This is a genomic window from Photobacterium satsumensis (assembly GCF_050336935.1).
Classification (GTDB): Bacteria; Pseudomonadota; Gammaproteobacteria; order Enterobacterales; family Vibrionaceae; genus Photobacterium; species Photobacterium satsumensis.
In genome coordinates this window covers 115343-156997 of the sequence record NZ_JAKJSK010000014.1, presented here as the reverse complement: position 1 = coordinate 156997, position 41655 = coordinate 115343, and the positions used below count along the sequence as shown (strand labels likewise).

Here is a 41655-nt window from a genome sequence, read left to right as displayed (position 1 = left end):
GACTTAGCTCAGTAGGTAGAGCAACTGACTTGTAATCAGTAGGTCACCAGTTCGACTCCGGTAGTCGGCACCATTTATTTTCTTGCTTAGCAAGAATGCAAAGTAGAGACTTAACCATCACTACTTTTGCCTCGATAGCTCAGTCGGTAGAGCAGAGGATTGAAAATCCTCGTGTCGGTGGTTCGATTCCGCCTCGAGGCACCATATTTAGTTGTGGTGCTAGAAATAGCAACATGATGTAAAAAGAGATAATTCCCCCTTAGTTCAGTTGGTAGAACGGCGGACTGTTAATCCGTATGTCGCAGGTTCGAGTCCCGCAGGGGGAGCCACTTTAGAGAAAGCCGTGTCATTTGACACGGCTTTTTTCTTATCTGAAGAAAGCCGTAACTAGGCGTCCCCGTCATTTCACGCGGCTTTTTCGTATCTGCAACTTCTCTCAGAACACTTCCAGCCAAAAGCAGCCAAGACTAGGCGTCCCCGACGAAAGACTTGGCTTTTTTTTATCTGAAAAAGCCGTAACTGGGCGTCCCCATCATTTCACGCGGTTTCTCGGGGCTTCTCCCCTCCCTTTTTTCTTCATACCCAAATTAATTCGGTGTGTTTTCGGGCTACCCCTCAACTTTTCGGTACCTGATACAGCCTCCAGTGACTTAAACTTTAAACTTCCCCAGCACTAGCATTTCTGATTTGTCACCTTTGCTTATCTAGGCCAAAAATATCTGGCTAAATGGTGGATAAAATCCCCCCCCCCTTACCGCCAGTGGGAGCTCTAGGCAACGTCTCTGAAGCAGAGTAAACCGCACGATACCTTCGTCACTTTGACGCCCGGCGCCTGCAGGCCGTCTTTTTTTTGCTAACTTTAATGACAACAAAAGAAAAAAACCAAGGAAGAAATGATGATCACCCTTTACGGCTATCCGCGTACCCGCTCACTCCGCGTCTCATGGTTGCTTGAAGAGCTCAGCCTTGACTGGCAGTACCGCTTGGTTAATTTTGCCAAGAATGATCATCGTTCTCCCCAGTTCCTCGCACTTAACCCCCAAGGAAAAGTCCCCTGCTTATGCGATGACGGCCTAACCATCTGTGAATCTTCGGCCATTTGCCTATACCTAGCAGAAAAATATGGTCACCACTGGCTGCCTGAGCCCGGAACGGCCGAATCAGCCAGCCATCATGAGTGGGTCAGCTATATCATCACTGAATTGGAGCAACCGCTCTGGAGCATGGGCAAGCACCGTTTCGCCCTCCCTGAATCAATCCGCCTGCCGGAAATGCTTGCTGTCGCTGCCTGGGAATTTAAGAAAGCACTCAAAGTAGCGGAATCCCGTATGCATGGTGATGAGTACCTACTGGGGCATTTCCCAACCGTTGCCGATATCTTACTGGCCCATACCCTCAACTGGGCAATAAAGTTTGATCAGAAACTCCCACTAAAACTTGAGAGATATAGGCAATTTGTTAGTCGCCGGCCGGCACTTTCACGCGCTCTTAACCGTGAAAACCGTACTCTTCTGGATAGCGAATAACAGTGCTATAAGCCGTTTTACGCCAACAACAAGTTCAAAAACCGAGCGATCAGAGCAAAAAAGGCAAAGTCAGCATATTTTTATCAAAAAACCATTGACGCAAAGGCCGAAAACCTTTTTAATGCGCCCCGTTGCCTCGATAGCTCAGTCGGTAGAGCAGAGGATTGAAAATCCTCGTGTCGGTGGTTCGATTCCGCCTCGAGGCACCATATTCATATTGTGGTGCTAGATAGCAACATGATTTAAAAGAGATAATTCCCCCTTAGTTCAGTTGGTAGAACGGCGGACTGTTAATCCGTATGTCGCAAGTTCAAGTCTTGCAGGGGGAGCCACTTTCTATTTCAAGCAATGCTTGAAGGAAGTAAAACACAGTGTGCCGACTTAGCTCAGTAGGTAGAGCAACTGACTTGTAATCAGTAGGTCACCAGTTCGACTCCGGTAGTCGGCACCATTTATTTTCTTGCTTAGCAAGAATGCAAAGTAGAGACTTAACCATCACTACTTTTGCCTCGATAGCTCAGTCGGTAGAGCAGAGGATTGAAAATCCTCGTGTCGGTGGTTCGATTCCGCCTCGAGGCACCATATTTAAAAGTATGATGCTTACAATTAGGTTCCAAAGGTTATCGCGTTGCGATAATGTGTCGGTCCCTAGCCGGGCGCGGTCGATTCCGTCCTCGAGGCACCATATTTAGTTATGGTGCTAGAAATAGCAACATGATGTAAAAGAGATAATTCCCCCTTAGTTCAGTTGGTAGAACGGCGGACTGTTAATCCGTATGTCGCAAGTTCAAGTCTTGCAGGGGGAGCCAAACAAAGTGTGCCGACTTAGCTCAGTAGGTAGAGCAACTGACTTGTAATCAGTAGGTCACCAGTTCGACTCCGGTAGTCGGCACCATTTATTTTCTTGCTTAGCAAGAATGCAAAGTAGAGACTTAACCATCACTACTTTTGCCTCGATAGCTCAGTCGGTAGAGCAGAGGATTGAAAATCCTCGTGTCGGTGGTTCGATTCCGCCTCGAGGCACCATATTTAGTTATGGTGCTAGAAATAGCAACATGATGTAAAAGAGATAATTCCCCCTTAGTTCAGTTGGTAGAACGGCGGACTGTTAATCCGTATGTCGCAGGTTCGAGTCCCGCAGGGGGAGCCAAATAATTCTTGAGCATATTTTGCTTAAGTTAATAAAAATAATTTGCCGACTTAGCTCAGTAGGTAGAGCAACTGACTTGTAATCAGTAGGTCACCAGTTCGACTCCGGTAGTCGGCACCATTTTTGAAACCTCATCTTTGATGAGGTTTTTTTTTGCCAAAAATCCCCCTTTCTCTTCTAATAATGACGCGTAATCGCAGCCTTCCCCCCAGCAATAAGCACTCTTGCGCATATTGGAGAAATTAACTCGGTTAGGTAGAATCGGACCTTAGTATCAATAGGTTGCGCCGGACACCATGGCCAGTATCAAGCTATCAGTAGAGCGCTTAACCGAAGGGCTGTATATCAAGCTGCCTTTGCAATGGACAGATCATCCGTTTCTACTGAACCACTTCAAAATCAAAGACAGCCAACAAATCCGGCTAATAAAAAATCTGGGGATAAAGCACGTCCTGCTGATCCCGGAGAAAAGTGACAGCCAACCACTCGATCCAGACAATACCTTAGAAGCCATCAGCGAGCACGAGAGCCGCTTTCTCGACCAACAAGCCGATAAGCTATGGAAAGAGAAACAAGGCCGTATAGAGAAGCTCAAGAACTACAAACGAAAGCTACAACGCTGCGAAAAGAACTTTTCCCGTTCGATGGCACAGTTGCGATCAATTGTCGGAAAAATTAAAAACCGCCCCATGACAGCCGTCAAAGAAGCCGAAATGCTGGTCGAGGAGATGGTCGATGCCCTGCTTGAGGCCGACAATGTCGCCCTTCATCTGATGAATGAGGGCAGCGACAATGAAGATATCTACAGCCACTCGCTGAACGTCGCCATCATGTCGATGATGCTGGCCCGCTCCACCGGTATGGAGGGACAGGATATCAAAACGATTGCCATCGGAGCACTGTTCCATGATATGGGCAAATTGAAGGTACCAACGGCTATTACCCGCAAGACGACACCGTTAACCGAACCGGAGGAGAACTACCTAAAACTCCACCCCAAATACAGTGTCGACTTGGCCAATCTCTCTGATAGCTTTCCACCGCAGGCCAAGCCCATTCTTACCCAGCACCACGAATTGCTTGATGGCAGCGGCTATCCCAAGCAGCTCACAGCAGAGCATATCGATACCAAAGCCCAGCTTGTTGCGGTGGTCAATGCCTATGACAACCTGTGCCACCCGCAGGACCCAGCCAAGGCAAAGATCCCCTACAGTGCCCTTTCCTACCTGTTCAAACATAGAAAAGAGCAGTACAACAACGACTACCTGGCCTTGCTGATCCGCCTGCTCGGGGTTTATCCACCAGGCAGTGTGGTCCAGTTGTCAAATCAGCAACTGGGCCTGGTTATCTCGGTCAATTCAGAGAGTCTGCTGACGCCTAATATCTTGCTCTATGATCCAACGGTCCCCTCCAACGAGGCCCCGATCATCGACTTAGAAGAGAGCCACCTGAGCATCGAGCAAGTTATCCATCCAAGCAAGCTGCCGGACAAGGTTCATAGTTACCTCAATCCCCGCAGCCGGATTTCCTTCTACTTTGATCCTGATGATTAGCCCTGATAGACACTTTATGGCCGGTACCCACAGATAAAAAAACGCCCCTTATGGGGCGTTTTTCGTTTAAAGGTAAAGTGTCACAGCATTACCAGCTGAACATCTCTTTGATCCAGCCCGCGGGCTTGTTACCGTCACAGTAACCTTTGACCGAACCGTCTGGATCCCACATCGGCAATGAATGCTGTCCGGCACAGTCTCTGACCAAGGTGCCGTTAGGCATCTGGCTGAACTTGGCAGTGGTCAGCTTCTTCGGCCAAGGCAGTGCCAAACGTTCGGGCTGACGGCGCTTGAGATAGTCACCATACAATCGCAGTGCACCGGCAGAGCCGGTCAAGTTAACCGGTTTGTTATCATCGCGGCCTACCCACACCGTCACGACTTCACGTCCATCGGCACCGACATACCAGCTATCGCGATTTTTATCCGTGGTACCTGTTTTTCCGGCCAAAGCTGCCCAACCAAACTGGGGCTGGAGAAAACGTGCCGTACCTTGCGAGACTACGTTTTTCATCCCGTAGGTGGTCAACCAAGCAGCCTGTTCAGGCACTGTCTGGTTTGCCCTTGGCATCCACTGGTAAAGCTGGTTACCCTGCTGGTCAACGACTGCCCGCAGAGCCGTGAGGTCGGCTTTTAGCCCACCGCTGGAAACCGACTGGTACATCTGGGTCACCTCAAACGGCGTCAGGGTGAAAGCCCCCAGCAGGATAGAGGGTAGTTTCGGCACCTCGCCACGATCAACGCCCAAGTCCACCATGGTATCAATCACATCATTCAACCCAACCTGCATACCAAGGTTAACCGTAGGGACGTTGAGCGATTTTGCCAGCGCGTAATAGAGCGGTACCTCACCGCGAAATTTGCGATCGTAGTTCCGTGGCTGCCAGTTTTTTCCTTTGCTGCCACTAAGCATAATCGGCTTGTCTTCAACCGTTGTGGCTAAGGTGAACTGCTCAGGATGGCGCAGTGCCGCAAGGTAGACCGCCGGCTTGACCAGCGAGCCGATTTGACGGCTGGCATCCAGTGCACGGTTAAAGCCAGCATAGCCCGGATTACTGCCGCCGATCATAGCCCGGATCTCGCCAGTGCGCCGGTCGGCGGCCACCAGTGCCGTTTCGAGCTCAACGCCCGCTTTCTGCTTAAGCTTGGGTACCATACTGACCACGGCATCCTCAGCCTCCTTTTGAGACAAAGGATCCAGGGTACTGAAGATCCGTAGGCCTACACCCGGGGTATAGTTATTGCCGACCCGCAACTTAAGCTCGCGCCGCAGCTGCTGGAAATAGGCAGGCTGGCGACGGGCGATCATCGGTCGAGATTGAACATCCAACGGCCTTGATGCCGCCAATTCATAGTCCGCGCCAGATAAAGTCCCGCTGTCCATCATCAACCTCAACACCAGGTCCCGGCGCTGCTTGGCGCGTTCGGGGTTACGCCATGGATTGTAGTAGGAAGGTCCTTTTGCCATTGCCACCAGCAGGGCCTGCTGATCGATCCTGAGCTCCTGTAGCGGACGTCCGAAATACAGCCTTGCCCCTAAGCCAAAGCCATGAACCTCCTTGCCACCATTTTGCCCCAAGTAAATCTCATTGAGGTAGGCTTCGAGGATCTGATCTTTGCTATAACGATAATCAAGAATAATGGCAATGTAGGCCTCCCGGATCTTGCGCCATAGCGAACGCTCACGGGACAGGAACATGTTCTTGGCAAGTTGCTGAGTCAGGGTGCTTCCCCCCTGCACTGTCCTTCCGGCCTTGAGGTTGACCACCATGGCTCGGGCGATGGCCAGAGGAGAAACCCCATCATGATGGTAGAAATCACGGTCTTCGGTCACCAGCAAGGCATCAACCAGTACTTCGGGGAACTGCTCACGCGGCAAAAACAGCCGCTGCTCACTTTCTCCGGTTTCCAGCATTCCCAGCATCTTGGGCTCAATCCGTACGTAACCAAGCTGACGCTTTGACCCCGCCTCCTGAATACTTTTCAGCTCGCTGCCATCAAAGGTCAGCATAATGTGCCGAGCCCCCTCAGGACCGTCGGAAAACTCAAACGGACGGCGGATCACTTCAATGCGAGTCGACGAAGACGAGTATTCCCCATTGCGCTGTGGGGTGCGCACCTTGTGATATTGCAGTATATCCAACTCGCGACGGACTTCATTAAGCGTAATGGCTTGCCCCGGCTGTAAATCCAGCACCCGGCCATAGACAACAGCAGGCAAGTTCCATAGCTGGCCATCAAAACGATCACGGACAATGTTGTCGAGGTAAATCCCAACGACCAGCAGCACCGCAAGTACGGCAATGGAGACCTTCAGGCCAAAGCCGGCCAGCCACTTAAACCAGCCCGGTAGCCCCTGACGTTTCCCCTTCGTACTCTTCTTGCGGCTGCGGGTTGACTTGGCCGGGCGCTTCTTAGCCGTTACCTTGCTTTGGCTCGCAGCCGCCGGCTTGCGCTTGCGCACCGGTTTCTTGGTACCATCCTTGCCCGCGGCGGGCTTTTTGGGTGCCACTTTTTTAGGTGTCAGCTGTTTAGCTGCAGGAGCCACCGAAAGCCTTGCTTGCTCTGTCATCATGATCTTCTTTTTTTACATGTATTTTTTTGTTTTTTTCGTCGGCTCGTGATTGGCAGGATCATCCGGCCAAGGGTGTTTAGGGTAACGCCCTTTCATCTCTTTTTGCACCTCGCGATAAGCCCCCTGCCAGAAAGCAGCCAAATCGCGGGTGATCTGCAATGGCCTCTGGGCCGGTGAAAGTAGCTCCAGCACCACGGCGACTTTACCGTTAGCAATCATTGGCGAGGCTTTCTCACCAAACATTTCCTGCAATTTGACTGCCAGAACCGGATGCTGCCCCTGCTGGTAGCGGATCGCGTAGCGAGACCCCGTCGGCACCGTATAATGGGTGGGAAGGGCATTATCAAGCGCTTGCTTCTTATCCCAGCCAAGTCGTGCTTCCAGTGCCGCCAGCAAATCAATCCGTTCAAGGGCCTTAAGGGTTCTCATCCCGTTCATATACGGCAACAGCCATTCTGAGGCTTCCGCCAACAGGGCGCCATCGTCCAGCGCCGGCAACGCCAGCTCTGGCAGCCACTCTGCGGCACAGCGAGCGCGAAGCAGCAACGCTTCCGATGTTTTGCTCCATGGCAAGATACCTAACCCCTTACGCATGATGGCATTGAGCAGCGCTTCACTGGCCTTAGCCGGATCTGGCTCGCCCATTGGCTGACGATCCAGCACCAACTTGCCACAACACAAATGCTTCTCGGCAGTCAGCCGGCCTTTCTTGTCATCCCAATCCAGCCACTCACGCCAGATAAACAAATGGGGCAAGGCCTGTTGTAGCTCCGACAACTGGGCCGGAACGGCAGAGAAAATCCGGCTGTCACCCTGCCGGGTCTTTATGATATCAGCAACCACCAGCAGCTCTTCGTCCGCCAGCGGCTCATCCGGCATCATCATTGCCCCTTGGCCGTTGGCCAACTGATAACGGCTGTTTTTGCCACGGGACAAGGCGATCCTGTCCGGGAAGCCTGCCGCCAACAAAGGCGCGATCCACTCGCTAGCAACCTTGAGCCTTGCGTGCTTGTCACCCAGCTTCGCTAAATGCTGGGAGGCCCGTTGTAAGTAGGCTTTACTGCGTGATTGCTTGCCGCTCTCGACCAGGTTGAGCTGGAAGTGCAAGTCCGGGTTGTTGTTGCCCCTAGGTGGCTCTTCTAGCAGGGCAACCATCATCGCTGCCGTTGCCATGGCCCGCTCGCCATTCTGCTTCGCCATCAGCAACATCGTCGCATGACGGGGATCAACACCCAGCGCTTGTATCGCCGTGCCCATCTCAGTCATTCGGCCAGCGTCATCCAGGGCCCCCAAGCCAACCAATAACGCATGGGCTTGTTTCAGCGCAGGCGCTGGCGGTAAATCCAACCAATGCAGGTCCGCAGCAGACTGGCAGCCCCATTGTGCCAGCTCCATCGCCAGCGAAGTGAGATCAGCCCGTAAGATCTCCGGTTGCGGGGTGGCAGGCTGACGCGCCAACATCTCCTCACTATATAGCCGTAAACAAATCCCCGGCTCCAAACGGCCTGCACGACCGGCCCGTTGCTCGGCAGAAGAGCGGGCAATACGCACCGATTCGAGCCGGCTGATCCCGGTTTTCGGATCCCACAGAGCGACACGTTCCAACCCGCAGTCCACCACCATCCGGATCCCTTCAATGGTCAAGCTGGTTTCGGCAATATTGGTAGCCAGCACCACCTTGCGCTTGCCTTTCGGGGCCGGGGTAATGGCTTGCTGCTGCTGGCTACCGGTCAGCTGGCCGTATAGCGGACACACCAGAACTTCTTGCCCCAGCAGGCCGTCCAGTTGCTCGGCCAAGCGGCGGATCTCCCCCGCCCCCGGTAAAAAGACCAGCATCGAGCCAGATTCGGCAGACAGTAGCGCTGAAATTTCACGGGCAGTAGCCTCTATGAGGTGGGTCTTTTCGGCCAGTGTCTTGTAGCGCATCTCGACCGGGTAACTGCGCCCTTCGGACTCGATATAACCCGCCTCTGGTAATAGACCGGTTAGAGCATCGGCATCCAGCGTGGCCGACATCACCAACAGCTTGAGATCGTCACGCAGCGCTTCTTGTACTTCCAGTGCCAGGGCCAGCGAGGTATCGGCATGGATGCTGCGCTCATGGAACTCATCAAAAATAAGCAGATCGATCCCCGTCAATTCTGGATCCTGCTGCAACATCCGGGTCATAACCCCTTCGGTCACAATCTCCAGCCGGGTCTTGCTACTAACCCGGGTTTCGCCCCTGACCCGCAGGCCGACCGTTTCTCCGACCTGCTCACCAAGCTGCGAAGCGAGATAACGGGCAATGTTCCTCGCGGCCAACCGGCGCGGCTCCAGCATCACAATCTTGCCAGCAACAGCCTCCTGCTGCAGGAGCACCAGAGGCAAGCGGGTCGACTTACCAGCACCGGGCGGGGCTTTGAGGATCAGTTGCGCGCAGGCATATAGTTGGGTCTGCAGTGCAGGAAGCACGTCATCAATAGGCAGTTGTGACAATGGGAACACCTTGTGTCATATTCAATTTAGGCTTGGCCATTGTACCTTAACCCCATGAAAGAGAAAAAACAGCGCCTTTTCTTTGCATTAGCTCCCGATCGCAACAGCGAGGCTTTCCACCGCCTAGCCCACCTGTCGGCGCAGTGTAGCCAGTTCGGTCGCCCGGTCTCCGAGGATAACCTCCATATCACCCTGGCTTTTCTCGGCATGGTAACAACCGAACAAGCTGATACGGTTGTAACCGCTACCGAGCAGCTTACGGCTCCTAAGCCTCCAGCGGCCTTTTCGTTGCAACTGAACACATTAGGGTATTGGAAGCGCAGCAAGGTCATCTGGGTGGCTCCTAAGCAGCCTCCTGCGGCGTTGCTGACGCTGGCACAGCAATTGAAAGCCCTGGCTCTAGATTGCGGCCTCGAACAGGAATCGCGCCCCTACAGCCCTCATGTCACCCTTGCCAAATCCGTCGCCCGGCGTCCAGAGCCACTGCCGGTATTCGACAAAATAGATTTTCACTTCAATCACTTTGGCCTGTATATTTCCAAACCAGTCAGCCATGACGGCCGCCAAGGCGTCCGGTACCATCAACTCGGACAATGGCCTCTCGGCAGCCGTTACCAAGAATAACCAAAGGACAAGGCATGAAGTTCACCCCGCCATTACAATCAGCGACCCTGATCAAGCGCTACAAGCGGTTTCTCGCCGATATCACCCTGCCTGACGGCTCTACGACTACCATCCACTGTGCCAATACCGGTGCCATGACCGGGTGTGCCGAGCCGGGCAACACCGTGTGGTATTCGACCTCCGATAACCCGAAGCGAAAATATCCGCATAGCTGGGAATTATCACAAACACCAGAAGGGCACAGTATCTGCGTCAACACCGCACAGGCCAACCGGTTGGTCGTAGAGGCGATTAACAAGAATGCCATCACAGAATTGGAAGGCTATGCATCACTCCGTACAGAAGTTAAGTATGGTAGTGAAAACAGCAGGATAGATGTTTTACTACAAGATGGGGAAAAGCCGGATTGCTACATCGAGGTAAAAAGTGTCACCCTGCTGGAACAAGGAACGGAAGGGCAAGGATATTTTCCGGATGCTGTCACCACCCGAGGACAAAAACACCTTAGGGAGCTAATTGAAGTGGCACAAAATGGTGAGCGTGCCATACTTTTTTTCGCAATTTTACATTCGGGGATTGAAAAAGTATCTGCGGCACACCATATAGACCCGGATTACTTTTCATTAATTCAGCAAGCAGAACGGGCTGGCGTAGAGATCCTGTGTTACAAGGCGGTATTGAATCCAACGGAACTCTACCTTGAACATCGCATAAAATTCGACCAGTAAGTACCTCAAAGTGATGCTTTCTTCACATTGGTATAAAATTGAATATATGCAGCAATTGCCACACTCTTCCCTTTCTGCTATAGATACCGCCCAAATTTAACCAGTGACGGTTATTAGGTATATTAGGAGATGCTATATGCCAGAGAGCAACGTTAAAAAATCGCTAGGCATCCTGGCTATTGCTGGGGTTGAACCTTACCAGGAAAAAGCTGGCGAAGAATACATGGGTGAAGCTCAGCTAGAGCACTTCCGTAAAATTCTTGATGCCTGGCGCAACCAGCTACGCGAAGAAGTTGATCGTACTGTAAACCACATGCAGGATGAAGCGGCCAACTTCCCAGATCCTGTTGACCGTGCTGCTCAGGAAGAAGAGTTCAGCCTGGAGTTACGCAACCGAGATCGCGAACGCAAGTTGATCAAGAAAATCGAAAAGACACTTCAGCGTATTGAAGATGATGATTTTGGTTTCTGTGAATCTTGCGGTATTGAAATTGGTATCCGCCGTCTGGAAGCCCGTCCAACCGCCGATCTATGCATCGACTGTAAGACGCTGGCTGAAATCAAAGAGAAGCAGATGGCCGGCTAGTACGCTACGTACAGCACCATGATAGTCAAGAGGGAGCGCCAAGCTCCCTTTTTCGTTTGATACCAAACTGAATAATATTCTGGCCTATCCGCGAGAATATTATTCAGTTTGGTATAGTGATTTTCTTATGAGTACAAACAAGCAATATATCGGCCGCTTCGCCCCCTCCCCATCAGGCCCGCTGCATTTCGGCTCACTGGTTGCCGCCCTTGGTAGTTACCTTCAAGCCAAAGCAAAACAAGGCGCCTGGTTGGTCAGGATGGAAGATCTGGATCCGCCACGGGAAATGCCCGGCGCTGCGGATGATATCCTACGCACCCTGGAAGCCTATGGCCTTGAGTGGGACGGCGGTATCATGTACCAAAGCCAGCGCCACGAAGCGTATCAAGCTCAGATAGCAAGCTGGCTTGACCACCAGCAGGCGTATTACTGCCAATGTACCCGTAAGCAAGTCAAACAAGCTGGGGGATTTTACCCGGGTAACTGCCGGGACAAACAGCTTGGTGCGGCTGGCAATGCTATCCGCCTCAAAGTTGACGCCCCCGTGCTGGCTTTCGACGACCTGCTGCATGGCCGTATCAGCATCCCAGCTCCGCTGGCTGAGGAAGATTTTATTATCCGTCGCCGCGATGGGCTATTCGCCTATAATCTGGCTGTAGTACTGGATGATATCGCGCAAGGGATCACTGAAGTGGTTCGGGGCGCCGATTTAATTGAACCAACCGGCCGCCAGATTGGGCTATATCGCCTACTCGGCCAACCGGAAGTAAATTATCTGCACTTGCCGCTGGCAGTGACAGAGAATGGCAACAAGCTATCAAAGCAGAACCATGCCCCGGCAATCGACAAGGCGGACCCAAGGCCTGCCCTTATCGAAGCAATACGGTTTTTGGGTATGCAGCCGCCGGTAGATCTGGCCTGCTCATCAACCAGCGATATCCTGCTTTGGGGCATTGCCCATTGGCAGCTGTCAAACCTGCCGCAAACAACGGCGATTACCCTGGCCCCGTCTCATCCTTCACACGGGTGAAACCAAGCGCCTGCAGTATTGTCGCCGAGCTAACAGTTAACCGCCTTGTTTGCCTCAAAGTGGCTGAAAATGGCCTTCATAATGCAAGGAAACAAGCGCTAGGATTCTAAAATGGGCTGCCGTGATATATGATATGCGGCTGTTTGTTGAATCCGAACCACATAAATGAGGTGTATTATCTTTAATCGAGTCGCCAGCTTTTGCCGTAAGGTACTGAATCGAGACGCAAGTGATCTCGACCATGAGGAACTCGCCTTGCAAGTTTATCAGCGCCAAGAGCACGGTATTTCACGTAAAGATATCAGCGAAAATGCGCTGAAGGTCCTTTACCGCCTAAATAAAGCCGGGTATGACGCCTATCTGGTAGGTGGTGGTGTTCGCGATATCCTGTTGGACAAACAACCTAAAGACTTCGACATAGCCACCAATGCTACGCCGGAAGAGATCAAGCAGCTATTCCGTAACTGCCGCCTAATTGGCCGCCGTTTCCGCTTGGCACATATCCTGTTTGGTCGTGATGTTATCGAGGTGGCAACCTTCCGTGGCCACCATGCAGATGCTCAGCCAAGCCTTAAAGACAAGAAGCAGGTCTCGGCCCAGAGCCAAGAAGGCATGTTGCTGCGTGACAATGTCTACGGCACCATCGAAGAAGATGCCGAACGCCGTGATTTCACGATCAACGCACTGTATTACAGCATCAAGGATTTTACCGTTGCCGATTATGTCAACGGAGTCGAAGATCTCGACAACCGCATTGTCCGCTTGATAGGTGATCCTGAAACTCGCTACCGGGAAGACCCGGTACGGATGCTTCGTGCGGTACGCTTTGCCGCCAAGCTAGATATGACCATTGAGCCAACTACCGCGGGTCCAATCAATCAGCTATCAAGCTTGCTGCAGGACATCCCAGCCGCCCGCTTGTTCGAGGAAAGCCTCAAGCTGCTTCAGTCCGGTGACGGCCTTGCGACCTACAAGCTGTTGCGCGAATATAACTTGTTCCAGCAACTGTTCCCGCTGCTTGGCGAGCACTTCACCGAAGATCACAGCAGCCAGACGGAACAGATGATCGAGCACATTCTGGCGGCGACCGACAAGCGCATCGCCGACGGAAAACGTGTTAACCCAGCCTTTATGTTCGCAGCCATGCTGTGGTATCCGCTGGTTACCCGTGCCGAAGAAGTCGCCTTTGCCAGCGGCCTGGCTTACTATGATGCATTCATGGTGGCGGCGAATGATATTCTCGATGAGCAGGTCAAGAGCATTGCTATCCCGCGCCGCTTTACGACCACGATCCGTGATATCTGGCAACAACAGACCCGCTTTAGTCGCCGCAACGGCAAGCGTGCCTTCAAGATGATGGAGCACCCGAAATTCCGTGCAGCCTTCGATTTCTTGGAAATGCGCGGTAACTTCGAAAACGAAGAGATTGCCGATCTCGCTCAGTGGTGGGATCAATTCCAGCACGGTGACCGCAATCTGCGACACAAGATGGTTCAAGAAATCAACGAGGGTGGCACTGGTGCACCGCGCCGCCGTCGCCGTCGTCCGCAGCGCCGCAAGAAGCCACAGGCAAAATCATCATGATCCTGGCCTACATCGCGATCGGCAGTAACCTGTCCGATCCTGTCGCCCAGGCAAACAGTGCGATCGAGGTGCTCAAGCAGCACCCCGATCTCAATGTGGTCGCCGTATCCTCGCTCTACAGCAGTACCCCGATGGGACCACAAGATCAGCCAGACTACGTCAATGCTGTCATCGCTGTCGAAACCGAACTCAGCCCGTTGGCCCTGCTCGACTGTACCCAGTCTATAGAGCAAGAACACGGCCGTACCCGCAAGGCTGAGCGCTGGGGGCCACGTACGCTGGATCTCGATATCGTTCTCTACGGCGACCTTGAGCATCACTGCGAACGCCTTACGGTGCCGCACTACGGAATGAAAGTCCGCGAGTTTGTATTATACCCACTCGCTGAAATTGCCCCTGAGTTGGTACTGCCGGATCACACTCCGCTAAAAACACTGCTGGAGCAGGTAGACCGTAACGGGCTGAGCATCTGGTCTCAGTAACCGTTTCTCAGGACCAAAGGGAGAACACATGAAAAAGATCACTATCAACGACCTGATGAAATGGAAGCAGGAAGGTCGTAAATTCGCCTCAGTCACCGCGTATGACGCCAGCTTTTCCCAGCTGTTCGAACAGCAAGGCGTCCCAGTTATGCTGGTCGGTGACTCCTTGGGTATGGTACTGCAAGGCAAGCCTGACACCTTGCCGGTAACGGTTGAAGATATCGCTTACCACACCCGTAGTGTCCGTGCCGGCAGTCCGAATTCGCTGCTGATGGCCGATATGCCGTTTATGAGCTACGCCACACCAGAGCAAGCCTGTGAAAATGCCGCCACTTTAATGCGTGCCGGCGCCAATATGGTCAAGCTGGAAGGCGGAGCCTGGCTCGCCGAAACCGTGACCAAATTGACCGAACGGGCCGTACCTGTCTGTGCGCATTTGGGGCTAACCCCTCAATCTGTCAACATTTTTGGCGGCTATAAAGTGCAAGGACGTGACTCCGACCACGCTGAGCAGATGGTAAAAGATGCTATTCTGCTGAAAAACGCGGGTGCACAGATCATCTTGCTCGAGTGCGTACCGGCCAGCTTGGCAGAGCGCATCACCAATGCCGTTGAAGTACCGGTTATTGGCATCGGTGCTGGCAATGTAACCGATGGCCAGATCCTGGTAATGCACGATATGTTCGGGATCTCGGCAAACTATATGCCCCGTTTCTCCAAAAATTATCTGGCAGAAACCGGCGAGATGCGCGCAGCCGTTACCAAATACCTAGAAGATGTCGAGGCCGGAACCTTCCCAGGCCCAGAACATACCTTTGAATAAGGAATAAAAATGCAAACATTCGCCGAGATTGCCCCGATCCGAGAGCAAGTCCGAAGCTGGCGCCGCGAAGGCCGCCGGATTGCTTTCGTGCCGACAATGGGAAACCTGCATGAAGGCCACCTGACGCTGGTCCGCAAGGCCCGTGAATTGGCAGATGTGGTCGTGGTTAGCATTTTTGTCAATCCGATGCAGTTCGACAAGGCTGACGATCTCGACAACTACCCGCGCACGCTGGAAGATGATCTTGCCAAGCTGAACAGCGAAGGGGTGGAGCTGGTCTTTACACCGACTCCCGACAACATGTACCCGGAAGGCCTGGATCGCCAAACTTTTGTTGAGGTACCAGGACTCTCCACCATGCTTGAAGGTGCGCTGCGCCCAAGTCATTTCCGTGGCGTCTCGACGATTGTAGCCAAGCTGTTCAACATTGTTCAGCCTGATATCGCCTGTTTTGGCGAGAAGGACTACCAGCAACTGGCCCTAATCCGCCAGATGGTGATCGACCTAGCAATGGACCTTGAAGTGGTTGGCGTAACGACCGTTCGTGAGATGGATGGCCTAGCCATGAGCTCACGCAACGGCTACCTGACCGTCGACGAGCGCCAGCGTGCACCGGTACTGGCCCGCACCATGCGCTGGATCAGTAGTCAAATGCGTGGTGGCCGCACCGATTACGCTGAAATCGTAGTGGATGCCAACGACCAGCTGCGCGCTGCAGGATTGCAACCGGATGAAGTCTATATCCGTGATGCGGTTAGCCTGCAGCCTGTGAGCGAAGAAACCCAACAAGCGGTGATCTTGATGTCAGCCTTCCTCGGCAAGGCACGCCTTATCGACAACCAAGTGGTTGAGCTAAATACGGCAACGGCAACAGCTGCGGAGGAATAACCTTCCTTTGCCATCACCATAAAAAATCCCGGCCAAGGCCGGGATTTTTGTTTCCTGCTTAATCGATTTTTTGCTCGTCAGTTACGAGCGCAGACCGATACCACGTGAGATCAAGTAGTAACACAGGCTATACAGAATAGCGGTGAAGGCCCCCAGTACCGCGAAAGATGTACCGATACCGACATCTGACACCCCGAGGAAGCCATAGCGGAAGGCATTAACCATATAAACAATCGGGTTCAGCTTGGAAACACTCTGCCAGAAGTCCGGCAGCAGGCTCAATGAATAGAACACGCCACCAAGATAGGTCAGTGGAGTCAGGACAAAGGTTGGAATAATACTGATGTCGTCAAAGGTCTTGGCGAAAATGGCATTGATCAGGCCACCGAGCGAGAACACCACCGAGGTCATCAGTACCGTTGCGACGACGACGCCAAAGTGGGCGATCTGCAGGTCAACAAACAGCAAAGAGACCACCGAGACAATCACGCCGACACCGAGGCCACGCAATACCCCACCACCGACAAAACCGGCAATAATGATGTAATTCGGCACCGGTGCCACCAGCAACTCTTCGATATTGTGCTGGAACTTAGCACTGAAGAAGGAAGATGCCACGTTAGAATAGGAGTTGGTGATCACCGACATCATGATCAGGCCAGGTACAATATACTCCATGTAGCTGAAGCCACCCATCTCCCCAATCCGGCTGCCGATCAGGTTCCCGAAAATAACAAAATACAAGGTCATGGTAATGGCCGGTGGCACCATGGTCTGAACCCAGATCCGGGCAAAGCGATTCACCTCTTTGGTGATCAGGCTTTTGAAGGCGATCCAATACTGGCGGTTCATGACTGGGCTCCTTGCTTGTTCTTGCTATTGCTCACCAGAGTCACGAACAACTCTTCAAGTCGGTTGGCCTTATTACGCATTGAGATAACATCAATTCCCTGCTCGGTCAGCTGGGTAAACACATGGTTGAGGCTATCCCCTTTTTTGATGTCGACTTCCAGGGTGTGGTTGTCAGGCAGCTTCCAGCCTATGCCGTCGAGCACTGGCTTGTTGCCGTTAAGCTTCACATCCAGAATGAAGGTTTCGACCTCCAGCTTACCCAGCAACGCTTTCATCGAGGTATTCTCAATCAGCTCGCCATGGTTGATGATGCCGATATTACGGCACAGCATTTCCGCTTCTTCAAGGTAGTGGGTGGTGAGGATAATCGTCACCCCTTCACGGTTGATTTCGCGCAGGAAATCCCACATCGAACGGCGTAACTCGATATCCACACCGGCGGTTGGCTCATCGAGGATCAGCAAGCGAGGCTCGTGCATCAGCGCTCGGGCTATCATCAGACGGCGTTTCATCCCGCCAGACAGATTACGGGCACGTTCTTTGCGTTTACCCCACAGATCCAGCTGGGAGAGGTACTTCTTCGCCCTCTCTTTTGCCAATTCCTTTTCCACGCCGTAGTAACCGGCTTGGTTAATCACGATCTGCTCAACCGTCTCAAACTGGTTGAAGTTGAATTCCTGCGGCACCAACCCCAATTGCTTCTTGGCCTCGACCAGCTGGGTATCCAGATCATAACCAAACACCTTCACTTCGCCCGAGGTCTTGTTAACTAATGAGCTGATCACGCCGATTGTGGTTGATTTACCAGCACCGTTTGGGCCTAACAGAGCAAAAAAGTCGCCTTCTTTAACACATAAGCTCATGTTTTTCAGTGCATTAACGCCACCTTTATAGGTTTTGTTTAAATTTTTTATTTCCAAAGCGTTCATAAAATGCGATCTTAATGTTAGAAACTTTCTTCGGACAACTACTCCGATTTGATATCCAGATAGCTTGTGTATAGTTAAATCCGGTTTAGATAGGTATCAGGACTCCTGCAGGACTGATACCTATATAAATTGTTTTTCCTCAGAACAAGGGAACCTCCCTCTTCTGTGGATATAAAATATCAGAGAAAGGCATCATCATGGCAGATATTAAACAGCTATTCGCAAATAATGTGGCTTGGTCAGAGAACATTAAGGAAGAAAAACCAGAGTTCTTCAGCCATCTTGCGGAAGCCCAGCATCCCGAGTACCTCTGGATCGGTTGCGCCGACAGCCGAGTTCCCGCCGAACGCCTAACTGGATTGGACTCCGGCGAGCTATTTGTTCACAGAAACGTTGCTAACCAAGTGATCCATACCGATCTCAACTGCCTATCTGTGGTTCAATACGCTGTAGATGTACTGAAAGTTCGTCACATCATTGTCTGCGGCCACTACGGCTGCGGCGGGGTTACCGCCGCTATCGAAAACCCCCAGCTTGGCCTGATTAACAACTGGCTACTGCATATTCGTGATCTTTACATGAAGCACCGTTCCGATTTGGGACAGCTGCCACGTGAAGAGTGGGACAATAAACTGTGCGAAATCAACGTTGCCAGTCAAGTCTACAACCTAGGTAATTCAACCATCATGCAGCAGGCGTGGGAACGCGGCCAGCAAATCAAAGTCCATGGCTGGATTTATGGTATCAACGATGGTGTCTTAAGTGATCTTGGCGTCACGGCAACCAGCCGCGAATCGCTGGAAGTCTCATACCAAGCAGCAATGGCAGAGCTTCTACCAAGCAAGGGCTAACGGCCTTGCTCACAAGAATAAAAAAGCGACTGCCTTGCAGTCGCTTTTTTAATACTCTTAAAAACCAAAAACTTAGTCTTCCAGAGGGATAACCTTTCCGATAAATGGCAAGTGGCGATATTTCTGTGCGTAGTCGATACCCACACCAACCACAAACTCGTCAGGGATTTCGAAACCAACCCATTTGACGTCAACGTGCACTTCACGGCGCTCCGGCTTATCCAGCAAGGTACAGATCTCAATCGAGTTTGGCTCACGCAGCGACAGGATCTCACGCACCTTGTTCAAGGTATTACCGGTATCGATAATATCTTCAACCAACAGTACGTCCTTGCCCTTGATGTCATCATCCAGATCTTTAAGGATACGGACATCACGGTTGCTTTCCATGGTATTGCCATAACTTGATGCAGTCATGAAGTCGACTTCATGTGGAAGTTCAATAGCACGAGCCAAATCTGCCATAAATACAAACGAGCCACGTAGCAGGCCCACCATCACAAGATCTTTAGAATCTTTATAATGTTCAGTAATTTGCTTTCCCAGCTCTAATACACGTGCCTGAACGTCCTGCTCAGAAATCATTACTTCAATGGTATGTTTCATCTTTATCTCCATCAGTACGGCTCAATCAGCCGCCTGTCGGCTTGCGGTAAAAACGGAGCCTTATTCTATCACCCCTAAAAAGTAATAGTTATTTTATCGTTCCTGTCAATTATATGATACAGAATGAATAAAACACGATTGAATATAGATGGTTGCTGCTGTAAAGTGACAGCGCGTATAAAACATAATCAAAATAATGACAATTGAGCTAGGAATCATCGACATGGATACGATCGCGAAAAAAACAAGGACTCGTCTATCCCCAGAAAAACGCAAAGAGCAGCTTCTCACCTTTGCCTTGGATGTCTTTGCAAGACGTGGCATCGGCCGTGCGGGGCACGCTGATATCGCCGATATGGCCAACGTTTCAGTTGCCACCGTTTTCAACTATTTCCCAACCCGTGAGGCCTTGGTCGAAGAAGTCTTGACCCAAGTCGAGCAGCGCTTCAAGGTGATGATGGGCGACGGCTTTGCTAGTGGGCAACCACTAGATAAGCAACTCACTGACGTTTGCTTCCACCTAATTGATGAGGTGATAGAGCAGCAAGACTGGATAAAAGTGTGGTTCGAGTGGAGCACTTCGGTCCGTGAGGAGATCTGGCCCCACTTTGTCAGCAGCAACAAGGACCATTTCACCAAAATTACCGAGCTGTTCGAACAAGCCAACCTCTCGGGTGATTTTTCTGCCTGCGATCGTGCATGGCAATTCCAGGGCCTATGCTATGTCCTCTACCTGCAAGCCAATATCAACCCTGAGCGGGAGGAGATGCAGGCTTTAGCGGCGAACCACATCAAAGCGCTACTCAAGAAGTAGGACACTGCTTTGGCACAAACGAAACAAACAAGGCCGGTCATAAGACCGGCCTTGTGCTTTGTACTACCAACGAGACTGGACAGGTTCGGCTAGCTTGCCGCCGCAAACACCACTGGCTCATGCGGCTCTAGGGTGACAGCAACTCTCTCGCCGATCTGCAAGATAAGGTGGGAATTGACAATCAGACTATGGCCTTGGAATTCCACCGTATAGCGACAGATATCGCCCATAAACAGTTGCTCGGAGATCACCCCTGCCCCATCTTCAGATGGCTGAACATTGAGGTTTTGTGGACGCAGCAGCCACTCCGCATCACCATTGCCTGCAGGGGCACGATTAACATTAATCGAGCCAAAAGGTGTCGATAAGGTTTTGTTACCAGCCAATGTCACCGGTAGGTAAGATCCGGTACCGAGGAACTCGGCAACAAAGCGGCTGCTTGGACGGTAGTAAAGCTCCGTTGCGCTACCAAACTGCTCAATCACCCCGTTATTCATTACCGCCATGCGGTCGGCAAAGGCGAACGCCTCTTCGCGGCTGTGAGTAACAAAAATCGCTGTGACTCCCTGTGCCTTGAAAATACGGCGGATCTCTTTGATCAGACCATGACGCACTTGGGTGTCGATATTAGAAAACGGTTCATCCAGCAAGATCAAATCCGGCTCGCAAGCCAATGCACGGGCAATGGCAACACGTTGCTGCTGACCACCGGACAACTGATGCGGATAACGATCATCAAGCCCAGTCAAACGAACGAGCTCCAACATTTGTTGGATCTTAGCCGTCACTTTTTCCTTACCCCAATCACGTAGGCCAAAGGCGATGTTTTCCGCTACCGTTAGGTGCGGGAACAACGCATAGTCCTGGAAAATCATACCGATATTTCGCTTCTCAGGCGGCAGCCAAGTCTTCTCATCAGCAATCGTGCGGCCATTGATGTGGATGACCCCACTCTCCAGCGGTAACAAGCCTGCAATGGCTTTGAGCAAGGTGGTTTTACCGCAACCACTGGCACCTAAAAGGCAGACAATCTCATTGTCTTTTACCGGCAAAGACAAATTTTCCAATACAGCCTGACCATTATATTTACAGGTCAGGTTATTTACAGATAATGCATAAGTCATCAGTGTTTCTGCTCCAAAGAACGGTTGACCATCACCAGTGGGATCAGACCAACAATGACCAATAGGATCGCCGGTAAGGCAGCCAGCTCAAGCTGCTCGTCAGAAGCGAAATTATAAACATAGGTTGCCAGTGTCTCGAAGTTGAACGGTCGCAGTAGCAACGCAGCATTGAGCTCTTTCATCGACTCAATGAACACCAGCAGGCCCGCAATCAGACAACCACGACGGATCAGCGGTAAATGGATCCGGCGCAGCATCGCCATAGAGGCATAGCCCATGGTCTTGGAAGCCATATCGAGCGAAGGCGGGATTTTGGCCAAACTACTTTCAATACTGCCCACGGCGACCGCCGCAAAGCGCACCACGAAGGCGAAGACAATAGCAAACATGGTACCGGAGAAAATCAACCCCGGCCGGCCCAAGCCGTTGGCAATAGTAAAATCATTGAGTAAATGATCAGCGCTGGTCAGTGGGATCATCACACCGATTGCCAGCACCGTCCCCGGTACCGCATAGCCCAAGGAAGAAATTCGTGTCGGTACAACAGTGATACTGCGACCATCCAGGCGGCGGTAAAAATTCACGATCAGCGCCAGGGCAACCGCCAGTACAGAAGCGATAAGCGACACTTTCAAACTATTGAAGCTGTACTGTTGGAATTGGCTGGTCCAGCTATCGCCAAAGTAATGCCAAGCATAATAAGCTAGCTGCATCAGCGGCATCAGGAAGGCAAAGCCAATCAAGCCCCAGCACCAGCTCAATGCAGCCCACTTTTTCCAGCCGGAAAGGGTATAGCGAATATCATCGCCATGCTCAAACTCCTGCTGGAACAGCTTCTGCTTACGGCGACTGAAACGCTCAGCACTGATCAGAACAAAGATCATCAGCAGCATGATAGCCGATATTTTTGCCGCGGCATTAAGGTTGGAATAGCCAAGCCAAGTATCGTAAACCGCCGTGGTAAGGGTATTGACCGCGAAATAGTTGACGGTACCAAAATCGCCCAGTGTTTCCATCGCCACCAGCGATAAACCCACTGCGATTGAAGGACGGGCCAGCGGCAGGGAAATACGACGGAAGCTGTCCCACGGGCTGCACTTGAGCAAGCGAGCCGACTGCAGCAAGCTGGTACTTTGTTCCATGAAGGCCGCGCGGGCCAACAAGTAAATATAAGGATAGAGCACCAACGCCAATACTAGACTAGCACCGCCAAGCGAGCGGATATTCGGGAACCAGTAATCATGGATGGTTTGCCAGCCAAAAATATCACGCAGTAGGATCTGGACGGGACCGGCATAATCAAACCAGTCGGTATAGATATAACCGATAATGTAGCCCGGCATAGCCAAGGGGAGCACTAGCGACCATTGCAGCACCCTTTCACCCGGGAGCCGACACATCGCCATGATCCAAGCTGACGGTAAACCGAAAAGCAGCGCTAATAGCATAGTACCGGCCACCAACCAAAAGGTATTGGAGGCATAGGTCGGCATCACGGTTCCCATCAAGTGGGAGAAGACGTCATCGGTCTCACCGAGGGCGGTGTAAAAAATGGCCAGAATAGGCAAAACCAGCAGCAGGGAAAAGCCCCAACCGCTGGTTCGCCAAAAGAGATATTTTTCTTTCATTGCTTACTACTTAGTACCTTTTGCAATCAAGATGTGGCACCGGAGTTCTCTACCTTCGGTTAGGCCTCCCGAGACAGGGAAATAACCTTGCTACAGGAGGGGAGAAACTACCACAACTTATTGGAAAAAGTACTTAGCCTTTAGCAATAAATGGGGCATGACGCCCCATTTTTTGTAACCAATTACAGATCAAACTTCACTTCATCAAGCAGTTTGATAGCTGTGCTGTGGTACTCGGCAACCTTATCCAGAGAAACATCATCCGCGTTGAAGTCACCCCAAGATGCCACTAGTTCAGAACGCTTAACGCCTTCTTTCACTGGGTATTCATAGTTTACTTCCGCGTACATCTGCTGCGCTTTGTCGCCAGTCAGGAATTCCATCAGTTTCTGAGCATTTTCTTGGTTCGGCGCGTATTTCGCCATTGCCATACCACTTACGTTAACGTGGGTGCCGTTGCTTTCCTGACCTGGGAAGTTAATGTATACCGCTTCAGCCCATGACTTCTGCTTCTCGTCACTGACCATCTTACCAAGGTAGTAGCTGTTACCGATGGCCAGATCACACAGACCTTCTTTCACTGCTTTAACCTGTGCACGGTCGTTACCCTGCGGCTTACGAGCTAGGTTTGCTTTGTAACCTTCTAGCCATTCTTTGGTTTCGGCTTCACCGTAGTGAGCAATCATCGAAGAGACTAGAGAAATGTTGTATGGGTGCTTACCAGAACGAGTACAGATTTTGCCTTTCCACTCAGGATTGGCAAGGTCAGTGTAATCAAAGTCCGCTGGTAGACGACCGACACGGTCACGCGATGAATACACGTTACGGGTACGTAGTGTCAGAGCAAACCATTCGTCTTCGTTATCACGGAACTGTGCTGGTACATTACCATCAATGACTTTGCTATCTACTGCCTGTACAAGCTCTTTATCAGAAAGCTCAACCAAACGGCTGATATCTGTGGTCAAAACCACATCAGCAGGGCTGTACTGGCCTTCTCGCTGCAGCATTTCAGCCAAACCTTCTTTAGCAAACTTCACGTTTACTTTAATACCCGTTTCAGCCGTAAATTCCTTGAACATAGGCTCAACCAAGAATGGCTGGCGGTATGAGTAAACATTCACTTCTTCAGCAGCGATAGCCGCTTGAGGAGCCGCCAAACCCACTAGAATTGCCGATGCCAACAGCTTTTTCATTTTTATCCTTCCCTTAAACGCAAAATGTAATGATAACGGTTATCAATATCGCTCAATTATACTGTAGCCGAAAAGCAAAACAATGCGTAAAAGCAAGAAAAAATAAAAAACGCTGCCAATTAGCAGCGTTTTTTTAAAGTTGTGAACTAAATATATGTTACTTATTTCACACTAACGAACTCTGGATAGGCATCGATACCACAGTCGTGAAGATCCATCCCCGCCAGCTCTTCTTCTTCGGTCACTCGGATACCGACGGTGTACTTCAACACAGCCCATACCGCCAAGCTAGCACCAAATACCCAGCCGAAGATAACCGCAGCACCAAGTAGCTGTGCGCCAAATGTCGCATCTGCATTGCTGAACGGTACAACCATCAGGCCAAGGAAACCACACACACCGTGCACCGAGATAGCACCGACAGGGTCATCGATCTTGACCTTATCCAAGCCGATGATGCTAAACACCACAAGTGCACCAGCAACCACACCGATGATGACTGAAGCCATAGGTGATGGAGATAGCGGATCAGCAGTAATCGCGACCAGACCAGCCAAGGCACCGTTGAGGATCATCGTCAGATCAGCCTTGCCCCATGTTGTCTTACACACAGCTAACGCGGCAATGGCACCTGCTGCAGCGGCAGCGTTGGTGTTCAAGAAGATCTGGCCGACAGCGGTAGCGTTATCAAAGTCAGACACCATCAGCTGTGAACCACCATTGAAGCCGAACCAGCCCAGCCAAAGGATGAAGGTACCCAATGTCGCCAGCGGCATGTTAGAACCCGGGATTGGGTGAATAGCGCCGTTCTTGCCATATTTTCCCTTACGGGCACCCAGTAGTATTACACCGGCCAAAGCAGCTGCTGCACCCGCCATGTGGACGATACCCGAGCCGGCAAAGTCGCTGAAGCCTGCTTCAGACAGGAAGCCGCCGCCCCACGTCCAGTAACCTTCTAGTGGGTAGATGAAGCCAGTCAAAATGACAGAGAAAATGAGAAACGACCACAGCTTCATACGTTCGGCAACCGCGCCAGAAACAACAGACATCGCCGTTGCCACAAACACCACCTGGAAGAAGAAGTCGGATTCCAGTGAGTGATCGGCCCCTTCAGCCTGGGTACCAATCAGGGCACCAATTGAAGGGATCCAGCCACCTTCGCCGTTATCAACATACATAATGTTGTAGCCGACAATCAGATACATGGTACAAGCGATGGCATACAAGCAGAAGTTTTTGGTCAGAATTTCAGTGGTGTTCTTAGAGCGCACCAAACCGGCTTCCAGCATGGCAAAGCCCGCAGCCATCCACATAACCAGTGCACCAGAAATCAAAAAGTAAAAAGTGTCGAGTGCGTAACGCAGCTCACTTACAGTTGTTGCTAGTTCCATAATCTTCGTCCCCTACGCTTAATTCTTATAAAGCTTCTAAATCCGTTTCACCGGTACGAATACGTACTGCATGGTCTAGGTCGTAAACAAAAATCTTGCCGTCACCAATCTTGCCGGTCTGTGCTGCCTTTGAAATGGCATCGATAATGGCCTCTAGGTTTTCTGCCTGAGTCGCAATTTCCAGCTTAACTTTCGGTAGGAAGTCCACTTGGTACTCTGCCCCGCGGTACAGTTCGGTGTGGCCTTTCTGGCGACCGAAACCCTTAACCTCTGAGACGGTCATTCCCTCGACACCAACATCTGCTAGCGCTTCACGTACATCGTCCAACTTGAATGGTTTGATTATTGCGTTGATCAATTTCATTGCCTGCTCCTCGAAAACGGAATTCCTTCTCAATCACAGTTCAATAACAAACAAGCAACGTGCCAACTTTTTTAACCCTTAATTTTCAACACCTTATTGAAAAGTGTGATTTGGATACAAAAAAGGCCGCACCTAAATAGTGCAGCCTTTTCACCGATATGAAGCAATTACCCCCTGTATAGGGCATGTTGGTTCAAAAGCGGGTAACGAACCCGCGCCACGCCGTCAAAACCTGTGCAAAGTCCTCGAACCCGCATACAGCCATAGCCTCTTCGTCATAGAAGTCCATGTTGTCTTCCAGCTCAGTATCATCTTCAGAAAACAAGTAGTTAGCTTGAATTATTGCCTCATTGTCCTGCAACGTCAGGGTCAACTCCTCGCCAATAATACGCCATTCCTGAGTGCTGTTTTTCAGTGCACCAAGCTGGGACATCACGCTGTCCATCTTGTCAAAGTCCTTGCCGACCTCTTCCAGCAACCAGCGCCCGAGAGCTTCATGTCCCATAGAGAAAACCGCATGATAGCTACCGTCCAGGGTATTCTTTTTAAAATCGTAATCCATAGCTATCCTCTGTGTGATGTCAGTGATCTTAAGTGCAATGATGGTAAACTTAACTGAAGCAGGGTGATGAACCCGCCTCTTCGCGCAAGAGCGCACATTTTCAGGATCTGACACAGAAATGCAACTCAATGCGACCATTGCCCGGCAAATCGTCGAACGGACGATGAAAATCATCCACCACTCGGTCAATGTGATGGACGAGTACGGCCGGATCATTGGCTCCGGCGATCCCAGCCGCCTCAACCAGCGCCATGAAGGCGCAGTGCTTGCCATCACCGATAACCGGGTGGTCGAGATCGATCCCGGTACCGCATTGCAACTCAAAGGGGTTAAACCCGGTATAAACCTGCCAATCGTCTTCCGCGACCAAATTATAGGTGTCGTAGGGGTCTCCGGCACGCCGGATCAAGTGCGCAACTATGGCGAACTGGTCAAGATGACCGCCGAGCTTATCGTCGAACAAGAAGCCTTGATGTCGCAGGTGCAGTGGAACAAACGCCACCGCGAAGAATTGGTTCTGCAGCTGATCAAAGATACCGAGCTCAATGACGCCCAGTTGCTCTCCATCGCACAAAAGCTCGATCTGGATCTGGCCCAGCCACGCATTGCCGCCTTGGTGAAAGTGATCCCTGCCGCAGGCGAGTCACTGTCGCTCGAACACCTGCAAAAGATGGTTCACCTGCTTGAATACCCAGAGCGCGACAATCTGGTGGGAATCCACTCGGTATCACTCAACGAGATTGTGGTGCTCAAGCCCATTACCTTAGAAGGCGCCGGCTGGTCTCGGACAATTGAGCAAAAACGGGTCAACAAGCTGATGCGGCGGGTTGCCAAGGAAAGCCACTTTTCTATCCAAATCGCCTTTGGTGACTATTTCCCCGGCCTGCAAGGGTTGTCGCGTTCATTCCAGACCGCCCAGGCGACCCTCAATGCCAGCGGCAACGATGATGATGTCCTTTTCTATCAGGATCACCTGCTTCCTGTACTGCTTAGCGGGCTCAAAGATGACCCGTGGCGCTACGAGCAATTGGTCCAACCGCTCGACGCTCTCAAGGCCAATGACCCCAGAGGCACCTTGCTAAAGACCCTTGAGGTATTTTTTGCTCAGAATTGTGATTTAGCTCAAACGTGCGAAATGCTCCATATTCACCGAAATACCCTGCGCTATCGACTCGATCGTATTGAGCAGGGAACACAGCTAAGTTTCAATAACTTATCTGATAAGACACGGTTATACCTCGCCCTCTCCTGCTAGCCCCAAAAACCATCAAGTTGTGCAAGCGCACAAAAAAGATGATTTGAGGTGATGATTTTTCGTCACCTCGCCTAAAGCCAAATGCAGCCTGCCCAAGTACATTCCACCGCAGTTAGGAATTTTCTTTTTTTCTTTTTTAATTTTGACGTGGAATAGAACATGGTAGAAGTATCAACACTGGGTGCTCTGGCTGCGCTGGTAGTGGCCATTAGCCTTATCCTGAAAAAAGTCCCGCCAGCCTACGGCATGATCATTGGTGCCCTCGTCGGTGGTATTGTCGGTGGCGTTTCGCTGACCGATACCGTTAACCTGATGATCGGCGGTGCCCAGGGCATTGTCACGGCGGTACTGCGTATCTTGGCGGCCGGTGTCCTTGCTGGTGTCTTGATTGAATCCGGCGCTGCAACCTCCATTGCTGAAACCATTGTCAAAAAAGTCGGTGAAACCCGTGCCCTGCTGGCACTGGCTGTCGCCACGATGATCCTGACTGCGGTCGGCGTATTCGTTGACGTTGCCGTGATCACCGTTGCCCCAATTGCATTGGCGATTGCCCGCCGTGCCGATCTGTCGAAAATGGCTATCTTGCTGGCCATGGTCGGTGGTGGTAAAGCCGGTAACATCATGTCGCCAAACCCCAATGCGATTGCCGCAGCCGATGCCTTCAATGTCCCACTAACGTCAGTGATGGCGGCCGGCGTGATCCCTGGCCTGTGCGGTATGGCTTTCGCTTACTTCATTGCCAAAAAACTGGTTAACCGCGGCAGCAAAGTCGCCGAGCACGAAGTCGTCGCAGTTGACCACAGCCGACTACCGAAATTCGGTGCCGCTATTGTCGCTCCGCTTATTGCGATTGCTCTACTGGCGCTGCGCCCTATTGCCGGGATCAATGTTGACCCGCTGATCGCCCTGCCACTGGGTGGCTTGGCCGGTGCCGTTGTCATGGGCCGCTTCCGTGATACCAACCACTTTGCCGTATCCGGCTTGACCCGTATGGCGCCTGTAGCAGTCATGCTTCTGGGTACCGGTACACTGGCTGGCATCATTGCCAACTCCGGCCTGCGCGACGGCTTGATTGAACTGCTGACGGCCTCTGGCCTGCCATCTTACCTACTGGCACCAATCTCAGGCTCGATGATGTCACTGGCGACCGCCTCAACCACTGCGGGCACCGCCGTTGCTGCTAGCGTATTCAGCCACACCATCCTTGAGCTGGGCGTCCCTGCCCTTGCCGGTGCCGCGATGATCCATGCCGGTGCCACAGTGCTTGACCACATGCCACACGGTAGTTTCTTCCATGCAACCGGTGGTGCGGTTCACATGGATATCAAAGAGCGCCTTAAGCTGGTGCCTTACGAGTCAGCAGTCGGTCTGATGATTGCCGTCATCTCGACCCTTATTTTCGGTGTATTCGGTTTCTTCGTTTAAGGATTTATAGCCATGAAAATTATTATTGCCCCAGATTCATATAAAGAAAGTTTGACGGCCATGGAAGTGGCAACGGCTATCGAAGCGGGTTTCCGCCAAGTCCTACCAGAAGCCGAATACCACAAATTGCCAATGGCAGACGGCGGTGAAGGCACCGTCCAGTCTCTGGTGGATGCGACCAATGGTTCAATCATCGAGCAATCCGTTACTGGCCCGCTGGGCGAGCAGGTAGAGGGTTTCTACGGTGTGATGGGCGATGGCCGCACCGCGATCATCGAAATGGCGGCAGCATCCGGCCTGCACCTCGTCGCACCTGAACTACGCAACCCACTGAAAACGACTACCTTCGGTACCGGTGAGCTGATCAAGGCAGCACTGGACAAAGGCGTCGAGCATATCATCGTCGGTATCGGTGGCAGTGCCACCAATGACGGCGGTATCGGCATGGCACAGGCGCTGGGTATCCGCCTGCTAGACGAAAGCGGCGAGGAAGTTGGTTACGGCGGTGCCGAACTGGCCCGTATCGCTACTATCGATAAAACCCACCTCGACCCTCGCCTAGCAACCGTGAAACTGGAAGTTGCTTGTGACGTCGACAACCCGCTATGCGGCCCGAAAGGCGCATCGCATATCTTTGGTCCCCAAAAAGGCGCATCACCGGAGATGGTCGAGCAGCTTGATGCCAACTTGGCCCACTACGCCGATATCATCAAAGCCCAACTGGGCCGTGATGTGAAAGACATGGCCGGTGCCGGTGCTGCTGGTGGCCTTGGCGCCGCCCTGCTTGGCCTATTGGATGCGAGCCTGCGTCCGGGTATCGACATTGTGATGGATGCAGTAAACCTGCTGGATGTGTGTGCCGATGCCGACTTGGTGATCACCGGTGAAGGCCGCATCGACAGCCAAACGGTTCACGGCAAAACCCCAATCGGTGTTGCCCGTACCGCCAAGCGCTTCCATATCCCGGTGATCGGTATTGCAGGCTGTCTGGCCGCCGATTGCGACGCGGTCTACGACCACGGTATCGATGCGGTATTCAGTGTTACGCCACGTGCGATGGATCTTCAAACCGCCATGGATGAAGCGGCATTCAACGTCGAGATGACCGCTCGCAACGTTGCCGCGATGCTGACCGTCGGCAAACGCTAATCCTATCCTTTTAGCTCGCTAAACACCTAGGCCGGTACATTATGTACCGGCCTTTCTTTTGTGCTCGGTTTCGAATATCGAAAAACCATGATGTACGAACTTAGAAATTAACCCCCGTGTCTACTTTACGGGGGTCATATCACTCTAGCCTCTAGCCCGAGTGTTACCTCCTCCACAAAACCACCAAACCAAAACGGTGTTAGCTTCCTCACAGAACCACACATTGATCCGCGTCATTCAGATTATGGTCATCTCCCCCGTAGTCTAATAGGGCAAGCTACTCTTTTTCTCGTGAAGGATCCTGTCATGGACAAACTACTTGCTCTCCTATCCGGCCGAAACGGGTCTCACCGCATCGAAGACCTACTATTGCTGTTGCTCCGGTTGGCCATCGGTGGTGCGATGCTGACCCATGGCGTCGGCAAGATAATGAACTTCAGTGAGCTCGCACCCACCTTTATCGACCCATTCGGCATCGGCTCGACGCCAAGCCTGGTATTAGCGATGCTTGCCGAAGTACTTGGCTCCATTGCCCTGATGCTAGGCGTCCTGACCCGTGTCAGCGCGCTGGTATTGCTGTTTTCTATGGGTACCGCAACCTATGCCGTCGGTATGCTCAAAGGCTGGGCAGGTGCCGAACTGGCTTTCATCTATTCGCTGGTTTATCTCACCCTGATGGTACAAGGCGGCGGCCGCATCGGCCTTGAGCACTTTTGGCTCAGCAAGCGCCGTAAAGCGAAAGCCCAAGCAAAAGCCATATAAACAAAAACGCCTCCAGCTGGAGGCGTTTTTTATCTTTGGCTTGTAACTATCAGTCAGTTAGCCCTTAGGCTGGCTGCTGAATAATGACATCGTCCGCTTTCTTGGTGTACTGATCCATGCGGTGGAAGTTGAGATAGCGATAGGTATCCGCTGCCGTTGCATCAATCTGCTTGGCGTACTCAAGGTACTCTTCCTTGGTTGGGATACGGCCAAGAATCGCCCCGACCGCTGCCAGTTCAGCAGAAGACAGGTAAACATTGGCACCGGTACCCAAACGGTTCGGGAAGTTACGGGTAGAAGTCGACATCACTGTTGCCTTATCAGCAACACGGGCCTGATTACCCATACACAATGAGCAGCCTGGTGTTTCGATACGCACACCCGCACGACCGAAGATACCGTAGTAGCCTTCTTCGGTGAGCTGATCTTTATCCATCTTGGTTGGTGGTGCGACCCACAGGCGGGTATCAAGCTGGCCACCAAACTTCTCAAGCAGTTTACCTGCCGCACGGAAGTGGCCGATGTTGGTCATACACGAACCAATGAACACTTCATCGATCGAGGTACCCTGCACATCAGAAAGTAGACGCGCATCATCCGGATCGTTTGGTGCACACAAGATAGGTTGATTGATATCAGCCAGGTCGATTTCGATAACATGCGCGTACTCGGCATCGTTATCCGCTTCCATCAACTCAGGGTTCGCCAACCACTCTTCCATCGCCGTAATACGGCGCTCGATAGTACGGCGGTCACCATAGCCTTCGGCAATCATCCACTTAAGCATTACGATATTAGAGTTGAGGTACTCAGCAATCGACTCTTGAGATAGCTTCACCGTACAACCAGCAGCACTTCGTTCAGCGGAGGCATCAGAAAGTTCAAATGCCTGCTCAACCGTCAGGTGTTCAACCCCTTCGATTTCCAGCACGCGGCCTGAAAACTCGTTGATCTTACCGGCTTTTTCTACCGTCAGCAGACCTTGCTGGATCGCGTAGTAAGGGATCGCATGAACCAGATCACGCAAGGTGATCCCTTCTTGCATCTCACCCTTGAAGCGAACCAAAATAGATTCTGGCATATCAAGTGGCATCACACCGGTTGCGGCAGCAAATGCGACCAGACCAGAGCCTGCAGGGAACGAAATACCCAGAGGGAAACGGGTATGTGAGTCACCACCGGTACCCACGGTATCAGGCAGTAGCATACGGTTCAGCCATGAGTGAATAACACCATCGCCTGGACGTAGTGACACGCCACCGCGGTTCATGATGAAATCAGGCAAGGTATGGTGGGTGTTCACATCAATCGGCTTAGGGTAGGCCGAAGTGTGACAGAACGACTGCATGGTCAATTCCGCGGAAAAGCCCAGACACGCCAAATCTTTTAGCTCATCACGGGTCATTGGACCGGTAGTATCCTGCGAGCCTACCGTTGTCATTTTCGGCTCACAGTAAGTACCCGGACGGATACCTTCCACACCACAGGCTTTACCGACCATCTTCTGGGCTAAGCTGTAACCTTTACCAGAATCTTCAACCGCCACTGGGCGACGGAATACATCAGAAGATGGTAGGCCCAGTGATTGGCGGGCACGATCAGTCAGGCCACGGCCGATAATCAGAGGTATACGGCCACCGGCACGCACCTCGTCAACCAGCACATCGGTTTTCAGTTCAAAGCTCGACACCACATCATCACTACCATGACGACGTACTTCACCCTTGAACGGGAAGATATCAATCACATCGCCCATATTCAGCGCAGTAACATCCACTTCGATCGGCAGCGCACCGGCATCTTCCATTGTATTGAAGAAGATAGGCGCAATCTTGCCACCAAGGACATAACCGCCGGCACGCTTATTAGGCACATTAGGGATATCATCGCCCATGAACCACAGCACCGAGTTGGTCGCCGACTTACGCGAAGAACCCGTACCGACAACATCGCCAACATAAACTAGCTGGTGGCCTTTCTCTTTTAGCGCATCGATTTGCTTAATTGGGCCAATCGAGCCTGGCTGCTCAGGTTCGATACCTTCACGTTCGCTCTTCAGCATCGCCAAGGCATGAAGTGGGATATCAGGTCGCGACCACGCATCCGGTGCCGGTGAAAGGTCGTCGGTATTGGTTTCGCCGGTTACTTTGAAGACGGTCAGGGTGATTTTTTCAGCCAGTTCAGGCTTGGATAGGAACCACTCGGCATCCGCCCAAGATTGGATCACCTGCTTGGCAAATGCATTACCGGCTTTGGCTTTTTCTTCGACGTCATAGAAGGCATCGAACATCAGGAGAGTATGGGATAGCGCCTTAGCCGCGATGGGGGCCAGGGCATCATCGTCAAGCAGTGCAATCAGTGGTTCAATGTTGTAACCACCTTGCATGGTACCCAATAGCTCGGCAGCTTTTTCCTTGCTGACGATTGGGGACTGCGCTTCGCCTTTGGTCAGTGCCGCAAGGAAACCCGCCTTGACGTAGGCCGCTTCATCAACACCAGGGGGAATACGATTTTCCAGCAGATCTAGCAGAAAGGCTTCCTCACCAGTCGGTGGGGTCTTCAGTAATTCAACCAAAGCGGCAACTTGCTCAGCATCGAGCGGCTTTGGTACAACTCCTTCTGCTGCACGTTCTTCGACGTGTTTACGGTAGGCTTCAAGCACGACATATTCCTCATTTTAGGTTTGGCCGCAATGGCCAAACATCCTTGGAAGTGATTGATCTGCCGTTAGCATCCTTGAAGGTCGTGTTATTCCTTCTGTTACATAGGAAATGTTACTATTTCAGCCAACGGAGACCAAAACCGTTCACCGAGCATACCAGATTTAACGTAATATTAAAATCCGGCCGTTTTTTACAACATTCACAAAATTTGAATAAATGTAAGGAACTGTTATTTCAACCGGATTCTTTTCGCCTTTATTTCAGTTCGTTATATTACAACGCCCCACCAAAGAAGACATAAAACGCATGGTTTGACTGCTCGGTACGGCCGTAGGCCAAGATAAGCGGCCCTACCGGTGTGGTGATCCCGGTGTACAGACTGCCTGCTGTGTAAAGTGGAACATCCTTATAACTCAGGTCAGAGTCGTTATAAACGCCACCGTATTCCACAGAGCCGCCAAAAAAGACTGAAGATTTGAACAAGCCAAAATCCTGCTCCATCAGGTTATAACGATAAATGGCAGCGGTGAATATTTTGTTATTGCCCGATAAACTGTTTTTCGGGATCCCGGACAAATTGAGGAAACCACCCAGCTCTTTGGGGTCAAGCTGTAAGTCAAAGTCCGATCGTACCCGCCCGTATTCGACTTTGCCCATAAAGGTATGGTCGCCATAGGTCTGCGCCCCTTTCCAGTTCATGTCAAAGTGAACCGAGAAGTCATTCAGCTCGCCTGGAATCCCTTCGATGCTGGAGATGTCATCCGACGCCGCAACTTCCACTTCGAACAAGTTACCTTGGTAAGGCAACATAAAGTCATCTAAGGTATCAAGGCTATAGCGGAAATAGCCGACGTGGCTTTTGCGTTTCTCAACCCCGATGTTTAGAGCACCTAAAAACTCCCGCTCACCACTGATATATCGCATTCCCATCCTGAACTCTTGCCACAGTTCAGGCTGCCAACCAAATGAAGCATCAAAAGTCGTGTCGTTGTATGTCGCAGGCACAAAAAAATCGATGTCTTCCAGCGCCGGTTCGTCCTCAAACAGAGGAACATTCTTATCAGCACTTTCGTATTCGGCAGTAATCAGCGAGAACCAGTCCTGATTTTTGACAAATGGCAGGTATAGTCCCGTTGCAATACGTTTGTCCGATCCATATTCTAGCTCGGTCCGCCACTCAGCCCCGGCCCGGCTGAGCCCGGTGACATTGAATGCCATTCCGAAGGAGTAATCAGTACTGTTTTCAAAATCATCTTCGAGGGCGAAGCGGAAATCGATGAAGTTCGGTCCCCAACTTTTCTCTCTAACATCGAGCAGGATGACATTCTCATCATCAACTTGTTCAATACGATAATTTATTCGCTCAAAGCGATCCAAGGCGTACAGGCTGCGCACGCTCTCATTCAGCTCTTCCGAGCTAATAACCTTGCCAGCTTCCAACTCCAAGCGATCAAGCAGTACATCATCGGCATAACTACTATTATTTTCCAGCCGGATCTCATCCACCACCAGCTCATCCAACGGCACCAGCTGGCGACGACGTTTCTGCTTGTTATCGATATAGTTCTGGAACCAAGTACTGCGACCCAGGTGGGCAAGCTCATCAGCCATCGCCATCACCTCAACATAACCGCTTTCAAAGGCCAGCGGCATCCGGGCAAAGTCAGCCGTTTTAATACCACGGATGTTAGGGCGGACAATAAAGTCTTTATCTGACAGCAAAGCAATCTGCCGGTCGGCGTTATCACGCACCATAAAATCAGTAAGCTGATCCATGACGGCAAAATAGTTATTCAGCTCATCGCGGTTTTTGAATTCGTTGCTGATATCAACAGCAATAATAATATCCGCCCCCATATTGCGAACCACTTCAATCGGCAGGTTATCGGTGATCCCACCATCGACCAGCAGTTTGTCATTGAGCTCTTTCGGCGGCAGCAAGCCCGGAATAGACATACTGGCCTGCATCACCTCGGCCAAGTCGCCTTTATCAAGGACCACGGGCTGAAGATTTTCGATATCGGTGGCGACCGCGCGGTATGGGATCACCAGTTGGTCAAAACTGTCAAATACCGGCAAGTTACCCGAGCTCGAGCGTAAGATCTCGCCCATGGTCTGCCCCTGGACAATCCCCCTCGGCGCTTTTAGCTCCCAAAGCCCAAAGCCCAGCTCGCTGTTAACTTGGAATCTGTCTTCCTGTTGCTTCTCGCGGACCCGACGCTCACCGCGCTTCACCCGGTCCTGATAGCCTCGCTCCCAGTCAACACTGGTCAGCAGCGCCTCAATCTCATCAGCACTCATACCTGTCGCATACAGGCCTCCGACATAGGCCCCCATACTGGTTCCCGCAATGTAATCGACAGGGATCTGAAGATCCTCCAGCGCCTTGAGCACCCCGATATGGGCTGCACCCTTGGCACCACCGCCGCCCAGCACGACACCGATTTTCGGCCGTCCCTCGGCAAACGCCGTAGAAGAAAAAGATACACTGAACAAGCACAAAAATGTGATACTTAGCACTAAAGTTCTGCAACAATACTGCAGATAACAAAACACACTGTGAGTTGCCGCAAATGGCTGTTCTTGGGTCATGGGCTACTTATTCCGTGAACGCTCGCTACGTTCACATCTTCAAACAAAACTATAAAGACTATGAAGTTCAACCAATTCACAATCAAACAAAAGCTGATCCTAGCAATGGTTCTCGCGGTTCTCGCCTCAACCTTACTGGTTGGTATCATCAGCCAGAAGCAGTCAAGGCAGGTGGTCGAAAACCGGCTGATGCAGTCGGAGCTCCCGGCTACCCTAATGCAAATCCGTAATAATATCGACAAAGAAGTCTCACTGATGCTGGCTGCTGCCGAACAATTGGCGACCAGCCGTTTTGTTACCGACCTCTATCATGATGGCAGAACACAAGCTGATGAAACCAAAATAATTCAGCGACTGAATGATATCAAAAACCAGTACCAATTGTTCGATGCCTCTATTGCTGATCGTACCAGTGGCGATTACTGGAACCAGAACGGTTTCCTCCGTCGTCTGACTCCTCAGAAAGATAACTGGTTTTACGACTTTACCCAATCCGGCCAAGCCCGCTCGCTCAGTGTGTTTCGCGAAAGTAACGGCGACGTAAAACTGTTCGTCAACTACCAGCAGTTGCACGGCAAAGGTATGGCCGGCCTGTCGAAGTCCCTTGCCGAGATGGTACGCTTTATCAACCAGTTCCAATTGGAGCAAACCGGCTTTGTGTACCTTGCCGATAGCAATGGTGTAGTCCAGATCCATCGTGACCGTAGTGTGATGGGCAATAAAAAGCTGGCCAATCTCTATGGCGCCCAAGCAGCATCTACCCTAATGGCAAAAGATGATTTCAATATCGTCCAGCAAACCATCAACGGCCAGGATGTTTTGGTCGCCACCAGCTACATCCCGTCAATGAACTGGTATGTGGTTGCCCAGCTACCGCTTGGGGAGGCCTTTGCCGAGCTCAACCAAGCTCGACAAGAAATCATGTTGTGGACAGCCGGTATTGCCGGTGTATTTGTCATGCTAGCCATCTGGCTCGGCACCAACATCACCCAACCCATTTCTCGTCTCGCTGCTATGTTCAAAGATCTGGGTGAAGGCGAAGGCGATCTTCGCCACCGAATTGAAGTCACTGGCAATGATGAAATTGCCCAGCTCTCTGCTGGCTTCAATAGCTTTATCGGCAAGATCCATTACTCGGTCAAGGAAGTCGCCGAGACCGGTAATAGCCTGCGTGAAGCAGCAGAGTCGGTCGCCCACCAAGCCGAGATCACCTTGGACACCAGCCACAGCCAACGTGACCGTACCCTGCAGGTGGTAACAGCCATTAATGAAATGGGTGCCACCGTCAATGAAATCGCCAACAATGCGGCGCAGGCTGCCGATGCCGCGCACAACGCCGAGAACGAGACCCAGAGTGGACAGCAGGTGGTCACCCAAGCGCGCGATACCATCAACCAGTTGTCCAATGATGTCACTCAGGTCAGCGAGGTCATTGAATCACTGGCCAGTAACACCCAGGCGATCGGCAGTATCCTGGACGTGATCCGCGGTATTTCAGAGCAAACCAATTTGCTGGCGCTAAACGCAGCGATCGAAGCCGCCCGTGCCGGTGAGCAAGGTCGCGGTTTTGCCGTTGTCGCCGATGAAGTACGCAGCCTCGCCAGCCGAACCGCTGACTCCACGGATGAAATTCAGACGATGATCAACCGCCTGCAGGAAGAGGCCAGCAATGCGGTCAATGCCATGGTACAAAGCCGCCAGCTGACATCAGATGGTGTCTCGGCCGCGGACGAAGCTTCGGGGGCTCTACTGTCGATTTCTGATCGTATCACCCTGATTTCCGATATGAATACCCAAGTTGCCACAGCCACCGAAGAGCAATCAACCGTGGTCAGCGATATCAACTGCAATATCGAAGATATCAACGAAACCACCCAGCGCACCGCTGATACCGCTTCGCAGCTGGCCCAATCTAGCCAGGAGCTACGTGATCTGTCCAAGCGTCTGGATGACATGGTCGGCACCTTCAGATTGTAATTAAGGTTAGCTCTGTAAGTAACCGCATCAATTAGCATTTACTTATCTTAGGGGGAGCAACGTGCTCTCCCTTTTTTGCACTCCCCCTTTTCCCCTCAACGCTCATCCCTTCGACATATTGCTTCGCAAGATACAAAATACCGCCAATAGTCATTTTAAAAATTTGCAAAAGTGAACGTCTCCAGATTAGCCACCAGGCATACAACCCAAACAAAAACAAAAGCTTAAATTAGTGGCATCAATTTTGACTGATAACAACCAGCCAAAGGGGGATTTTTGTAATGGATAGAAAAATTTTACTGTCAGTCGTGCCTTTTTTGTTGTGGAACCACAACGCCAGCAGTGCAGCCTTCGATACCTGCCCATATACCGCGTTTTTGATGCAAGACAAACAAACCAACGTATACGGTGTCAACCTGCTGACCGGCGCCTACCAGACCCTGCAAACGGATATTGGCCAAACAGGAAACCTCAATGCCGCTGGCTACAATGAAACCGACAACTTTATTTATGCTTTTAACACCACCAGAAAAAAGGTGGTCAAGGTAGGCAATGACTTCAAGGCAACCGACCTGTCCGTCACTGGCCTGCCCGACTCGCCCTTCTATGTCGGTGATGTCGCTAACAACACCTATTACCTCTACCGCTCGGGGCTATACAAGATCCCACTTGACGAAAATGCCCCTGATTTTCTCGTGGCAAATAAGCTCGAAGGCAGCGATAACAGCATGAAGCTGACTGATTTCGCCTTCCACCCTGCAGATGGCAACATCTATGCCGTTGATAACAAACAGGGCCACCTGTACCGCATCAACCCCACCGATGGCAGCAAGGTGATCTTAGGCAACGCGGGCGTTACCGGAACATTTGGTGCCGCCTATTTCGAAGCCAGCGGTAAATTTTATTTCAGCCGTAACCAGGACGGCATCATTTTCACCATTGATATTTCTGATCCTGACAATATCGATACAACGGCTGTTCAGTTTGCCGCGGGGCCAAAGTCTGGCCTCAACGACGGGGTACGCTGTGCCTCTGCCCCGGTAGAAATTGACTCCATTGACTTAGGCGATGCCCCCGACAGCTACCAGACCTCGGTCGACAATAACGGTGCCCGCCACGATCTCAACAACAATTCTCTCTTCCTCGGCGGTGTTGCGCCTGACAGCGAAGCGGTCGTTGGTACCAGCGATGATGAAACGGGCACCGATGATGAGGACGGAGTTATCATCACCCCGCTGCAAAGTGGTGAACAGGCACTGATATCAGTCACGGCCAATAAGGCCGGCGGATTCCTCAATGCCTGGATTGACTGGAACCAAGATGGCGATTTTGCCGACAGTGACGAGCAAATCAGTACCGGCCAGCCGCTGGCGGCAGGTATGAATTCGCTGTTGATCAATGTCCCCAACTCTGTCACTGCAGGTGACACTTGGGCCAGGTTCCGCTTGAGTAGTGCCGAAACCCTCCCCGCTTTCGGCGGCGCACCTGACGGTGAAGTAGAAGACTACGCCGTCACACTGGAAAGTGCCCAGTTGAGCACCGCTAGCTATGGGCCTTTTACCGCCGCCTTTGAAGACAGCTGGCCACGAGAAGGCGATTACGATCTCAATGACGTCGTCATGCGCTATCAGATAGAAATAAAAACCGATCAGACTAACGACACCCGATTGGTAAAAATCTCCGGCGATCTGCAAGCGTTGGGCGCAGACTACCGCAATGGCTTTGGGATCCACCTACCGTCACTCAGCCGCAGTGCGGTCAATGAGAATGAAATCATCTTTGTCCGCAACGGAAGTATCGATACCGATTCTCCACTCGAAGCCGGCCAAGGCAATGTCGTACTCATTATCTCGGACGATCTCACTGCAGATACCCAGTCAAGCTGCCGTTTCCACCGAACCAGGGAGAACTGCCAGGAATCCGAGAAGTTCAGCTTCTCTATCACCCTACCGCTCGTTGATGGTATCCAGTCTTCGAGTTTACCTGCCGCACCCTTCGACCCGTTCATCTTTGCCGTCGACGGTTTTCATCATGGCGAAGGGACATCCGTTGGACGTGGGCTGGAAATCCACCTTGATGACTTTGAGCCAACCCAGCTTGGCAATGCCAGCCTAGAGTTAATGGGCAACTATGATGACCGTAGTGACAGTGGCCTCGGCAGCCTATACCGCACTGGTAATGGCCTGCCTTGGGGATTCATCCTCACCGAAAGCTGGACCCACCCACTGGAGCAAGTCGATATGCTGCAGGCCTACCCACGCTTCTTTGATTACTGCACAAAAGGCGATCATGTCGACTGGTTTACCCAAGGCAAGCGCGTCAGCCAGCATCTTTATGGCCTCGAATAACCGCATAGCATCGAACTGAAATGATTTGAAATAAAGAGAGGAATTAATGATGAAACAGTACAAGCGATTACTATGCGGCTGGATATTGGCGTTGGGGCTCACCGCTTGCGGTGGTGGGGGCGGAGATAGTGCTTCATCAGGCAGTTCACCTTCCGATGACGGTGGCAATAGCGAGGAAGAATCAGTCACCATGGCAACCATCAAAGTCGCGCCGGATTATGATTTCACCACCAGCAAACAGCTGGAAGTGGATGTCGACCTTAGCTCACTCACCGACAAACGCGCCTATATCGGCTTCTACCAGCAATGGAACGGCGATGACAATTCCCCCATCCCTAATCCTGATACGCAACTGCTATTGTTTATTACCGATGACGGCCAGCTGAACCAGACCCTGACTCTCGGCAAACAGCAGCAATCACTGATGATGTTGGTGATGTTTACCGATACCAGCATTCCCCCTATTGCCAAGGTGTTTGCGCTCGGTGATGGTAAAGAGCTGCAGTATCCGTAAAAGCGGCGATGGGCCATAGAACCACTCTTTACCCGCCAGCCTGTAGCCACGAGCCTCTGGCCCTATCAGAAACTAAAAAAGCGCCCTAAGGCGCTTTTTTCATAGTCGTTAGCAAAGTAGTAATTACTTACGCTTAACCGCTTTGGCATTTGGAAGGTCTGTAATTGAACCTTCGAATACTTCTGCAGCCAGACCAACAGATTCGTGTAGTGTTGGGTGAGCGTGGATAGTCAATGCAATATCTTCTGCATCACAACCCATCTCGATCGCTAGACCGATTTCGCCCAGTAGCTCACCACCGTTAGTACCTACGATAGCACCACCGATCACACGGTGCGTGTCTTTGTCGAAGATCATCTTCGTCATACCGTCAGCACAGTCAGAGGCGATTGCACGACCTGAAGCAGCCCAAGGGAAAGTCGCAACTTCGTAGTTGATACCTTCTGCTTTCGCTTCTTTCTCAGTCTTACCAACCCATGCAACTTCTGGCTCAGTGTACGCAATTGAAGGAATAACTTTAGGGTCGAAGTAGTGCTTCTTACCAGAAATAACTTCAGCCGCTACGTGGCCTTCATGCACACCTTTGTGAGCAAGCATTGGTTGGCCAACGATGTCACCGATAGCGT

Annotated in this window: 33 protein-coding genes and 11 tRNA genes (1 of these 44 running past the window's edge); 30 read left to right on the top strand and 14 right to left on the bottom strand. The window is 51.6% G+C overall.

The window, feature by feature from the left end; translation table 11 throughout:
• The first annotated feature begins 128 nt into the window (after positions 1-128).
• From L4D79_RS24760 to L4D79_RS24700, 13 genes are all read left to right on the top strand, one after another.
• Positions 129-204 (top strand) — tRNA-Phe (locus L4D79_RS24760).
• A 49-nt stretch (positions 205-253) separates the two neighbouring features.
• A tRNA-Asn gene (locus L4D79_RS24755) sits at positions 254-329 on the top strand.
• Positions 330-896: 567 nt separating this feature from the next.
• Entirely contained in the window at positions 897-1526 is a 630-nt protein-coding gene (locus L4D79_RS24750; protein ID WP_428655467.1) for a glutathione S-transferase family protein, read from the top strand.
• 133 nt (positions 1527-1659) lie between these two features.
• Positions 1660-1735: transfer RNA gene (locus tag L4D79_RS24745), tRNA-Phe, on the top strand.
• A 47-nt stretch (positions 1736-1782) separates the two neighbouring features.
• Positions 1783-1858: transfer RNA gene (locus L4D79_RS24740), tRNA-Asn, on the top strand.
• 43 nt (positions 1859-1901) lie between these two features.
• Positions 1902-1977: transfer RNA gene (locus L4D79_RS24735), tRNA-Thr, on the top strand.
• 55 nt (positions 1978-2032) lie between these two features.
• Positions 2033-2108, top strand: a tRNA-Phe gene (locus L4D79_RS24730).
• Between the two features lie 151 nt (positions 2109-2259).
• Positions 2260-2335: transfer RNA gene (locus tag L4D79_RS24725), tRNA-Asn, on the top strand.
• Between the two features lie 10 nt (positions 2336-2345).
• Positions 2346-2421: transfer RNA gene (locus L4D79_RS24720), tRNA-Thr, on the top strand.
• Positions 2422-2476: 55 nt separating this feature from the next.
• Positions 2477-2552, top strand: a tRNA-Phe gene (locus L4D79_RS24715).
• Between the two features lie 48 nt (positions 2553-2600).
• A tRNA-Asn gene (locus L4D79_RS24710) sits at positions 2601-2676 on the top strand.
• A 44-nt stretch (positions 2677-2720) separates the two neighbouring features.
• A tRNA-Thr gene (locus L4D79_RS24705) sits at positions 2721-2796 on the top strand.
• A 176-nt stretch (positions 2797-2972) separates the two neighbouring features.
• On the top strand, positions 2973-4229 hold the full coding sequence (locus L4D79_RS24700) for a cyclic di-GMP phosphodiesterase (RefSeq protein ID WP_428655465.1): 1257 nt from the start codon (positions 2973-2975) through the stop codon (positions 4227-4229).
• Positions 4230-4317: 88 nt separating this feature from the next.
• Here L4D79_RS24700 and mrcB read toward each other — a convergent pair whose 3' ends face one another.
• Together mrcB and hrpB are read right to left on the bottom strand one after the other, a co-directional pair.
• Positions 4318-6801: a penicillin-binding protein 1B gene (gene mrcB / locus L4D79_RS24695; RefSeq protein ID WP_428655478.1), complete on the bottom strand. Its 2484-nt coding sequence runs from the start codon at positions 6799-6801 to the stop codon at positions 4318-4320.
• Between the two features lie 15 nt (positions 6802-6816).
• On the bottom strand, positions 6817-9282 hold the full coding sequence (gene hrpB, locus L4D79_RS24690; RefSeq protein WP_428655463.1) for an ATP-dependent helicase HrpB: 2466 nt from the start codon (positions 9280-9282) through the stop codon (positions 6817-6819).
• Positions 9283-9321: 39 nt separating this feature from the next.
• Between hrpB and thpR the strand changes: the two genes are divergently transcribed.
• From thpR to panC, 8 genes are all read left to right on the top strand, one after another.
• Positions 9322-9906, top strand: coding sequence for an RNA 2',3'-cyclic phosphodiesterase (gene thpR / locus L4D79_RS24685; protein WP_428655461.1), 585 nt, complete (start codon positions 9322-9324; stop codon positions 9904-9906).
• A gap of 14 nt (positions 9907-9920) precedes the next feature.
• Positions 9921-10634, top strand: coding sequence for a DNA/RNA nuclease SfsA (gene sfsA / locus L4D79_RS24680; protein ID WP_428655459.1), 714 nt, complete (start codon positions 9921-9923; stop codon positions 10632-10634).
• Between the two features lie 136 nt (positions 10635-10770).
• Entirely contained in the window at positions 10771-11220 is a 450-nt protein-coding gene (gene dksA, locus L4D79_RS24675) for an RNA polymerase-binding protein DksA (protein WP_107349982.1), read from the top strand.
• 127 nt (positions 11221-11347) lie between these two features.
• Positions 11348-12250, top strand: coding sequence for a tRNA glutamyl-Q(34) synthetase GluQRS (gene gluQRS / locus L4D79_RS24670; protein ID WP_428655456.1), 903 nt, complete (start codon positions 11348-11350; stop codon positions 12248-12250).
• Positions 12251-12463: 213 nt separating this feature from the next.
• On the top strand, positions 12464-13834 hold the full coding sequence (gene pcnB, locus L4D79_RS24665; RefSeq protein ID WP_428655476.1) for a polynucleotide adenylyltransferase PcnB: 1371 nt from the start codon (positions 12464-12466) through the stop codon (positions 13832-13834).
• Positions 13831-14316, top strand: coding sequence for a 2-amino-4-hydroxy-6-hydroxymethyldihydropteridine diphosphokinase (gene folK, locus L4D79_RS24660; protein ID WP_428655454.1), 486 nt, complete (start codon positions 13831-13833; stop codon positions 14314-14316). Before pcnB ends, folK begins: the two co-directional genes overlap by 4 nt.
• 28 nt (positions 14317-14344) lie before the next feature.
• The gene (panB, locus tag L4D79_RS24655) at positions 14345-15139 is read left to right on the top strand and encodes a 3-methyl-2-oxobutanoate hydroxymethyltransferase (protein ID WP_428655452.1); all 795 of its coding nucleotides are present in this window, start codon (positions 14345-14347) and stop codon (positions 15137-15139) included.
• A 9-nt stretch (positions 15140-15148) separates the two neighbouring features.
• Complete coding sequence (panC, locus tag L4D79_RS24650; RefSeq protein ID WP_428655449.1) at positions 15149-16027, top strand: pantoate--beta-alanine ligase; 879 nt, start codon at positions 15149-15151, stop codon at positions 16025-16027.
• An 81-nt stretch (positions 16028-16108) separates the two neighbouring features.
• On the opposite strand, the gene L4D79_RS24645 is transcribed toward panC, so the two are convergent.
• Together L4D79_RS24645 and L4D79_RS24640 are read right to left on the bottom strand one after the other, a co-directional pair.
• On the bottom strand, positions 16109-16879 hold the full coding sequence (locus tag L4D79_RS24645; protein WP_428655447.1) for an ABC transporter permease: 771 nt from the start codon (positions 16877-16879) through the stop codon (positions 16109-16111).
• Positions 16876-17808: an ABC transporter ATP-binding protein gene (locus tag L4D79_RS24640; RefSeq protein ID WP_428655445.1), complete on the bottom strand. Its 933-nt coding sequence runs from the start codon at positions 17806-17808 to the stop codon at positions 16876-16878. The genes L4D79_RS24645 and L4D79_RS24640 overlap by 4 nt, the downstream gene beginning before the upstream one ends.
• Positions 17809-18005: 197 nt before the next feature.
• Between L4D79_RS24640 and can the strand changes: the two genes are divergently transcribed.
• Positions 18006-18659: a carbonate dehydratase gene (can, locus tag L4D79_RS24635; protein ID WP_428655443.1), complete on the top strand. Its 654-nt coding sequence runs from the start codon at positions 18006-18008 to the stop codon at positions 18657-18659.
• Between the two features lie 72 nt (positions 18660-18731).
• On the opposite strand, the gene hpt is transcribed toward can, so the two are convergent.
• Positions 18732-19265 carry a hypoxanthine phosphoribosyltransferase gene (hpt, locus tag L4D79_RS24630; RefSeq protein ID WP_428655440.1) on the bottom strand — a complete coding sequence of 178 codons (534 nt, stop codon included), beginning with the start codon at positions 19263-19265 and terminating at the stop codon, positions 18732-18734.
• A gap of 223 nt (positions 19266-19488) precedes the next feature.
• Here hpt and L4D79_RS24625 point away from each other — a divergent pair, with 223 nt between their 5' ends.
• On the top strand, positions 19489-20079 hold the full coding sequence (locus L4D79_RS24625) for a TetR/AcrR family transcriptional regulator (RefSeq protein WP_428655438.1): 591 nt from the start codon (positions 19489-19491) through the stop codon (positions 20077-20079).
• A gap of 89 nt (positions 20080-20168) precedes the next feature.
• Here L4D79_RS24625 and L4D79_RS24620 read toward each other — a convergent pair whose 3' ends face one another.
• The 6 genes from L4D79_RS24620 to L4D79_RS24595 all read right to left on the bottom strand — a co-directional run bounded on the left by L4D79_RS24620 (position 20169) and on the right by L4D79_RS24595 (position 26344).
• Entirely contained in the window at positions 20169-21203 is a 1035-nt protein-coding gene (locus L4D79_RS24620) for an ABC transporter ATP-binding protein (RefSeq protein ID WP_428655436.1), read from the bottom strand.
• On the bottom strand, positions 21203-22831 hold the full coding sequence (locus L4D79_RS24615; RefSeq protein WP_428655434.1) for an ABC transporter permease: 1629 nt from the start codon (positions 22829-22831) through the stop codon (positions 21203-21205). The genes L4D79_RS24620 and L4D79_RS24615 overlap by 1 nt, the downstream gene beginning before the upstream one ends.
• A 182-nt stretch (positions 22832-23013) precedes the next feature.
• The gene (locus tag L4D79_RS24610; RefSeq protein ID WP_428655432.1) at positions 23014-24027 is read right to left on the bottom strand and encodes a Fe(3+) ABC transporter substrate-binding protein; all 1014 of its coding nucleotides are present in this window, start codon (positions 24025-24027) and stop codon (positions 23014-23016) included.
• A gap of 161 nt (positions 24028-24188) precedes the next feature.
• Complete coding sequence (locus L4D79_RS24605) at positions 24189-25418, bottom strand: ammonium transporter (protein ID WP_428655430.1); 1230 nt, start codon at positions 25416-25418, stop codon at positions 24189-24191.
• Between the two features lie 25 nt (positions 25419-25443).
• Entirely contained in the window at positions 25444-25782 is a 339-nt protein-coding gene (locus tag L4D79_RS24600; RefSeq protein WP_428655428.1) for a P-II family nitrogen regulator, read from the bottom strand.
• Positions 25783-25975: 193 nt separating this feature from the next.
• Positions 25976-26344 carry a YacL family protein gene (locus L4D79_RS24595; RefSeq protein WP_428655426.1) on the bottom strand — a complete coding sequence of 123 codons (369 nt, stop codon included), beginning with the start codon at positions 26342-26344 and terminating at the stop codon, positions 25976-25978.
• Positions 26345-26462: 118 nt separating this feature from the next.
• Between L4D79_RS24595 and L4D79_RS24590 the strand changes: the two genes are divergently transcribed.
• From L4D79_RS24590 to L4D79_RS24575, 4 genes are all read left to right on the top strand, one after another.
• Positions 26463-27599, top strand: a complete 1137-nt coding sequence (locus tag L4D79_RS24590) for a sugar diacid recognition domain-containing protein (RefSeq protein ID WP_428655424.1) — start codon at positions 26463-26465, stop codon at positions 27597-27599.
• A 159-nt stretch (positions 27600-27758) separates the two neighbouring features.
• Positions 27759-29024 (top strand): GntP family permease, encoded by a 1266-nt coding sequence (locus L4D79_RS24585; RefSeq protein WP_428655422.1) that lies wholly within the window; start codon positions 27759-27761, stop codon positions 29022-29024.
• A 12-nt stretch (positions 29025-29036) separates the two neighbouring features.
• Positions 29037-30173 carry a glycerate kinase gene (locus tag L4D79_RS24580; RefSeq protein ID WP_428655420.1) on the top strand — a complete coding sequence of 379 codons (1137 nt, stop codon included), beginning with the start codon at positions 29037-29039 and terminating at the stop codon, positions 30171-30173.
• 306 nt (positions 30174-30479) lie between these two features.
• On the top strand, positions 30480-30935 hold the full coding sequence (locus L4D79_RS24575) for a DoxX family protein (protein ID WP_428655418.1): 456 nt from the start codon (positions 30480-30482) through the stop codon (positions 30933-30935).
• Positions 30936-30999: 64 nt separating this feature from the next.
• Here the strand turns inward: L4D79_RS24575 and acnB are convergent, their stop codons facing one another.
• Both acnB and L4D79_RS24565 read right to left on the bottom strand, forming a co-directional pair.
• Complete coding sequence (gene acnB / locus L4D79_RS24570) at positions 31000-33597, bottom strand: bifunctional aconitate hydratase 2/2-methylisocitrate dehydratase (RefSeq protein WP_428655416.1); 2598 nt, start codon at positions 33595-33597, stop codon at positions 31000-31002.
• A gap of 274 nt (positions 33598-33871) precedes the next feature.
• Positions 33872-36118: a patatin-like phospholipase family protein gene (locus L4D79_RS24565; RefSeq protein ID WP_428655414.1), complete on the bottom strand. Its 2247-nt coding sequence runs from the start codon at positions 36116-36118 to the stop codon at positions 33872-33874.
• A gap of 132 nt (positions 36119-36250) precedes the next feature.
• Between L4D79_RS24565 and L4D79_RS24560 the strand changes: the two genes are divergently transcribed.
• The 3 genes from L4D79_RS24560 to L4D79_RS24550 all read left to right on the top strand — a co-directional run bounded on the left by L4D79_RS24560 (position 36251) and on the right by L4D79_RS24550 (position 41029).
• Positions 36251-38167, top strand: coding sequence for a methyl-accepting chemotaxis protein (locus tag L4D79_RS24560; RefSeq protein ID WP_428655412.1), 1917 nt, complete (start codon positions 36251-36253; stop codon positions 38165-38167).
• Between the two features lie 281 nt (positions 38168-38448).
• Entirely contained in the window at positions 38449-40515 is a 2067-nt protein-coding gene (locus L4D79_RS24555) for an LruC domain-containing protein (protein ID WP_428655410.1), read from the top strand.
• Between the two features lie 49 nt (positions 40516-40564).
• Positions 40565-41029, top strand: coding sequence for a hypothetical protein (locus L4D79_RS24550; protein WP_428655407.1), 465 nt, complete (start codon positions 40565-40567; stop codon positions 41027-41029).
• 123 nt (positions 41030-41152) lie between these two features.
• On the opposite strand, the gene lpdA is transcribed toward L4D79_RS24550, so the two are convergent.
• Positions 41153-41655: the end of a dihydrolipoyl dehydrogenase gene (gene lpdA / locus L4D79_RS24545; protein ID WP_428655405.1), read on the bottom strand. It continues 925 nt past the right edge of the window; only the last 503 of its 1428 coding nucleotides appear in the window; the start codon falls outside the window, past its right edge; its stop codon occupies positions 41153-41155.

Coding starts and splice junctions, on each gene's coding strand:
- gluQRS (WP_428655456.1), top strand. CDS start 11,348: ATGAGTACAAACAAGCAATATATCGGCCGCTTCGCCCCCTCCCCATCA.
- L4D79_RS24700 (WP_428655465.1), top strand. CDS start 2,973: ATGGCCAGTATCAAGCTATCAGTAGAGCGCTTAACCGAAGGGCTGTAT.
- L4D79_RS24615 (WP_428655434.1), bottom strand. CDS start 22,831: ATGAAAGAAAAATATCTCTTTTGGCGAACCAGCGGTTGGGGCTTTTCC.
- L4D79_RS24560 (WP_428655412.1), top strand. CDS start 36,251: ATGAAGTTCAACCAATTCACAATCAAACAAAAGCTGATCCTAGCAATG.
- L4D79_RS24595 (WP_428655426.1), bottom strand. CDS start 26,344: ATGGATTACGATTTTAAAAAGAATACCCTGGACGGTAGCTATCATGCG.
- L4D79_RS24645 (WP_428655447.1), bottom strand. CDS start 16,879: ATGAACCGCCAGTATTGGATCGCCTTCAAAAGCCTGATCACCAAAGAG.
- L4D79_RS24610 (WP_428655432.1), bottom strand. CDS start 24,027: ATGAAAAAGCTGTTGGCATCGGCAATTCTAGTGGGTTTGGCGGCTCCT.
- mrcB (WP_428655478.1), bottom strand. CDS start 6,801: ATGACAGAGCAAGCAAGGCTTTCGGTGGCTCCTGCAGCTAAACAGCTG.
- dksA (WP_107349982.1), top strand. CDS start 10,771: ATGCCAGAGAGCAACGTTAAAAAATCGCTAGGCATCCTGGCTATTGCT.
- L4D79_RS24625 (WP_428655438.1), top strand. CDS start 19,489: ATGGATACGATCGCGAAAAAAACAAGGACTCGTCTATCCCCAGAAAAA.
- L4D79_RS24640 (WP_428655445.1), bottom strand. CDS start 17,808: ATGAACGCTTTGGAAATAAAAAATTTAAACAAAACCTATAAAGGTGGC.
- L4D79_RS24620 (WP_428655436.1), bottom strand. CDS start 21,203: ATGACTTATGCATTATCTGTAAATAACCTGACCTGTAAATATAATGGT.
- L4D79_RS24600 (WP_428655428.1), bottom strand. CDS start 25,782: ATGAAATTGATCAACGCAATAATCAAACCATTCAAGTTGGACGATGTA.
- L4D79_RS24590 (WP_428655424.1), top strand. CDS start 26,463: ATGCAACTCAATGCGACCATTGCCCGGCAAATCGTCGAACGGACGATG.
- folK (WP_428655454.1), top strand. CDS start 13,831: ATGATCCTGGCCTACATCGCGATCGGCAGTAACCTGTCCGATCCTGTC.
- sfsA (WP_428655459.1), top strand. CDS start 9,921: ATGAAGTTCACCCCGCCATTACAATCAGCGACCCTGATCAAGCGCTAC.
- L4D79_RS24575 (WP_428655418.1), top strand. CDS start 30,480: ATGGACAAACTACTTGCTCTCCTATCCGGCCGAAACGGGTCTCACCGC.
- L4D79_RS24750 (WP_428655467.1), top strand. CDS start 897: ATGATCACCCTTTACGGCTATCCGCGTACCCGCTCACTCCGCGTCTCA.
- L4D79_RS24555 (WP_428655410.1), top strand. CDS start 38,449: ATGGATAGAAAAATTTTACTGTCAGTCGTGCCTTTTTTGTTGTGGAAC.
- L4D79_RS24580 (WP_428655420.1), top strand. CDS start 29,037: ATGAAAATTATTATTGCCCCAGATTCATATAAAGAAAGTTTGACGGCC.
- L4D79_RS24550 (WP_428655407.1), top strand. CDS start 40,565: ATGAAACAGTACAAGCGATTACTATGCGGCTGGATATTGGCGTTGGGG.
- L4D79_RS24585 (WP_428655422.1), top strand. CDS start 27,759: ATGGTAGAAGTATCAACACTGGGTGCTCTGGCTGCGCTGGTAGTGGCC.
- panC (WP_428655449.1), top strand. CDS start 15,149: ATGCAAACATTCGCCGAGATTGCCCCGATCCGAGAGCAAGTCCGAAGC.
- panB (WP_428655452.1), top strand. CDS start 14,345: ATGAAAAAGATCACTATCAACGACCTGATGAAATGGAAGCAGGAAGGT.
- hpt (WP_428655440.1), bottom strand. CDS start 19,265: ATGAAACATACCATTGAAGTAATGATTTCTGAGCAGGACGTTCAGGCA.
- can (WP_428655443.1), top strand. CDS start 18,006: ATGGCAGATATTAAACAGCTATTCGCAAATAATGTGGCTTGGTCAGAG.
- L4D79_RS24605 (WP_428655430.1), bottom strand. CDS start 25,418: ATGGAACTAGCAACAACTGTAAGTGAGCTGCGTTACGCACTCGACACT.